The 56,518-nt window shown below is 45.3% G+C and carries 62 protein-coding genes (2 of these 62 only partly in view); 22 read left to right on the top strand and 40 right to left on the bottom strand.

Features of this window, described 5'->3' with window-relative positions:
- A protein-coding gene (locus tag OKX56_RS14680) for an MGDG synthase family glycosyltransferase (RefSeq protein WP_019224691.1) crosses the window boundary here: on the top strand, positions 1-991 show its 3' portion. Its footprint begins 146 nt before the window's first position; only the last 991 of its 1,137 coding nucleotides appear in the window; its start codon lies off the left edge, out of view; its stop codon occupies positions 989-991.
- 164 nt (positions 992-1,155) lie between these two features.
- Here the strand turns inward: OKX56_RS14680 and OKX56_RS14675 are convergent, their stop codons facing one another.
- Positions 1,156-2,535 (bottom strand): citrate/2-methylcitrate synthase, encoded by a 1,380-nt coding sequence (locus OKX56_RS14675; RefSeq protein WP_019224690.1) that lies wholly within the window; start codon positions 2,533-2,535, stop codon positions 1,156-1,158.
- A 232-nt stretch (positions 2,536-2,767) separates the two neighbouring features.
- Here OKX56_RS14675 and OKX56_RS14670 point away from each other — a divergent pair, with 232 nt between their 5' ends.
- Complete coding sequence (locus OKX56_RS14670; RefSeq protein ID WP_019224689.1) at positions 2,768-4,024, top strand: CapA family protein; 1,257 nt, start codon at positions 2,768-2,770, stop codon at positions 4,022-4,024.
- A 270-nt stretch (positions 4,025-4,294) separates the two neighbouring features.
- On the opposite strand, the gene OKX56_RS14665 is transcribed toward OKX56_RS14670, so the two are convergent.
- The 14 genes from OKX56_RS14665 to OKX56_RS14600 all read right to left on the bottom strand — a co-directional run bounded on the left by OKX56_RS14665 (position 4,295) and on the right by OKX56_RS14600 (position 15,901).
- Positions 4,295-4,918, bottom strand: a complete 624-nt coding sequence (locus tag OKX56_RS14665) for a biotin transporter BioY (protein WP_019224687.1) — start codon at positions 4,916-4,918, stop codon at positions 4,295-4,297.
- 134 nt (positions 4,919-5,052) lie between these two features.
- Positions 5,053-5,871 carry a biotin--[acetyl-CoA-carboxylase] ligase gene (locus tag OKX56_RS14660; protein ID WP_019224686.1) on the bottom strand — a complete coding sequence of 273 codons (819 nt, stop codon included), beginning with the start codon at positions 5,869-5,871 and terminating at the stop codon, positions 5,053-5,055.
- Positions 5,871-6,815 carry an acetyl-CoA carboxylase carboxyltransferase subunit alpha gene (locus OKX56_RS14655; protein ID WP_019224685.1) on the bottom strand — a complete coding sequence of 315 codons (945 nt, stop codon included), beginning with the start codon at positions 6,813-6,815 and terminating at the stop codon, positions 5,871-5,873. The genes OKX56_RS14660 and OKX56_RS14655 overlap by 1 nt, the downstream gene beginning before the upstream one ends.
- Before the next feature lie 21 nt (positions 6,816-6,836).
- Positions 6,837-7,733: an acetyl-CoA carboxylase, carboxyltransferase subunit beta gene (gene accD / locus OKX56_RS14650; protein ID WP_019224684.1), complete on the bottom strand. Its 897-nt coding sequence runs from the start codon at positions 7,731-7,733 to the stop codon at positions 6,837-6,839.
- 36 nt (positions 7,734-7,769) lie between these two features.
- Positions 7,770-9,119 (bottom strand): acetyl-CoA carboxylase biotin carboxylase subunit, encoded by a 1,350-nt coding sequence (locus tag OKX56_RS14645; RefSeq protein ID WP_019224683.1) that lies wholly within the window; start codon positions 9,117-9,119, stop codon positions 7,770-7,772.
- Between the two features lie 20 nt (positions 9,120-9,139).
- The gene (gene fabZ, locus OKX56_RS14640) at positions 9,140-9,562 is read right to left on the bottom strand and encodes a 3-hydroxyacyl-ACP dehydratase FabZ (RefSeq protein ID WP_019224682.1); all 423 of its coding nucleotides are present in this window, start codon (positions 9,560-9,562) and stop codon (positions 9,140-9,142) included.
- A gap of 37 nt (positions 9,563-9,599) precedes the next feature.
- A complete protein-coding gene (accB, locus tag OKX56_RS14635) occupies positions 9,600-10,058 on the bottom strand; it encodes an acetyl-CoA carboxylase biotin carboxyl carrier protein (protein ID WP_019224681.1) in 459 nt (152 codons plus the stop codon).
- A gap of 4 nt (positions 10,059-10,062) precedes the next feature.
- On the bottom strand, positions 10,063-11,304 hold the full coding sequence (gene fabF / locus OKX56_RS14630) for a beta-ketoacyl-ACP synthase II (protein ID WP_019224680.1): 1,242 nt from the start codon (positions 11,302-11,304) through the stop codon (positions 10,063-10,065).
- Positions 11,305-11,319: 15 nt separating this feature from the next.
- Positions 11,320-12,060, bottom strand: a complete 741-nt coding sequence (fabG, locus tag OKX56_RS14625; RefSeq protein WP_019224679.1) for a 3-oxoacyl-[acyl-carrier-protein] reductase — start codon at positions 12,058-12,060, stop codon at positions 11,320-11,322.
- A gap of 69 nt (positions 12,061-12,129) precedes the next feature.
- Positions 12,130-13,068: an ACP S-malonyltransferase gene (gene fabD / locus OKX56_RS14620; protein ID WP_025206191.1), complete on the bottom strand. Its 939-nt coding sequence runs from the start codon at positions 13,066-13,068 to the stop codon at positions 12,130-12,132.
- Positions 13,069-13,155: 87 nt separating this feature from the next.
- Entirely contained in the window at positions 13,156-14,106 is a 951-nt protein-coding gene (gene fabK / locus OKX56_RS14615; RefSeq protein WP_019224677.1) for an enoyl-[acyl-carrier-protein] reductase FabK, read from the bottom strand.
- Positions 14,107-14,119: 13 nt separating this feature from the next.
- Complete coding sequence (locus OKX56_RS14610; RefSeq protein ID WP_019224676.1) at positions 14,120-14,350, bottom strand: acyl carrier protein; 231 nt, start codon at positions 14,348-14,350, stop codon at positions 14,120-14,122.
- A complete protein-coding gene (locus OKX56_RS14605) occupies positions 14,350-15,333 on the bottom strand; it encodes a beta-ketoacyl-ACP synthase III (protein ID WP_019224675.1) in 984 nt (327 codons plus the stop codon). The genes OKX56_RS14610 and OKX56_RS14605 overlap by 1 nt, the downstream gene beginning before the upstream one ends.
- A 97-nt stretch (positions 15,334-15,430) precedes the next feature.
- Complete coding sequence (locus tag OKX56_RS14600; protein WP_176714437.1) at positions 15,431-15,901, bottom strand: MarR family winged helix-turn-helix transcriptional regulator; 471 nt, start codon at positions 15,899-15,901, stop codon at positions 15,431-15,433.
- A gap of 245 nt (positions 15,902-16,146) precedes the next feature.
- Here OKX56_RS14600 and OKX56_RS14595 point away from each other — a divergent pair, with 245 nt between their 5' ends.
- Positions 16,147-16,503, top strand: a complete 357-nt coding sequence (locus tag OKX56_RS14595) for a LysM peptidoglycan-binding domain-containing protein (protein ID WP_019224673.1) — start codon at positions 16,147-16,149, stop codon at positions 16,501-16,503.
- Between the two features lie 3 nt (positions 16,504-16,506).
- On the opposite strand, the gene OKX56_RS14590 is transcribed toward OKX56_RS14595, so the two are convergent.
- Entirely contained in the window at positions 16,507-17,208 is a 702-nt protein-coding gene (locus OKX56_RS14590; protein WP_019224672.1) for a hypothetical protein, read from the bottom strand.
- Between the two features lie 166 nt (positions 17,209-17,374).
- On the opposite strand from OKX56_RS14590, the gene OKX56_RS14585 reads away from it, so the two are divergent.
- Entirely contained in the window at positions 17,375-17,524 is a 150-nt protein-coding gene (locus tag OKX56_RS14585; RefSeq protein WP_019224671.1) for a DUF1540 domain-containing protein, read from the top strand.
- 81 nt (positions 17,525-17,605) lie between these two features.
- Here OKX56_RS14585 and OKX56_RS14580 read toward each other — a convergent pair whose 3' ends face one another.
- From OKX56_RS14580 to OKX56_RS14565, 4 genes are all read right to left on the bottom strand, one after another.
- The gene (locus tag OKX56_RS14580) at positions 17,606-17,989 is read right to left on the bottom strand and encodes a hotdog fold thioesterase (protein ID WP_019224670.1); all 384 of its coding nucleotides are present in this window, start codon (positions 17,987-17,989) and stop codon (positions 17,606-17,608) included.
- A complete protein-coding gene (locus OKX56_RS14575) occupies positions 17,974-19,593 on the bottom strand; it encodes a sensor histidine kinase (RefSeq protein WP_019224669.1) in 1,620 nt (539 codons plus the stop codon). Before OKX56_RS14575 ends, OKX56_RS14580 begins: the two co-directional genes overlap by 16 nt.
- A gap of 49 nt (positions 19,594-19,642) precedes the next feature.
- Complete coding sequence (locus tag OKX56_RS14570; protein WP_019224668.1) at positions 19,643-20,701, bottom strand: HD domain-containing phosphohydrolase; 1,059 nt, start codon at positions 20,699-20,701, stop codon at positions 19,643-19,645.
- Between the two features lie 139 nt (positions 20,702-20,840).
- Positions 20,841-21,116: a DUF1294 domain-containing protein gene (locus OKX56_RS14565; protein ID WP_019224667.1), complete on the bottom strand. Its 276-nt coding sequence runs from the start codon at positions 21,114-21,116 to the stop codon at positions 20,841-20,843.
- Positions 21,117-21,464: 348 nt separating this feature from the next.
- On the opposite strand from OKX56_RS14565, the gene OKX56_RS14560 reads away from it, so the two are divergent.
- From OKX56_RS14560 to OKX56_RS14525, 8 genes are all read left to right on the top strand, one after another.
- Entirely contained in the window at positions 21,465-21,764 is a 300-nt protein-coding gene (locus OKX56_RS14560; protein ID WP_021315824.1) for a zinc-ribbon domain containing protein, read from the top strand.
- Positions 21,765-21,957: 193 nt separating this feature from the next.
- Positions 21,958-24,351, top strand: coding sequence for a vitamin B12-dependent ribonucleotide reductase (locus OKX56_RS14555; protein ID WP_019224664.1), 2,394 nt, complete (start codon positions 21,958-21,960; stop codon positions 24,349-24,351).
- Between the two features lie 127 nt (positions 24,352-24,478).
- Positions 24,479-24,649 carry a hypothetical protein gene (locus tag OKX56_RS14550; protein WP_019224663.1) on the top strand — a complete coding sequence of 57 codons (171 nt, stop codon included), beginning with the start codon at positions 24,479-24,481 and terminating at the stop codon, positions 24,647-24,649.
- 15 nt (positions 24,650-24,664) lie between these two features.
- Positions 24,665-24,835: a CDIF630_02480 family spore surface protein gene (locus OKX56_RS14545; protein ID WP_015044768.1), complete on the top strand. Its 171-nt coding sequence runs from the start codon at positions 24,665-24,667 to the stop codon at positions 24,833-24,835.
- 195 nt (positions 24,836-25,030) lie between these two features.
- Positions 25,031-25,612 (top strand): TetR/AcrR family transcriptional regulator, encoded by a 582-nt coding sequence (locus OKX56_RS14540; RefSeq protein WP_019224662.1) that lies wholly within the window; start codon positions 25,031-25,033, stop codon positions 25,610-25,612.
- Between the two features lie 59 nt (positions 25,613-25,671).
- Positions 25,672-25,992 carry a YhgE/Pip domain-containing protein gene (locus OKX56_RS14535; protein ID WP_242836967.1) on the top strand — a complete coding sequence of 107 codons (321 nt, stop codon included), beginning with the start codon at positions 25,672-25,674 and terminating at the stop codon, positions 25,990-25,992.
- Positions 25,993-26,094: 102 nt separating this feature from the next.
- Complete coding sequence (locus OKX56_RS14530; RefSeq protein WP_019224661.1) at positions 26,095-26,241, top strand: hypothetical protein; 147 nt, start codon at positions 26,095-26,097, stop codon at positions 26,239-26,241.
- Positions 26,242-26,245: 4 nt separating this feature from the next.
- A complete protein-coding gene (locus tag OKX56_RS14525) occupies positions 26,246-27,295 on the top strand; it encodes a YhgE/Pip family protein (protein WP_242836968.1) in 1,050 nt (349 codons plus the stop codon).
- A gap of 106 nt (positions 27,296-27,401) precedes the next feature.
- Here OKX56_RS14525 and nifJ read toward each other — a convergent pair whose 3' ends face one another.
- From nifJ to OKX56_RS14490, 7 genes are all read right to left on the bottom strand, one after another.
- Complete coding sequence (gene nifJ / locus OKX56_RS14520; RefSeq protein WP_019224660.1) at positions 27,402-30,953, bottom strand: pyruvate:ferredoxin (flavodoxin) oxidoreductase; 3,552 nt, start codon at positions 30,951-30,953, stop codon at positions 27,402-27,404.
- A gap of 266 nt (positions 30,954-31,219) precedes the next feature.
- Positions 31,220-31,780: a hypothetical protein gene (locus OKX56_RS14515; protein WP_019224659.1), complete on the bottom strand. Its 561-nt coding sequence runs from the start codon at positions 31,778-31,780 to the stop codon at positions 31,220-31,222.
- 20 nt (positions 31,781-31,800) lie between these two features.
- Positions 31,801-32,217, bottom strand: coding sequence for a hypothetical protein (locus tag OKX56_RS14510; RefSeq protein WP_019224658.1), 417 nt, complete (start codon positions 32,215-32,217; stop codon positions 31,801-31,803).
- Positions 32,218-32,351: 134 nt separating this feature from the next.
- A complete protein-coding gene (locus OKX56_RS14505; RefSeq protein ID WP_019224657.1) occupies positions 32,352-33,758 on the bottom strand; it encodes a sensor histidine kinase in 1,407 nt (468 codons plus the stop codon).
- Positions 33,751-34,455 (bottom strand): response regulator, encoded by a 705-nt coding sequence (locus OKX56_RS14500; RefSeq protein ID WP_019224656.1) that lies wholly within the window; start codon positions 34,453-34,455, stop codon positions 33,751-33,753. The genes OKX56_RS14505 and OKX56_RS14500 overlap by 8 nt, the downstream gene beginning before the upstream one ends.
- 191 nt (positions 34,456-34,646) lie before the next feature.
- Positions 34,647-34,811 (bottom strand): rubredoxin, encoded by a 165-nt coding sequence (gene rd / locus OKX56_RS14495; RefSeq protein ID WP_019224655.1) that lies wholly within the window; start codon positions 34,809-34,811, stop codon positions 34,647-34,649.
- Positions 34,812-35,027: 216 nt separating this feature from the next.
- Complete coding sequence (locus tag OKX56_RS14490) at positions 35,028-35,759, bottom strand: FadR/GntR family transcriptional regulator (RefSeq protein WP_019224654.1); 732 nt, start codon at positions 35,757-35,759, stop codon at positions 35,028-35,030.
- 139 nt (positions 35,760-35,898) lie between these two features.
- On the opposite strand from OKX56_RS14490, the gene sleB reads away from it, so the two are divergent.
- From sleB to cshA, 7 genes are all read left to right on the top strand, one after another.
- The gene (gene sleB, locus OKX56_RS14485) at positions 35,899-36,594 is read left to right on the top strand and encodes a spore cortex-lytic enzyme (protein ID WP_019224653.1); all 696 of its coding nucleotides are present in this window, start codon (positions 35,899-35,901) and stop codon (positions 36,592-36,594) included.
- A gap of 11 nt (positions 36,595-36,605) precedes the next feature.
- A complete protein-coding gene (locus tag OKX56_RS14480) occupies positions 36,606-37,973 on the top strand; it encodes a PepSY1/2 domain-containing protein (protein WP_019224652.1) in 1,368 nt (455 codons plus the stop codon).
- Between the two features lie 41 nt (positions 37,974-38,014).
- On the top strand, positions 38,015-38,152 hold the full coding sequence (locus tag OKX56_RS14475; RefSeq protein ID WP_015044780.1) for a hypothetical protein: 138 nt from the start codon (positions 38,015-38,017) through the stop codon (positions 38,150-38,152).
- Positions 38,134-38,826 carry a Crp/Fnr family transcriptional regulator gene (locus OKX56_RS14470; protein ID WP_019224651.1) on the top strand — a complete coding sequence of 231 codons (693 nt, stop codon included), beginning with the start codon at positions 38,134-38,136 and terminating at the stop codon, positions 38,824-38,826. Before OKX56_RS14475 ends, OKX56_RS14470 begins: the two co-directional genes overlap by 19 nt.
- A 37-nt stretch (positions 38,827-38,863) precedes the next feature.
- Entirely contained in the window at positions 38,864-39,130 is a 267-nt protein-coding gene (locus OKX56_RS14465) for a hypothetical protein (RefSeq protein ID WP_019224650.1), read from the top strand.
- A 270-nt stretch (positions 39,131-39,400) separates the two neighbouring features.
- The gene (locus OKX56_RS14460; protein ID WP_025206193.1) at positions 39,401-40,558 is read left to right on the top strand and encodes an ABC transporter substrate-binding protein; all 1,158 of its coding nucleotides are present in this window, start codon (positions 39,401-39,403) and stop codon (positions 40,556-40,558) included.
- Positions 40,559-40,835: 277 nt separating this feature from the next.
- Positions 40,836-42,251, top strand: coding sequence for a degradosome RNA helicase CshA (gene cshA, locus OKX56_RS14455; RefSeq protein WP_019224648.1), 1,416 nt, complete (start codon positions 40,836-40,838; stop codon positions 42,249-42,251).
- Positions 42,252-42,366: 115 nt separating this feature from the next.
- On the opposite strand, the gene OKX56_RS14450 is transcribed toward cshA, so the two are convergent.
- From OKX56_RS14450 to modA, 3 genes are all read right to left on the bottom strand, one after another.
- The gene (locus OKX56_RS14450; protein WP_026071816.1) at positions 42,367-43,038 is read right to left on the bottom strand and encodes an ABC transporter ATP-binding protein; all 672 of its coding nucleotides are present in this window, start codon (positions 43,036-43,038) and stop codon (positions 42,367-42,369) included.
- A gap of 5 nt (positions 43,039-43,043) precedes the next feature.
- Positions 43,044-43,736, bottom strand: coding sequence for a molybdate ABC transporter permease subunit (gene modB / locus OKX56_RS14445; protein ID WP_019224647.1), 693 nt, complete (start codon positions 43,734-43,736; stop codon positions 43,044-43,046).
- 279 nt (positions 43,737-44,015) lie between these two features.
- On the bottom strand, positions 44,016-44,804 hold the full coding sequence (gene modA, locus OKX56_RS14440; RefSeq protein ID WP_019224646.1) for a molybdate ABC transporter substrate-binding protein: 789 nt from the start codon (positions 44,802-44,804) through the stop codon (positions 44,016-44,018).
- Positions 44,805-45,037: 233 nt separating this feature from the next.
- Here modA and OKX56_RS14435 point away from each other — a divergent pair, with 233 nt between their 5' ends.
- Complete coding sequence (locus OKX56_RS14435) at positions 45,038-45,991, top strand: substrate-binding domain-containing protein (protein ID WP_019224645.1); 954 nt, start codon at positions 45,038-45,040, stop codon at positions 45,989-45,991.
- A 107-nt stretch (positions 45,992-46,098) separates the two neighbouring features.
- Here OKX56_RS14435 and OKX56_RS14430 read toward each other — a convergent pair whose 3' ends face one another.
- The 5 genes from OKX56_RS14430 to OKX56_RS14410 all read right to left on the bottom strand — a co-directional run bounded on the left by OKX56_RS14430 (position 46,099) and on the right by OKX56_RS14410 (position 51,293).
- Positions 46,099-46,941: a DegV family protein gene (locus OKX56_RS14430; protein ID WP_015044790.1), complete on the bottom strand. Its 843-nt coding sequence runs from the start codon at positions 46,939-46,941 to the stop codon at positions 46,099-46,101.
- Between the two features lie 333 nt (positions 46,942-47,274).
- Positions 47,275-47,790 (bottom strand): hypothetical protein, encoded by a 516-nt coding sequence (locus tag OKX56_RS14425; RefSeq protein WP_019224644.1) that lies wholly within the window; start codon positions 47,788-47,790, stop codon positions 47,275-47,277.
- A gap of 22 nt (positions 47,791-47,812) precedes the next feature.
- Complete coding sequence (locus OKX56_RS14420; protein ID WP_019224643.1) at positions 47,813-49,291, bottom strand: sensor histidine kinase; 1,479 nt, start codon at positions 49,289-49,291, stop codon at positions 47,813-47,815.
- Between the two features lie 16 nt (positions 49,292-49,307).
- On the bottom strand, positions 49,308-49,982 hold the full coding sequence (locus OKX56_RS14415; protein WP_019224642.1) for a response regulator transcription factor: 675 nt from the start codon (positions 49,980-49,982) through the stop codon (positions 49,308-49,310).
- A 132-nt stretch (positions 49,983-50,114) separates the two neighbouring features.
- On the bottom strand, positions 50,115-51,293 hold the full coding sequence (locus tag OKX56_RS14410; RefSeq protein WP_019224641.1) for a GGDEF domain-containing protein: 1,179 nt from the start codon (positions 51,291-51,293) through the stop codon (positions 50,115-50,117).
- A gap of 201 nt (positions 51,294-51,494) precedes the next feature.
- On the opposite strand from OKX56_RS14410, the gene OKX56_RS14405 reads away from it, so the two are divergent.
- A complete protein-coding gene (locus OKX56_RS14405) occupies positions 51,495-52,679 on the top strand; it encodes a pyridoxal phosphate-dependent aminotransferase (RefSeq protein ID WP_019224639.1) in 1,185 nt (394 codons plus the stop codon).
- Positions 52,680-52,845: 166 nt separating this feature from the next.
- Here OKX56_RS14405 and OKX56_RS14400 read toward each other — a convergent pair whose 3' ends face one another.
- Positions 52,846-53,085 carry a DUF2922 domain-containing protein gene (locus OKX56_RS14400; RefSeq protein ID WP_019224638.1) on the bottom strand — a complete coding sequence of 80 codons (240 nt, stop codon included), beginning with the start codon at positions 53,083-53,085 and terminating at the stop codon, positions 52,846-52,848.
- A 37-nt stretch (positions 53,086-53,122) separates the two neighbouring features.
- Positions 53,123-53,347 (bottom strand): DUF1659 domain-containing protein, encoded by a 225-nt coding sequence (locus tag OKX56_RS14395; protein ID WP_019224637.1) that lies wholly within the window; start codon positions 53,345-53,347, stop codon positions 53,123-53,125.
- Between the two features lie 143 nt (positions 53,348-53,490).
- Here OKX56_RS14395 and OKX56_RS14390 point away from each other — a divergent pair, with 143 nt between their 5' ends.
- Positions 53,491-54,237: a DUF3102 domain-containing protein gene (locus OKX56_RS14390; RefSeq protein WP_019224636.1), complete on the top strand. Its 747-nt coding sequence runs from the start codon at positions 53,491-53,493 to the stop codon at positions 54,235-54,237.
- A gap of 17 nt (positions 54,238-54,254) precedes the next feature.
- On the opposite strand, the gene OKX56_RS14385 is transcribed toward OKX56_RS14390, so the two are convergent.
- From OKX56_RS14385 to cbiQ, 3 genes are all read right to left on the bottom strand, one after another.
- The gene (locus OKX56_RS14385; RefSeq protein WP_019224635.1) at positions 54,255-55,475 is read right to left on the bottom strand and encodes a S1C family serine protease; all 1,221 of its coding nucleotides are present in this window, start codon (positions 55,473-55,475) and stop codon (positions 54,255-54,257) included.
- Positions 55,476-55,648: 173 nt separating this feature from the next.
- Positions 55,649-56,419 (bottom strand): energy-coupling factor ABC transporter ATP-binding protein, encoded by a 771-nt coding sequence (locus OKX56_RS14380; protein ID WP_025206194.1) that lies wholly within the window; start codon positions 56,417-56,419, stop codon positions 55,649-55,651.
- Positions 56,420-56,518, bottom strand: the end of a protein-coding gene (gene cbiQ, locus OKX56_RS14375; RefSeq protein ID WP_025206195.1) for a cobalt ECF transporter T component CbiQ. It continues 711 nt past the right edge of the window; only the last 99 of its 810 coding nucleotides appear in the window; the start codon falls outside the window, past its right edge — the gene reads right to left on this strand; its stop codon occupies positions 56,420-56,422.

Here is a 56,518-nt window from a genome sequence, read left to right as displayed (position 1 = left end):
TCTTATCGATGACGGTTATCATATACTCGCAACAAGATTACCGAAAATGTACGGTAAACTATATAAGATTACCTATAACGAGTTCTTAAATAAAAATGTCAAAAGAATTTTAAACAGGGCCATGGATAGTGTCATCGAACAGCTGATTCAAGAGTACAAGCCAGACCTGCTTATTACCACCCATCCTCTTCATGTCGGTGTTGTTTCCTATTTAAAAGCATCCGGACGCTTAAATCTGCCTTTTATTTCGCTGGTTACAGATTATATGGCTCATCAGTTTTATGTGAATAGTTTTGTTGATGCCTACATTGTTGGTTCATGTTACACCAAGGATACGCTTACGGAAAAAGGTGTTCCTGAAAATAAAATACACATTTTCGGCATTCCGGTACGGGAAGAATTCCGTCAGCCCCGCCTTGTCAGAAACAATGATGTATTTACACTGCTGATCATGGGCGGGAGCATGGGCATCCCCTATATCAAAAAATGCCTGAAAACGCTTATGGAAAACCGGCATCATCTTCGCATCCTGGTAGTATGCGGAAGCAATCGCAAGCTTTGGACTGATCTTGCAAAAAAGTACACAGGTACCTTTAACGCCAAAGATGTTGTCATTTATGGTTTCACATCGAACATCTATGACCTGATGGACCAGTCCGATGTGATTATCACAAAACCCGGCGGTCTGACTGTCTCGGAAGCGATCAACAAAAATATCCCCATCATTATTCCATTTTTTATTCCGGGACAAGAAGAAGAAAACACCGAGATTCTAGTTAAAGCAGGTGTTGCTGTCAGAACCTCAAAGATCTCCGAACTTAATCCTCTGATCGACAGTTTCTGTCTAAATCCCGGTTTACTTGAAGAAATGCGTAAGAATGCTGCGGACTTGGCCCGACAGCTTTCTCCGGGTAGTATCGTAGGGTTGGCTGATCAGCTGCTGTATGAAGGCCCTCAAGTCAAAGAATATCTGAGAGCGCATCAAAGTTAATATTTCTACGCAAAAAGCAAAGCGGTGCTGCAAAACTACTAAAGTAGTTGGCGACACCGCTTTCTTAATGTTAAAAGACAAAGAAACCAAAGAAGGTAGGGCTACGCAATGTACAACCGCTTTCGGCTGTTGTCTTCATCCGCGTATTTATTTAAAATCTCTATCTAATTCCTGCCGGAAAGCGGAATATATTCCCGCCTTGGAGCAACGCTTTTATAGGCCGGTCTAACAATCTTACCATTATTCACAATCTCTTCGATCCGGTGGGCGCTCCATCCTGACATTCTGGAGATCGCAAAGATCGGGGTAAACAGTTCCAGCGGAAGCCCCAGCATTTTATAGACAAAACCGGAATAAAAGTCCACATTAGCGCTGATGACCTTGCCTGACTTGTTATGGCCCAGGACAATATCGGGAGCAAGTTTTTCCACTCTGCTGAATAAATCATACTCTTCGGCTAGACCTTTCTCTTGAGCGAGCTTCCCGGCGTATTCTTTAAGCAGGACTTCCCTCGGATCAGAAATCGAGTAGACGGCATGGCCAATCCCGTAAATAAGGCCAGACCTGTCAAAAGCCTGTTTATTCATAATCTTCATCAAATAAGCCTTGATTTCATCCTCATCCTGCCAGTCTGTGACATTTTGTTTAATGTCTTCAAGCATATTGTAGGTTTTAATATTGGCGCCTCCATGCTTGGGACCTTTTAAGGCGCCAATAGCAGCAGCCATGACCGAATAAGTGTCCGAACCGGTCGAGGTAATGACATGCGTAACAAAGGTCGAATTATTCCCGCCGCCGTGTTCGGAATGCAGGACCAGGGAAATATCCAGCAGGGCAGCCTCAAGCTTCGTGTATTTACTGTCCGGCCGGAGCATGTGAAGAATATTTTCCGCTGTGCTGAGATGAGGCAGTGGACTGTGCAGAAATAGGCTCTTGTTTCCATGATAGTGCGCACAGGAGTGATAGCCATACACGGCCAGCAAAGGCATCCAGGCAATCAGTTTCATGCATTGTTTCAGGACATTTTCGATGGAATTGTCATCGGGGTTGTCATCATAGGAATATAGGCTCAGGATGCTCCTGGCCAGCATATTCATGATATCCTTGCCCGGGCTTTTCAGGATAGTACCCCGGACAAAGTCCTCGGGCAGTTTTTGATATGCCGTCAGCACCTGTTCAAAATCCTTCAGCTCCTCGGCGTTCGGAAGATGCCCGAACAGAAGCAAATAGCTCGTTTCTTCAAAGCCGTATCTTTCGTCTTTGATAAAGCCGTCGACGATGTCATTAATATCGATACCTCTATAGGTTAATCTTCCCGGAACAGGAATCTTTTCTCCTTCGTCTATAATATAGGAGTGCACTTCACCAATCTCGGTCAGACCGACGAGTACGCCCTTGCCTTCAAGATCACGCAAGCCCCTCATTACTTGATATTTACTATATAGCTCAGGATTGATTTTACTGCTGTCTATCGCTTTCTGCGTCAGTTCTTTAAACATTTTTGTTTCAAATTGTTCGAATTGTACGGACTCTGTTTGTTCCATTTCCCTACCTCCTCTGGATCATAAAGAAAGCTCGGCTGGCACCAAGCCTTCAGCGATAACATTCACCATTTATTCTTCCTGTCATTATAATTCGTTTTCGCTTTGAAGTAAATGTATTATAATGACTAAGAGCGACCATCCTATTCGCAGACAAGTCTAACAAAGCCAGACTATAAATCAAAAATTCTATGATCAAAAAATTATTATATCATTATCATTTGAGGTCAAGCTTATGAAAAGAAGACTCCTGATTATCCTCCTCTGCACAGTCGCTGTCCTATTCATTGCGGGCGGTCTGATCGCCTACCAATATACCAACCAGATTTCTTTTCAAAATCCTCCGGATCCTTCTTCGCTTCCGGAATCCGAGCCGCAGCCTTCCTATGTGGATATCTCTATCGCTTCCGTCGGCGACATCCTGATTCATAACACGGTCTATATGGCCGCTTACGATTCTTCAACAGGTCTGTATGATTTCAGCAGCCAGTTTCAGTATGTTAAATCCTATCTTGGAAATGCCGATATTACCGTAGCCAACCTGGAAACCTCGCTTGCCGGGCCTGAGCAGGGCTATTCCGGTTATCCCAAATTCAATACCCCTGATTCGATCGTTGATGCTCTGAAGGAATCGGGCATTGACATTGTTACCGCAGCCAACAACCACCGTTTAGATCAGGATATCACCGGATTCTACCGGACGATCGACGTTGTCAAAAACAAGGGACTGGATATTATCGGCGTCAAGGCTACCGAGAAGGAAACCACCTATGTCGTCAAGGACATCAAAGGTGTTAAAGTGGCGTTTGTCAATTTTGGCTACGGCTATCCGCAATATGACGGCAGCCTGAGCATCAATGGTCTTATCCTTCCCGTCAACATGACCGGACTGATGGATACCTTTGACCCGCAGGATTTTGACAGTTCTGCGCAAACCATTAAGGCGAGAATCACCGAAGCGAGACAGGCCGGAGCGGAAATCGTCATTTTGTGTATGCACTGGGGAGATGAATATCATCGACTGCCTAGTACCTTTCAGCAGGACTTGGCCTCCGTACTGGCTGACTGCGGCGCAGATGTGATTTTTGGAGGCCATCCGCATGTGCTCCAGCCCTTCGTATTTTTGGCCACAGACAACAATGGAACTGTTCCGGTTTTTTATTCTCAGGGAAATTTCATCTCAGATCAGCGTCAGGAAACCGTCGATAACATTTATACCGAACAGGGAATCATCGCCAATGTGACGATCAGGGTATATCCAGATCACACCCATCAAGTTCTCCAGGCGGACGCCGTTCCTACTTGGGTGAATAAAAAACGCCTGAATAATCAATTGATTTATGAGGTTATACCCGCCAAAGCTGCTCTGGACAATCCGGGACTGTATCCCCTTCTGAAGGATGCAGATCTGGAACGGATCCGGTTCTGCAGGGACACTGTGCAGAAACTAATGCCTGAAGCAGGAAAAGAACTCGAATCCCAATCCAACTGAAATAAAAGGGTTAGAACCGTAAAAATAAACCTATGCGCATATGTTCATATGTCCATAGGTTTATTTCTTTATCACCTTGCCTCCCCGGACTTCATAGAATAAAATAAAACAAATCAAATATCTTACAAATCAGCCTGCGGGGGGGATCCGGCATGTACGCCTATACATTTAAATATGGTCAGCGTGCAGCGTTCTTTGTTGTCATTATTCTGGTACTTATTACTCTTGAAGTGCTGCTTTAGTCCAATATTAACCCAAATCGATGCTGTGCTAGTATTTTTCCATCGGGACAATGGCTTTGGCAGCTGCTGCTCCGACGAGTGACTTCAGAATATCTCCGACAATAAAGGGTATATAGCCCATAAAGAGGACTCCGGCCAGGGTAACTGTCTGTCCGGTCGACCAAAGCCATATGGCCAGGGATATTAACCCCGGAACATAGACAAGGACAAGCTGGGCAAAAAGGATAATGCCGGTCAGCGGCAAAGCTTTACGGTTTTGGGTTCTGGAATCAATCATACCGCCGATAAACAGTGCTGCAAGGATAAAACCAAACACATAACCAATTGTCGGTCCGGCAAGCGCCGCCGCTCCGCCTTTGAAACCCGCAAACCACGGAATTCCTGCCAAACCGCCGACAGCATAGATTGCCATACTGATACCGCCCCATTTTCTACCCAGCAGCACAGCAGCCAGGATCACCCCAATCTGGGAAGCCACCAAAGGCACGGGAGTAAATGGCAGGTAGATTTTCACCTGGGCAAGCAGGCCGGTCAGGCAGGCCAGACTTACTGCCAGAGCAATTTTGGCAAACGTCGTTGACTGCGTGCGCCATTGGAAATAGGACAAACGTTTTTGACGGTAAACTTCGAGCGTATGCGAATTTTGAATCATCATCATTCCTCCGTTCTGTTCTTTCATGTAATAAACTATATTCTCAGTACTATATCATTAGGACGCTTCGTTTTCAATGCCATTTTCCATGTAAATACTGTATTCATTTTGGGAACCGCGACCGTACTTCTCGTTTAATCGTGTAGGGCCACAGAAATTTCTCCCGAAATGATCGCTTTGATCTCCCCTGTCTGCGCCAGCCTTACGACTAGTTCCCCTTTAGGCCCGAGGTCGATTACCTCAGCGGTCTGCACCGGCCCCTCCCTGTTTTCGAGAACCACTTTTCTGCCTATGACTTCGGAACGCTCCCTGCAGATGGTTAAGGTCCTGCCTAGATCAACCGTGCTGAGGTATTCCAGGTAAAGCGGTTCAAATCCATTTAGGATTCCGGCTGTCAGCCTGGTCCTGTCGTGTTCCCTGCCCGTCTCGAGACGTAAAGAAGTCGCTGTGGATTTCAGTTCATCAGGAAAATCCGTTTCAGCAAGGTTCACATTCAGACCGATGCCGATCACCACTACCGGGGTCCGCCTGCTGCTGACCGACATTTCCGTCAGAATCCCTCCGGCCTTCTTTCCGTTCAGGAATAGATCATTTGGCCATTTGATGGTGATTCCTCTTCCAGGGAAAGAAATAGCTGCTTCGTCCACTGCCAGACATACTGCCGCTGCGCCGGCCAGCGTCAGCTGGGGTATCACATCCGGCGGAAGTTGAGGTTTCAAAATGATTGACATCCAGATCCCCTTGCCTCCCGGTGACTGCCACTTTCGGCCAAAACGTCCCCGGCCGGTCGTCTGCTGTTCACTGATGATCACAGTTCCTTCTTCTTCAGCCAAAGCTCTGCGGGCTGCTTCACAGTTGGTGGAGTCCAGCACGTCAAAACAGAGGATCTTTCTTCCCAGAAAAGTTGTCCGGAGGTATTGTGTTATTTTTTCAGGGCTGAGAGATTCGTTCATTACTCGGTATAAGCCCCTATCCTGCGGTATTTCTGATAACGCCTTTCAAGAACATCATCGAGTTGTTCCAGCATGGTTCTGAACGGGACCTTTAACAAATGTTCCTTGATCACGGCAGCCATCGCCTCGGGATCATGGTGGGCACCGCCCAAAGGCTCCGGCAGAACCTTGTCGATCAGGCCCATTTGCTGCAAATCCTGAGCAGTAATCTTCATGATCTGGGCTGCCTCTTTTGCTCTGGAGGAATCCTTCCAAAGGATACTGGCAAAACCTTCAGGAGACAGTATGGAATAGATCGAATGCTCCAGCATCCAGATCTCGTCTGCGATCGACAGGGCCAACGCCCCGCCGCTGCCTCCTTCTCCCAGAACAATGGAAATGACAGGCGTCCGCAAACTGACCATTTCCATCAGGTTGCGTGCAATCGCTTCCCCCTGGCCCCGTTCCTCCGCTCCGATACCGGGATCAGCCCCTGGTGTATCAATAAAGCAAACCACGGGCCGGTGAAATTTTTCCGCCTGCTTCATGAGCCTTAACGCTTTACGGTAACCTTCGGGATTTGTCATCCCGAAATTTCTTTTGACATTTTCTTTGGTATTTCTGCCTTTTTGCTGGCCAATGACCGTTATCGGCAAATCGCCCAGTCTGGCAACGCCGCCGACAATGCAGGGGTCATCCCGGTACATCCGGTCTCCATGCAGCTCAATAAAGGAGTGAAAAATTCTCTCGATATAATCGAGCGTGGTGGGTCTTTCCACCATTCGGGACAGGGCCAGCTTATCCATCGCCGTCAAATTCAAGAATGCTTCCTTTTTCATCCTGGTAAGCTTCTCTTCTAATCCCTCAATCTCTGATGAAAAGTCGGCTTGCTTATCTTCAGCAAGCTTCCTTAAATCACTGAGCTTATTATTCAGTTCCGCTAATTCTTTTTCCCGCTCGAGCATAGCCACACTCCGTCTTTTTGCTTAACGCCTGTAATGAAGCTTAATCAGGCGAGACAAGGTTAGTTTGAGGTCCTCTCTGGCCACGATTTTATCAATAAAACCGTGTTCCAGCAGAAATTCTGCTTTCTGAAAACCTTCCGGCAACTCCTGCCTGATGGTCTGTTGAATGACCCGCTTGCCGGCAAAGCCGATCAGCGCGTCGGGTTCCGCCAAAATGATATCTCCCAGCATTGGGAAGCTGGCCGTGACGCCGCCCGTTGTCGGGTCGGTCAAAACCGCGATATACAGTCCTCCCTGCCGGCTGTGTCTGCCAACGGCTGCAGATGTTTTCGCCATCTGCATCAGGGAAAACATTCCTTCCTGCATCCTGGCCCCACCTGAAGCAGTAAAAGCAATGATCGGCATTTTCCTTTCAGCAGCAAATTCAAAAGCCCGGGTCACTTTCTCGCCAACGACCGAACCCATGCTGCCCATCATAAAGTTACTGTCCATCACCGTAATCACAGCATCCTGGCCATGAATCTTGCCATACCCTGTCAGTACAGCTTCCGAAAGGCCCGTTTTCTCCTGGCCAGCGCTGACTTTCTCTGCATAGCCTTCAAAGTCCAGCGGATTGACGCTTTTCATCTCCTGATTAATTTCTTTAAATGTACCGGTGTCCATGATCAGATCGACTCTTTCCCAGGCTCCCATCCTGAAATGGTAGCCGCAGCGAACACAGACCTTGTTATTATTACTGAGATCCTTCGTGTAAACTGTCTCTCCGCAATTCTGGCATTTTGTCCACAGCCCGTTCGGAATGGCAGGCAAAACATTCTTTTCCCCCTGCCCCTCTATCTCTGCCGGCAACGGCTGACTATTATTCTGTTGTATGGTTAGATAACGCGGTTTCTTAAAAACCCTGTTTAATTTAAACATGAGCACCAACCGTAATCATTTTTTTATTGGTTGTCATTACGCTCCATAGTCAAATTCTTTGGCAATGAAGGATGTGTCAATTTCTGCGCACCTAAATTTCGGGTTATTCAAAATCTGAAACAGAAATTCAATATTGGTGTCAATGCCTTCAATGATAAACTCATCAAGAGCCCTGCGCATTTTACTGATGGCTTCATTCCTGTCCTGGCCGTGCGTAATCAGTTTCGCGATCATCGAATCATAGGTCGGCGGGATATCATAGCCGCTGTAGAGCGCGCTGTCCAGTCTTACGCCATTTCCTCCGGGCCAGAGAAGGATATTCACTTTGCCGGGAGACGGCCTGAACCCAAGTGCGGGATTTTCCGCATTGATTCGGCATTCTATGGCATGGCCTTGAATATGCACGTCGTCCTGCCGGATGTTTAGCTGTTCTCCCGAGGCAATTTTCAGTTGTTCCTTCACAATATCAATTCCTGTAACCAGTTCGGTTACGGGATGCTCGACCTGGATACGGGTATTCATTTCCATAAAGTAATAGCCGCCGTTGTTGTCAACTAAAAATTCGATGGTCCCGGCGCTCTTATAACCTACCGCTTGAGCAGCTCGAACAGCTGTATCCCCCATTTTCCACCTAAGCTCGTCACTCAGGACGGTTGAAGGAGCCTCTTCAATGACTTTTTGATTTCTGCGCTGGATTGAACAGTCTCTTTCTCCGAGGTGAATGACATTTCCATAGTGGTCGGCCAGGATCTGAAATTCGATATGTCTCGGCTCCACCAGATATTTCTCCAAATACATTGAATCATCATCAAAGGCAGCCTGCGCTTCTTTTTTGGCCATATCATAAGCTTTCTTCAGTTCATCCCGGCTCCAGACAATCCGGATACCCTTGCCTCCGCCGCCTGCCGATGCCTTCAGCATGATCGGATAGCCAATACGCTCCGCAGAAGCCTCTGCCTGTTTAAAATTAGCCAACACACCTTCGATACCGGGAACGATAGGGACACCCGCCTGGCCCATGATCTGCCGGGCCTTAGCTTTATTCCCCATCATTTCAATCACTTCCGGGTCAGGACCGATAAATGCGATATGGCACGCTTTGCACATCTCGGCAAATTTGCTGTTTTCCGCCAAAAAGCCAAATCCCGGATGAATGGCTTCCGCGCCCGTCAGAACCGTTGCACTGATAATATTCTTGGTATTCAGATAGCTGTCCCTTGCTCTGGCCGGTCCGATACAAACCGTCTCATCAGCAAGATCCACATGCAGGGAGTTCCGGTCGGCTTCCGAATAAACTGCAACTGTTGCAACTCCGATTTCCCGGCAGGCCCGAATAATCCGGACCGCTATTTCGCCTCTGTTGGCAATGAGTATTTTTTTGAACAAGTTTTCACCCACCAACTTTATTAACTGATAAAAAACTTGATTTCGGCTTCGGCAGCTTTTTCCCCGTCAACCGTAGCAAGGGCTTTGCCGATGCCGGCAGGGCCTTTGATTTTTATGATCTCTACTTCCAGCCTCAGCACATCACCAGGAAATACCTTCCTTCGGAACTTGGCCTTGTCAATTCCGGTAAAGTAAGCGAGCTTACCCTGATATTTTTCCATTTTTAATAAAGCTACCGCACCGGCCTGAGCCAGCGCTTCAATAATGAGTACACCGGGCATTACCGGTTCTTGCGGAAAATGTCCCTGAAAAAAGTACTCATTGATCGTAACATTTTTATAAGCAACAACCCTTTTACCTTCTTCAAGCTCTTCGACTCGGTCCAGAAGAAGGAATGGGTACCGATGCGGAATGATTTCCTGAATCTCTTTGATGTTCAGCATCTTTACCTCCACAATAGTTCCGCTTGCATCCTTGCCGCTACTTGGTATTAATTTCAAACAGCGGTTGGCCAAATTCGACCATTTGCCCGTCATTAACCAAAATGCTGAGAATTTGCAGGTCTTCTTCAGCTTCAATCTCATTCATCAGCTTCATCGCCTCGACAATACAAAGCGTATCCCCTTTTTTGACTTTGCTACCCGCGTTGACAAAGGGTTTCTCTCCGGGCGACGGTGCCAGGTAAAAGGTTCCGACAATCGGGGCATTGATTGTCTGCGGCGCTTCAGTTTTAGAACTTGGATGTTCCGGAGTCACCGCCTCTTTTCCGGCTGCAGCCCCAGGCATAAAGCTCTGTATGGGTTGAAGTGCAGGCTGAAACATGGGCTGAAGCTTTTCTTTCTTCAAAATAATTTTATAATCCTCTTGCTTAAGCTCAAATTCAGTCAGCCCGGACTCATCCACCATTTTTATCAGTTCTTGAATTTCTTTTAAATCCATCACTTTATCCCTCTAACCATTTTTTTAAGATAATGGTAGCATTATGGCCGCCAAATCCAAGCGAATTGGATAGGGCGTAGGTCAAATCCATGTTACGCCCGCAATTTGGTACATAATCCAGGTCACATTCCTCATCTTTAACCTGATAGCCAATCGTTGGTGGTACAAAGCCCTCCTGAAGTGCTTTGGCGCAGATAATCGCCTCTATAGCTCCTGCTGCTCCCAGTAGATGACCGGTCATTGATTTAGTCGAACTCACCGGTATTTGATAAGCTTTTTCTCCAAATATGGCTTTGATCGCTTCCGTCTCAAACTTGTCGTTGTACGGTGTACCTGTTCCATGCGGATTGATATAGGATATTTCGTCCGAACCAATTCCGGCATCAGCTAAGGCAAGCTTCATCGCCCTGGCCGCGCCTTCCCCTCCCGGTGCAGGTGCGGTCATATGGTAGGCATCGCAGCTAGCTCCATAACCAACTACTTCGCCATAGATTCTTGCATTCCTCTTTCTAGCATGCTCCAAAGATTCCAGAACCAAAATACCCGCACCTTCACCAATCACGAACCCGTCCCGCTCCTTGTCAAACGGGATGGAAGCCCTGTTGACATCATTGCTGTTGCTCAAAGCGGTCATGGAAGTAAATCCGGCTACCGCCAGAGGCGTAATCGGGGCTTCAGCGCCACCGGTAACAATCATATCCGCCTGACCGTCTCTGATCTTCCAGAAAGCTTCACCCATGGAATGCGTTGCTGAAGCGCAGGCTGTGACAATACTATAGTTAATTCCTTTGGCACCAAGCTTGATCGCAATATTCCCTGAAGCCATATTACTGATCGCCATCGGAATAAAGAAAGGGGAAACCCTGCCGGGCCCTTTCTCGGTCAGTCTGCTGTGCTGTTCTTCGATCGTTAGCAGACCGCCTATCCCCGATCCAACCAAAACACCTAATCTTTCCGGGTCGATCTCGGCTTCTTTCAGACCCGCATCTTCATAAGCCTGCTGTGCCGCCACCACTGCCAGCTGGCAGTAGCGGTCCATACGTTTGGCTTCTTTCTTATCCAAAAGCGTTTCAGGATCAAAATCTTTGATCTCGGCACCAATTTTTACTTTATGGTCCGTCGTATCAAAGGCTGTGATCGGACCTATCCCGCATTTTCCTTCTTTGATGCCCTGCCAGAATGTGGCTGCATCGTTGCCAAGCGGAGTAACCGCCCCAATTCCAGTAATAACTACGCGTGTTCTCATATTGTTGGTCTCCTCCTAAAATGCCATTCCGCCGTCAACGCTTATAACCTGGCCGGTAATGTATTCACCGGCGTCTGAAGCTAGAAATAAAACCGTATCGGCGATATTCTCCGGTTTACCAAACCGCTTTAAAGCAATGCTCTCTTTGGTCAGTTCTCTCACTTTATCCGATAACCCTGACGTCATATCCGTCTCAATAAAGCCAGGGGCTACAGCATTCACCGTGATGTTTCTGCTGCCGATTTCCTTGGCCAGTGATTTAGTAAGTCCAATAACACCGGCTTTGGCCGCTGCATAATTAACCTGCCCTGCATTTCCAAGAATTCCAACAACAGAAGTGATATTGACGATCCTGCCACTTCTTTGTTTGACCATGATAGGAACGGCATGCCGGGTACAATTGAACACCCCTTTAAGGTCTACTTCTACGACTCGGTCAAAATCGTCTTCCGACATCCTCATGAGTAAACCGTCGCGGGTTATCCCTGCGTTATTGACCAGAATGTCTATGGTTCCAAATTCTGCTTTGGCCATCGCAATCAATTGTTCCGCTTCACTGAATACACTGACGTCCGCTTTTAAGACCAAGGCCCGCCCTCCGAGATTTTCGATTTCCTGGGCAAGCTTTAACCCTTCCTGCTCGCTGCTTGCATAATTCACCGCGATATTCGCGCCTTGTTCAGCAAGCTTTAAAGCGATGGCTCTGCCAATACCCCTGCTGGCACCTGTAACAACTGCTGTTTTCCCCTTTAGCATATCCTACCTCCTTCTGGAACTCAATATTGATAGAAACCATGACATGCACTCTAGATTTCAAGTACGTTCTTAATCGTTAAAGTATTTCACCACAGCTTCGAGAGATGTCGGGTCTTCGACATTCAGAACCTTCACGTTCTTGTCAATCTTTCTCGCAAAGCCCTTTAAGACACTTCCAGGTCCCAGTTCCACAAAGGTATCTACGCCGTCGGCAAGCATCCTTCTGAAGGACATCTCCCAAAGGACGGAACGCATAACTTGTTGTGGCAATAGTTCCTTGACCGCCGACTTATCCGCCATATAATCTGCAGTAACATTGGAAATCACCGGAATCCGGGGATCAGAAAATTCAATGCCTGCCAGCTCGTCAGCCAATTTCCGGGCGGCCGGTTCGAGTAAGCCCGTATGAAACGGTCCGCTGACTTCAAGCGGGATCACCCTTTTAGCTCCGAGCTCAATAGCCCTAGCCGAAGCAGCTTCCAAGGCCTTGTTTTCCCCGGATATCACAACCTGACCTGGGCAGTTATAATTGGCAATCCGTACAACCCCGAGACTTTCAGCCCCAAGACAAGCCTGTTCGACCCCGGATGTTTCCAAACCGAGGACTGCAGCCATTCCTCCAACACCCTGAGACACAGCCTCCTGCATATACCTGCCTCTGTTCCGGACCAGTTTCACAGCCGCCTCAAATGGCAATACACCGCTCAAGACCAAGGCAGAATATTCACCCAGACTGAATCCGGCTGTCAGATCAGGATTGATCCCCTGATCCATCAGCGCCCTTGCGGCTGCCACACTGACCGTAAGAATGGCCGGCTGTGTATGTTCAGTTTTATCCAGTTCCTCTTTGGGTCCGTTAAAACACAGGCCACTCAGCGAATATCCAAGTTCCTGATCCGCCAGGTCAAAAACTGCCCACGAAACATCGTTATGCTGATAAAGTTCTTTTCCCATGCCAACATACTGTGAACCCTGGCCCGCAAAAATAAACGCTGTCTTTCTATCCATTCTTTCCGTATCCTCCAATAATCATCCGATAATCATCCGAATATGGGGGACAAAGGGATGGTTCTTTCGTCCCCCATACGTATCCCTTTAGCGGGTAATACTGTCAAGCTTAATAGCTTTCAGACGTTCCTCTGCCTGGGCAAACATTTCTTCAATAATCTCTTTGCAGGTCTGTTCTTTTTTAATCAGACCTGCAATTTGCCCAGCCATTACCGATCCGTAATCCGTATCTCCCTCTTTTACAGCCTTGCGCAGCGCACCGGCGCCAAGCGTCTCATACTGCTCCAGAGGTGCCCCCGTCCTTTCCAGCTCTTCAAACTGCCGGGTAAGTTTATTTCTGAGGACTCTGACCGGATGACCAGTTGGCCTGCCTGTAACGACTGAATCGATATCTTTAGCTTTCAGGATTCTATCCTTATAGTTTTGATGCACGGTACATTCTTCGGCAGTTAGGAACCTTGTGCCAACCTGGACACCACTTGCACCCAACATAAAAGCTGCGGCAATCCCTCTGCCGTCACCGATTCCCCCAGCAGCAATCACCGGAATATTTACAGCGTCAATCACCTGAGGAAGCAAGGCCATGGTCGTAAGTTCACCGACATGTCCGCCGGACTCTCCCCCTTCCGCCACAACGGCATCTGCCCCCTCCTTCTCCATCCTGCGGGCCAGCGCAACGGAAGGAACTACGGGAATGACCGTAATGCCGTTTTCTTTCCACATTTTAATATATTTCCCGGGACTTCCGGCGCCTGTCGTCACTACTTTTACCCCTTCTTCACAGACGAGGTGGGCAATGGCTCCGGCATTTTCACTTAACAGCATGATATTTACGCCAAAAGGCTTGTCTGTCAGAGCTTTGGCCTTCCTAATCTCTTCTTTGACATATTCGACAGGTGCATTGGCCCCCGCAATGATACCGATTCCGCCGGCGTTTGATACAGCCGATGCAAGTGAGCTGTCCGAAATCCAGGCCATACCGCCTTGAATCAGCGGGTATTTTACGCCCAGCTTATAAAAAAAATCAAAGTTATTCATGCCACTCTCTCCTTCAATTCGTTCGCTTACTCATATAGTCAACCAGATCTGCTACGCTGATTAATTCTTCAAGATCTTCAGTCGGAATTTCAATCCTGTATACATCTTCCAGCTCCATAACAATTTCAAAAATGCTTAGAGAGTCAATCCCGAGGTCTTGCTGGAACTTGGTGGACAGCTGTATTTTCTCCGGTTCAATCTCAATCTGGGAGGCAATAATCCTGCAGATCGTGTCAAAAGGCATCACTTACCCCCTATGGTCCATTTAATCAGCATCGCGCCATAGGTGAGTCCTCCTCCAAATCCGACAAGAACGAGCAGATCCTCTTTATGGATTAACTTCCCTTTGGCCATTTCATCCAAGGCAATTGGGATACTCGCACTCGAGGTATTTCCATAACTGGGAAGGTTGACATAAAACTTCGCCTGATCCACCTGCAGCTTTTTGGCCGCTGAATCGATGATCCGCAGGTTCGCCTGGTGCGGTATGATATGGTTAATGTCTTCCAGCGTATAAGGTGTATTTTCAAGTATCTTCAAAATACACTCAGGTAAAATATTGACTGCAAATTTAAAAACTTCCCGTCCGTTCATTTTGGCATGTGGGGGCTTTGCTTCCTCGGCCTCAATAAAGACGTTCTTGAGCGGAAGGGCAGGACATTCCAAACATTCGCCTTTGCTCCCATCAGAACCGATTACTTCGGAAATGATGCCTTGATTTCCTCTTTTGATAACCGCCGCGCCAGCCCCGTCTGCAAACAGGACACAAGTGCCGCGGTCTTCCCAGTCCGTTATTTTGGAAAGGGCCTCGGCACCAATGATCAGTGCCTTTTGATACATCCCTGTTCTGATAAACTGGGAGGCAATGCTGAGTCCAAAAATAAAACCGGTGCAAGCCGCACTGATATCAAAACAAGCTGCCCGGCTGGCTCCGAGACTATTCTGGACAAAACATGCCGTTGACGGGAAAAAATAGTCCGGTGTAACCGTGGCCACAATAATCAGATCAAGCTCCTCAGCGGCAACTCCGGCATCATCAAGCGCTCTGCGGGCGGCTGCAACTGCCAGATCCGCTGTGGTTTCCGTCAGTGAAATTCTACGTTCTTTGATCCCTGTCCGGGTACGGATCCATTCATCGCTTGTGTCAACAATCTTAGACAGATCATCATTCGTCACCCTGTTTTCAGGAACATAGCTGCCAGTGCCAATTATCTCGACGTCATACATATTTCCAAATTTCCTTTTCTCTCATATTATTTCGTTTATTATCATCCATTACGAATCTTCTGTTCGTTTACCTTTTTCATGTATCTTTTATCTCTTGTTAATGGTTAAAGGAATACTTCGAATCAAAAAATTCGGTGAGTTTCTGCAATGATTCGATTAAAATATTCTCCTGTTCCCCTAATCCGAGAAGCATATGCTTGACCATATCCAGATGGAATTTTTCATGAATCCTGTAGGCAAGCTTTCCCCTTCGGGTCAGACTGATCCTGACAATTCTCCGGTCTGCCTCATCCCTTTGTCTGGAAACGTACTCCTTTTTAACGAGGTTATTGATGAAAGAAGTAAGCGCTCCGACAGTGATACCCAGATCAGCGGCAACCTGAGACATTGTCCTGTCCTGATACATTCCAATCGCTTCAATCGCATGCAGTTCTGAGATAGACAAATTATTTAATGGTCCTTTCTTAATCTCATTCTGCTCTACATCTAGAATTTGATTAAATGTTCCAATCAGAAGTTCATTTAAAACAGTACGAAAATTTGTTTCCAACCTTTCACTTCCTCTCAGCGCATAATCAAAGTTTACCTTATTTTTAATTTGGTTGTCAAATATTTTAGTATTCAAACTAACTTGTACATCTCCTGCTTTAATCTGAATATTTTAGAAGTATTTTCACTATCCCTTTATGGATTTTCTTATTCTAACCTTTAAAACGAAAAAAATTTGGGGTTGGGTTTGTCCTTCTGTCCGGCAGACAGGTAATCCTTTCATACAATGAGAAGAGAAAAAATATCTGCTGGGAGTGAGCTTTCATGACCTGTCCGAAAGGAACAATCCCATATCAAATCAAGCCGGGTGATACTTTTTATAGCCTTGCCCGCAAATTCAATACAACTGCAGAGGCAATTGCATCGGTGAACACAGGAGTAAACCCAAATAACCTGAAACCGGGGGTCTTGATCTGCATTCCAATCAGGAGGAGCGTTGTTTCATGTCCACCAGCGAACCGTTATGTTATCAAAGCAGGTGATACCTTTTCCAAATTGGCTGGTAAATACCACCTTTCAACAACTTCGCTTATCTCACTGAACCCCGGAGTTGATCCCACGAACCTGCGGATCGGCCAAATGATCTGTCTTCCTGTCAAGAGACGGAGAAGATCCCGCTAAGGACTATGTGATCAAAGATATAAGAAGTGACAGAACAAATAAATTCCAGAAGGATTCCACAGCAGCCATGATTTGCGTCCCGCTTTTTTCCGGTGTCACATTAAAAGTTTCCCCCACTGAAATACTACCAATGCTTAAAGAAAGAAACGAAATAAACTGAGTTACACGCGTTTTTCCGATTGTCCCGGAAAAGGAAGACGGATAAAGCGAGTAGACCAGATTAAAGAGCAGTGCAAAAAACAAAATGACTGTTATCAGCGGAAGAATAATATCCTTTAGTTTGGCGTCTTTCCTTTCCTCGAGGGTTAACGTTTCGAAGATATATGTCCCGGCGCCCAGAGAAGCAATGATCGCATAGATATTAACAAAAAAAATAAATTTTGAATATCCTCTGCTGAAACTGCGGCCGTACAAACTAAATCCGACCGTAAGCGCGGCCGCAGCTCCAAAAATTGCCGGCGTAAGCAAAATCAGATTGGCTCTGGACGGAATCGAAGGTTCAAAGAGAGGATGGATGCCGTTATTCCAGCTATTTTGCTGCATTGGACAGCCCCAAGGCTTTCTGGGATTGCCCGGCTGCGGTTGATAATAATAATTTACCGGATTGCTGTGGTTTACGGCATATCTGTAATTAAAATCATTCGTGTGAGTCACCCCATTCCAAAAAATGATCATGGCAATAATAATATATGCGGCCTTCTTCAATAATTTTCCATTTATGCAAGCCTTATGAAAAAAGACGCCGAGGCGTCTTTAGAAATTTATTGATTTTGCTAACCACATAGTAAATTAATTTTTGTTCATAATAATAAGAGGTATAAACGCCAAAGCTTTAACGTTAATAAGATACTCGCCCAAGGAGGTGAAAAAAATGGGTTCAATTAAATGTACAGTCACCGAGTGTCATTACAATAAAGATGTCATGTGCGATGCGCCGATGATTCAGGTGAATCACAGAGGGGTCAAGTATTCCCAAGGCTCGGAAGAGACACAGTGTGATACCTTCAAACCTCAGAAGTAATGAATGCCAGACGTATGAAATTCCAGAGCCCATGTTCGCACCATGTCACCGTTAGTATGGTACGAACATGAGCTTTCTATTTTATTGTTTTCTGTAAACCGTTCCCTGAAACATGGCGATGAGATTGTCTTTCTCATCCGTGACTTCAACCAGATAGGTCGCTATTTTCCGGTTTAGGGATACTTCTTTGGCCCTGGCGGTGAGTATTCCCAGACCGGCAGCTTGACAATAGGTAATACTGACATTTACGGCAATTGCCGTACCCTCCCGGGAATTCGACGCTGCAGCGAGTGCCGAATCCGCCAGCGTGAAAATGGCTCCGCCCTGAGCGATCCCAAGCGCATTTAAATGGCGCTCGTCTATCTTTAACCTGGCCTCAGCTGTTCCGGCTTCGGCTTTGAGTATTTCTATCCCAACATATTTTGCAAAAATATCCTTACCCATTTCCTCTAATATGTTATCCATTTTGTCATCCTTTCTGCCGAGCCGGCATGAACCAAAGGAAGTTCAAACCAGAAATGGCTTCCCTTTCCCTCTTGACTGTCAAATCCAAGATTTCCGCCCATCAGTTCAATTAATTCTCTGGCAACCGGCAACCCAATCCCGGTACCTTCGATTAAATGGTTGATATTCGATGCCCTGAAAAAAGGATCAAATATCTTACCCTGTTCTTCCAACGGAATGCCTAAACCACTATCGATGATGCTTAACCGCAGCCACCCATCAAACTCCTGACAGCTGGATTCAACCATTCCATTATCAAAACTATATTTAATCGCATTCGAAAAAATATTCAGCAGCACTTGTTTCAAACGGATCTGGTCTGCCGCCACACAATAATTCTCACACCCGGAATACGCTGCCGTGATCGCAATTCCTTTCAGATCAGCCAGAGGCTTGACTAAATTGATCGAAGCTTCTAGGACAGGTTTTATTTCTACCGGTTTAATCACGACATCAAATTTGCCTGTTTCAATCTTCGCGAGATCAAGGACTTTATTAATCAGGTCAAGCAAGTGGTTCCCTGCTTTATAGATTTCTTTGACACTCTGCTTCTGAAATTCGTTTAAAGAAGCCTCCGTATCGATCTCCAGGAGTTGGGCAAAGCCCATAATCGCATTCAGGGGTGTTTTAAATTCGTGGCTCATACTCGAGAGGAATTCCGATTTGGCCAGGCTGGCCCGTTCAGCCTCCATCTTGGCTGAAATAAGCGAATTCTCCAGCGCCTTCCTATCGGTAATATTCCTTACGGAGATGGAAACACTATGCCTATCATTGTCAATAAGGGCTATCCGTGCCTGATACCAACGGACGCCTTTTGAAGTGTTCAGGAAATATTCAAATACCTCCGGTTCCTTGCCTTGAATAGCACGATTGATCAAGGTCATGTTGATCTTTGCGGTCTCCTCATCCATAACGGAATAAAAGGAGGAACCAATGATTTCAGCAGCCGGTCTAATTAAAATACTCTGATCATTTGTCCAAGCATTCCGAACGATCCCGGATTCATCTACTTCAAAAATAGCATCATCAATGGATTTTACCAGGGCCTGCAGATTTTCTTCCTTTTTCCTGATTTCAGACTGGTAAACTGTCAGATTGGCATCGAGATGATGCAGCCGTTTACCTAATTGTACGACTGAGACTGCCGTATCCTGCAACTCTTCAATGAAGAAATCCGGTTGTTCCTGGAGGTGCTGTCCTGTACCGATATCAAGGACCATCTGCTTAATCCTGGCCAGAGGGTCCGAGATCGCCTTGTTTATTCGATGAGCTTTCCGGTAAAACATGATGATAAATATACCATAGAAAATAAGAAGACCTACAATGATAAAACGGCCAATACGGTACAATTGATCGCTTAAACCGTTCAGCGCGGCATAGAGCTTTTCTCCCTGACCAGCAATCGGCATACCTGATACTTCTTTATGCAGCCAGAAGTGCGCGAGAATGAACATAGCAATAAACACCAATCCCATGATAATCAATGGAATGAGTGCTTCGCAAACATAGGTGCGCCAAGTCCACTGGAAAAGCGGTAGCTTTTTCTTTAACTCTTTTGACCTCATTCCAACACCGCCGCCGTTTATTACATTCAATGACCATAGGCAGAACTTGTTATTTATAGATTTCCGTAATTTCCCTGATTACCGGCATAATTTTCAGAAAATGATCGACAAGAGAAGGATCGAAGTGTGTGCCTCTACCTTTTTCTATCTCAGCTGAGGCTTCGTCGATTTCCCACGCCTTCTTGTAAGGACGCTCCGAAATCAAAGCATCAAACACATCACAAATGGCGGTGATTCGTCCCACCAACGGGATTTCCTCTCCTTGAAGCCCGTTCGGATAACCGTTTCCATCCCATTTTTCATGATGATACAGCGCAATCTGCTCAGCAAGCTTAATCATTTCCGCTGAACTGCCGGCCAGGATCTGAGCCCCTTTAACGGTATGGGTTTTCATTTTTTCCCAATCATCAGGAGTGAGTTTTCCTGGTGTCAGCAGTACTTCGTCGGGAATGCCAATTTTCCCAATGTCATGCAGCGTACTGGCATGAAACATTAGTTCACAGTCTTTTTCCGGCAATCCGAAGGCTTTACCAAGTTCATACGTGTATTTGCTCATTCGCAGAATGTGATTTCCTGTCTCGCTGTCCCGAAATTCTGCGGCTCTCGCCAGCCTGTGGATCAGTTCAACCTGCAAATCTTCCAGTTCTTTTGTTCTCTCCTGGACTTTATTGACCAGTCTGCGGTTGTTCTCTTTGATTTCGTTGTTCAGTAAACGTATTTCCAGTATATTTTTGATTCGCATCAGAACTTCAGCATAATCGAACGGCTTCCCAATAAAATCTTTGGCGCCGAGCGTCAAGGCTTTCAGTCTGTGCTCCTGATCGTTGTAGGCTGTAATGGCAATGATCGGAAGAAAGTCATCCTCTTTGACTGCATTCAACTGCTCCATTACCTCAAATCCATCAAGGTAAGGCATCCTTAAATCCATTAAAATCAGATCGGGATTATGCTCTCGATATAAGGACAGGGTTTCCCTGGAATCAGTGGTGGACATGATATTGCTGTATCCCGACATTTTTAACAGTTTTTCAAGTAACAAAATATTTACAGAATTATCGTCGACGATCAGTATTCTGGCCCTTGAAATACTATCAGTATTTATCTTCATCCGCCTCCCAATCTTTCACAAATCAACTGCTTATTAATGAGGAAATTTCCGGTCAGCCGGCCACTATATCTTAATATACCTTATTCTTATGGGAAATTCTAGATAAAAAATGTTTATCCTTGGAATCTCTACAAATTTTTTAAAATTTTTGCAGAAAATAAACAAGAACAGATATATTCAATATGATCAGAACAGGGATACCGTATATAAAGGCCTTATGCTTGGTTTTGTGCCGAAAGAAACGCATGGCCAGATAGATCCCCGGAGCACCAAATATCAGTCCTGTAAGAAAGAAACGGCGTTCAGGGACCCGCCGGCCTCCCCGTTTGGCCTTATATTTGTCCCACCCCATAACGGAAAAACCATAAATATTTACAAGGACAATGTATCCCCATATAAGCCAGTTATATTCCATATCTGCAGCCTCCTTGCTCAGTTAAAAACCATTTATGACCAAAATCATACCATGAATGAGACAGGAAAAAAATACGCAGAGAAATGCTTGAAAAGATATTAGGACTAAATAGGACAAAATATAAAGATATAGGACAAAACATAAAGATTAATAGAAAAAATGCTGAGAAGTTTGAAAAATTAGCCAGAATACTTTATACTTTGTTTTGACAATTTGTATTTTTTTAGTTATACTAAGTATTGCTCGTTAATATTTGAGGGATTAGAAGACCTTCTCGACTGCCTCAGGCTCAGGGAAGATGTCGAATCAACTTCCAATGAGGCGGGTAATAAATCTAGGAGGTCATTTATGTATAATGACAAAACACTAAGTTGTAAAGACTGTGGCCGTGAATTCACTTTTTCTGCATCCGAGCAGGAATTCTACGCTGAAAAAGGATTCACGAACGAACCAGGCCGCTGCCCCGAATGCCGTTCAGCAAGAAAAGCACAGAGCAGAAATGGTGGCTATTCGCGCCCTCAACGTGAAATGTTCCCTGCTGTTTGTTCTGCTTGTGGCAAAGAAACCACAGTACCTTTCCAACCTACTGGTGACAAACCTGTTTATTGCCGGGATTGCTACCAACCCCGCTCCAGAAACAACTGGTAATTTAATTGTTATCAGACCCTTCCGGGTATCTTACCCGGGGGGGTTTTTGTTTTGAGAGCCTATTTATTTTTTATGATTAATTTTTCCATTTGACCCCTTGACTACCAGATATAGTATCTGTAAACTTTATATAGTACTACTTGTAGTTTACTAACCGGATTTACAGTCCGAATGAATTTTGGAGGTATAAACGTTGCGTAACAATACGGAAGTTTGGAAAAAGTGGCCCAAAGCCAATCTTTCGCCGAATGCCAGAGTTGTCCTGGAACGGAGATATTTGAAGCAGGAAAATGACCAAAAATGCGAGACGCCGGAAGTGATGTTTTACCGGGTTGCTTCGGTCATTGCCGGCGCTGAAGAAAAGTATGGTAAGAATCCGCAGGAAATTGAAGATTTGACCAAAGAATTTTACACGGTCATGGCTAATTTGGAGTTTATGCCGAATTCGCCGACACTGATGAATGCCGGGCGTGACCTTGGACAGTTAAGTGCCTGCTTTGTTTTGCCGGTCGGGGACAGTATGGAGGATATATTTGATGCACTGAAACATGCAGCAATTATACATAAGTCAGGCGGCGGAACAGGCTTTAACTTTTCCCGGCTGCGCCAGAAGAACAGCATGGTGCGTTCCACTGGAGGGGTTGCTTCCGGTCCGGTTTCGTTTATGAAAGTCTTTAATGCCGCTACGGAGGCTGTCAAACAAGGAGGAACAAGACGCGGCGCCAACATGGGCATTCTTCGGATCGACCACCCGGATATTCTGGAATTTATCAGCTGCAAAGAAGATAACCGAGATATTAACAACTTCAATGTTTCGGTTGCTGTAACGGAATCATTTATGAAAGCTGTGGAAAATGACACGGAATATGACCTGATTGACCCTCATTCTGGAAAGTCGGCAGGTAAGCTCCCCGCCAAACAAGTCTTCGCTAAAATTGTTGACCACGCTTGGCGGAACGGTGAACCAGGCATGATCTTTATTGACCGGATGAACCGCGATAATCCGACGCCGCATATTGGCGTGATTGAGGCTACCAACCCCTGTGGCGAACAACCCTTACTCCCCAATGAAGCATGCAATCTTGGCTCCATTAATTTAAAGCTTATGGCGGCGGAAAAGGACGGAAAGACCGTAATTGACTGGGAGCGTTTAGGCTATGTCACAAGGCTCGCGACCCGTTTTCTTGATGATGTGATTGATATCAACCAATATCCTCTTCCCGTAATCGAAGAAATGGTCAAAGGAAACCGGAAAATTGGCCTGGGTGTTATGGGTTTTGCAGATTTGATGATTCTTCTGCAGACATCCTATATTTCCGAAGAAAGTACAGCCTTCGCCGAAAAGATTATGGAATTCATCCGTACCGAATCCCGTATAGAGTCCCAGCGACTGGCCAAGGAACGCGGTACCTTTCCTAATTATCAGGGTTCCATTTATGACGGCAAGATCGAATTACGCAATGCTACACTGACTACAGTTGCCCCGACAGGGACGATATCGATGATCTGCGGTGCTTCCAGCGGCGTGGAGCCGCTCTTTGCCGTGGCCTATACTAAAACGGTCATGGACGGTACGGCACTGATTGAGGTCAACCCGCTTTTTGAAGATTATGCGCATAAGTATGGCTTTTACTCAAAGGAGCTTATGTCCAAAATTGCCGAACGAGGTAACGTCTTCGGTTTGCCGGAAGTCCCGGAATGGGTACAGAAGGTCTTTGTTACCGCGCAGGAGATCTCTCCTGAATGGCATATCCGAATTCAGGCTGCTTTTCAAAAATATACGGATAATGCGGTTTCCAAAACTATTAATTTTGCAAATACAGCTACCTGCGAAGATGTTGCCGAAGCGTTTCGTTTAGCCTTTGAGCTTGGCTGCAAAGGAATTACGGTCTATCGGGACGGCAGCCGTGAACAGCAGGTGCTGTCTGCCGGAACGAAAGAAACTGCCAATCCGGCGGCTGATTTCAAAGCCACAGCTGAACCTGAGACGACTGCAAAGCTCGAGACCACCACTGAATCTGAAGCAACCGCTTCTGCACCGATGCCTACCATCAAGCCGAGGCCCCGCCCGCCGGTGACTGTCGGCGTCACTGAAAAGATTAAAATTGGTTGCGGTAATCTCTATGTTAGCGTAAACGCCGATGAAACCAGTATCTGTGAAGTGTTTACCAATACGGGAAGAGCCGGTGGCTGTTCTTCCCAATCGGAAGCAACCTCCCGCCTAATCTCGATCGCGATGCGTTCAGGTATCTCTGTTGATGCTATCATAGAGCAGATCCGTGGAATCCGCTGCCCCGCCTGCATCCGAAGAGAAGGTGTCAATGTCACCTCGTGCCCGGATGCAATCTCGCGGGTAATCAAAAAGTATAAGGATATCGGCGTAAACGGTAATTCTGCGATTATCAATCGCAATAAAACGGAAGAACCTGTCCTTTCGGATGATTTGAAGAAAACTGAAAAAGCCGTAATTAAAAAAGCTCAGGCCGCCGTCGCGATCGACAATGCCTGCCCTGAATGCGGAATGCCCGTGAATCACGAAGGCGGCTGCATGGTCTGCATCCACTGCGGCTATTCCAAATGCGGGTAAAATAACGACTTTTGAAAATGCACAGCCAATACACAGTCATCATTTTCCATTGATGACTGTGTATTTTTTTCTAAAAAATATCAAAAACTACAGGCAGCGAATAATTCTTGGTGAGGTGAATCACGCGATGGCGAAAGACAGACGCAAAGTCAAAGAAGTATTGACAACCAATAACTCGCTTGCTTGGGGTCACCTGAACAACACTCATCCGATGCCGGCAGGCTCGATTGCTTTTGCCAGTCCGCAGGCGATTGGCGGGATGGCTGAAGATAGAAGACGGTCCCCGGATAAAGCGTAGCGGAGGAATAGAAAAGTGGCCAATAATAAAAAGAAGGAAACTTTTATGGCGAACCCTGTTGAGAAACATACTACCGCTGCCTGGGACAGCCGCTTTGAAACAAAGAAGCCTGTATCAAATGTAGGCATTCCCGGAGAACTTGAAGTTCGCAATGCCAAAGAATATGTGGACTCTAACGAAAAATAAACAATTTGGGTCAAGGGGCTGTTGCAAAACGAATAGTAATCATTCGCATGCAGCAGCTCCTTTCCTATTGTTAATTACTTTAATGTAGAAAAATGCTTTCTTCTTGTGAATGATAAACTTTTTCTCTTGACAAATAAATCCTTAAAACATAGTATTTATACTGACTAGTCAGTATAAAGTGTAAAGGAGAAAGGGATGACAAACCAAAAAGATAAAGCAATATTTCAGGCTGCACTTCAATTATTCGCTGTCAATGGGTTTGAACGAACGACAATGGAAGACATTGCCTCTCAGGCAAAAGTTGCCAAAGGGACATTATTTTACCGGCACAAAAGCAAAGAAGAATTATTTGTCAGTATGATTCGCTGGACTATCGACCAATTTGTCGCAACAGTTAAAGAATCAGCCGAAAATGTAGAAGGAGCAATCCAACAGTTAGAAAAGTTAATTGAGGTTCAAACAAAGCTTTCCTTTGAACATCCTGAGTTTGCAAAAGTACTTTTAAGCGAAGTTTGGGGAAGACAAGACAGGCAACTCCTGCTGCGTGAAAGTTTAAGAGAATATTTGCAATTCATTGAAAAAATTATTCAGGAAGGAATAGAAAAGAAGGAAATCAGGCCTTTGGGCCCGGAACTTCTGGCTGTCTCCATATTTGGCATGACAGCGGCAGCAAGTCTTCGCATCCTATTATCCAATCAGAAGATCTCTTACGAAGCCACCGTAGAAGAAATCAAAGGGTATTGGTTAACTGGGATCAAATTATCAGAAAATCTTTGAAAAAACAATAGGAGCTGCAGTAGCTAATTAGTTATAAATAGCAGTTTGGAGGAAATGTCATGGCATTAGAGAAAAAACGTTGGAGAAAACGAGCAGTTATTGCAGCTGTAATCATTCTTCCCCTCATATACAGTGTATTTTTTCTTTCAGCGTTCTGGGATCCGTACAGCAAATTAGAGAAGCTTCCTGTGGCTTTTGTCAATCAGGACCAGGGCGCAGTTATCAATGGTAAGTCAAGAAATTTAGGAAATGAGATCACTGAAGAACTAAAATCCGATGAAAACATCAAATGGGTTTTGACTACGGACGCAGAAGCAAAGACAGGAATACAAAACAGAGAATATTATGCTGAAGTTTCGATACCGGCCGATTTCTCATAAAAAATAGCTTCGGCAGATAAATCAGATAAGAATGAGGGCATCATCATCTATCAACCGGAAGAGAAAAGAAATTTCCTTGCTGTCCAGGTTCTGAACAGAGTCATGCTCGAATTTAAAGATAAGGTTTCACAAAAGGCGACCAAAGAAATCGTCAGTGAAATGACGACCGAAATGAAAACGATTCCTGAGGATTTAGGTGAACACCGCCACTTTAGTCAGCCGTTCCCAACAGCTGCAGGCAGGAAGTAAACAATTGAATGACGGCATCGCATTAATCGATAGCAAGTCAAAAGAACTCATGAATGGTGCAACGCAATTGGCAAGCGGGGCAAATCAGTTAGGGACCGGCTTAAATCAGCTATCTGGTGGTGTAGGACAGTTGGCGGAAGGTTCCGCAGAATTGGCAGCTGTGTATCCACAACTAAATTCTGGTATCCAGACGGCTGCCATGGATATAGCGGCAGCTGCCCAAGGAAGCAGTGAACTGAACGCCAGTGCGGCTAAGTTTCCGGATGGCGAACAGCGGCTTCTAAACGGTAGTCAGACCTTGAATGATGGCATCAACGAGGCAAAGACTGCGGTTGCGGATTCAATCACAACAGCAAATGACAAAACGGCGAATCTTTCTGGACTCGATACCTACGCAGCAACACCTGTTGCGCTTAATCAGCTGAGCATTGATCCAGTGCCGAATTATGGAACAGCATTTTCACCGTATTTTATTTCGTTGTCATTATGGATCGGATCAATCCTCATGCTAATTGTTATTTACCTTGATCCGGAAATCAATTTTGAACGCCGTCTTTCAAGATATCTGCCTGCGGATCCAAGGTTTATTGGATTCTCACTGGTAGCTGCAGTTCAAGCGGTGGCATTAGCTCTTGTTTTACAGCACGGATTGCATCTGGTGGTGAAGAATGTTTTCATGTTTTATGTCGTGTGCATTCTGATTGCTTTATGCTTCACCGCCATTGTGGATTTTTTGATCGCGAACCTCAAGGATGTTGGCAAGTTTTTGGCACTTTTTTTACTGATCCTTCAGCTTACCGCTTGCGGAGGAACCTTCCCACTGGAGCTTGTACCACAATTCTTTGATATCGCATATCCATATTTACCAATGACATACGCAATCAATGCACTTAAAGAAGTAATATCCGGTGTCAACTACAGCTTTCTGTATGAGAATCTGTCTATATTGGGAGGCATCACAGTTGTAATTTTTGCAGTAAATCTACTGCTGAGCATCAGAGCAACGAAAAAGCAAAGGGAAAAATCCGCTGTTGAAATGACCGTTGTTTCATAGACAGGAGGTCATCTTCTTTCAATAATCGAAGGGGCCGTTGCAGAACGAATGAAAGTAAATTCGTCTGTAACAGCCCCATATAATTCTATAGCCGAATAATTGTAGATTAGGATTGGGAGGTTGCCATCTTCCTGTAGCTCTCATAACGTTCAGCAGCATGTTGTTCCGCCAAGCTAAACATGTCTTCGGCAATCTCAGGGAAAACGTTTTTCAAAGAAGCATAACGGATCTCGCTTTCCAGGAATTCTTTAAAGTTTCCTTTGGGTTCTTTGGAATCTAGGATAAACGGATTTTTACCCTGCTGCTTAAGATCCGGATTGTACCTGTAAAGATGCCAGTATCCTGCCTCTACTGCTTTTTTTTGCTGGGCCAGGCTCATCCCCATCCCGTTCTTAAGACCATGATTGAAGCAGGTGGAATAGGCAATGATCAGGGACGGTCCGTGATATCTTTCAGCCTCTGTAATCGCTTTGATCGTCTGCATCATATTCGCTCCCATTGCAATCTGGGCGACGTAAACATAGCCATAGGATATCGCCATCATGCCAAGGTCCTTTTTCCGGATCTTTTTGCCTGCGGCGGCAAACTTGGCAATCGCGGCTGTCGGGGTCGCTTTGGAGGACTGCCCGCCTGTATTGGAATAGACCTCCGTATCCATTACAAACAGGTTGACATCGTCCCCGCTGGCCAGGACATGATCGACACCATTATAGCCGATATCATACGCCCAGCCGTCCCCGCCGATTGCCCAAACTGAGCGTTTGACGAGATAGTCCTTTCTCTTCAGTATTTCACGGATGACAGGAAGACCCAAGGCAGCGTTGCCGTTCAATACCTGAAGCACTTTGGCGGAAGCGGTCAGCGACCTTTCCCCGTCCTGGTACGCATCGAGCCATTCTCTGAAAGCTGTCTTGATTTCTTCGGACAGCTCCATCGCCAGGGCTTCCTGCATCAGGGCAGAAATTCTTTCTCTGATCTGCAAAGCGCCGAGGTACATGCCGTATCCGTACTCCGCGTTATTTTCAAAAAGTGAGTTGGCCCAGGCCGGTCCTCTGCCCTCGGCATTGGTCGTATACGGGATGGAAGGGTAACTTCCTCCCCAAATTGAGGAACAGCCTGTCGCATTCGCGATCATCATACGTTCCCCGAAGAGCTGCGTCAGCAGTTTGACATACGGCGTTTCCCCGCAGCCCGGGCAGGCACCGTTAAACTCCAGCAGCGGACGGATAAACTGGCTTCCTTTTAAGGTATTGCGGTCCATACGGTCTTCCTTGGGCCGGATGGATAACGCATATTCCCAGTTTTCCGCTTCCATTTCGATTTCGTGTTCGGCTGGTTTCATGATTAATGCTTTTCCCGGAGCAGGACAAATGTCGGCACAGTTCATACAGCCTGTACAGTCCAGAGGGGCAATCTGTATACGGTAATGCAGGCCCTCCAGTCCTTTTCCGGCAGCTTCCTTCGTTATAAATGTCTCCGGTGCCTGGGCTTTTTCCTGATCATCCAATAAAAAGGGTCTGACCGTCGCATGCGGACAAATATAGGCGCACTGATTACACTGAATACATTTGTCTATCTGCCATTCTGGAATCTGGACTGCAATACCGCGTTTTTCATAGGCTGTTGTCCCGAGAGGCGTACTCCCGTCCTCCATCCCCAAAAAGGTACTGACAGGAAGCTCATCTCCCTCAGAGCGCGCAATCGGCCGCTGAATTTTCTTGATAAATTCGGGTTCTTCTTTGAGCTCCGTTTTTTGATCCTGGGCACTCTCCCAGGAAGCAGGCGCCTCAATACGGATAAGCCGGCTGATGCCTTGATCTACGGCGGCTTTGTTCATTTCAACGATCTTCTGCCCTTTCCGGCCGTAGGTTTTTTCAATCGAATTTTTCAGATACCGGACGGCATCTTCAATCGGTATGACATTCGCCAGCTTAAAGAATGCGGCCTGCATCACCATATTGATCCGTCCGCCCAGGCCAATCTGCGAAGCAATATCAATTGCGTCTATGACATAGAAATGGATGTTGTTTTGAAAGATCGTTTTCTTCAGGTATGCCGGAAGATGCTCTTCAAGTTCATCAAGGCTCTTCCACGGGCAATTCAAAACAAAAGTGCCATTTTTTTTGATTCCTTTCAGGAGATCATAATGGTAAATGAACGATTGATTATGGCAGGCAATGTAATCCGCGCTGAAGACCAAATAGCGGGACTTAATCGGACTTCTGCCGAATCTGAGGTGGGAAACCGTTGTCCCTCCTGATTTTTTGCTGTCATAGGAAAAATAGGCCTGGGCGTTAAGGTCGGTATTGTCCCCTATAATCTTTACCGCCGATTTGTTTGCCCCGACAGTCCCATCGGAACCAAGCCCCCAGAACTTGCAATTGATGGTCCCTTCCGGGGTTGTATCCAGCCATTCGCCCTCCGGTAAAGAAGTACCGGAGACATCATCCACAATCCCGATGGTAAAATGATTTTTTGGTTTGTCCTGTTTCAGATTCTGGTATATCGCCAGGATCTGAGAAGGCGTTGTGTCTTTGGATCCTAGCCCATACCTCCCCCCCACGATAACCGGCTGATAGGCTATTTGTTCCGGAGTCCCATCCGAGGTGTGCCTGAATAATTCTAGAATATCGAGGTAGAGCGGTTCGCCTAATGCTCCCGGCTCCTTGGTACGGTCCAAAACCGCAATTTTTTTGACGGAAGCGGGTAATACATTAAAGAAATATTTTGCCGAGAATGGCCGGTAAAGATGAACGATCACCATCCCGACCTTTTCCCCTCTCTTCTGCAGAACGTCAATCGTCTCTTCAACCGTGTCACAGACTGACCCCATTGCCACAATGACATTTTCAGCATCCGGTACTCCGTAATAATTAAAAGGGTGATAGACCCGTCCTGAAATTCTTTCTATTTCCCGCAGATAGCCTTCTACAATATCCGGGACCTTCTCATAAAACGGATTGGAAACCTCCCTGAACTGAAAGTAGACATCCGGATTCTGCGTTGATCCTTTTACAACGGGGTGTTCAGGACATAAGGAATGATCCCTGAAATCCTGAAGCGCCTGATGGTCTACAATTTCTCGGATCTCTTCCTGTTCAATTAAGCTGATTTTTTGATACTCATGCGATGTACGAAATCCGTCAAAGAAATGAAGAAACGGAATTCTGGATTGGATTGCACTTAGATGAGCGACATATCCCAAATCATGTGCTTCCTGGACGTTAGTTGATGCCAACAGCGCAAAACCTGTCTGCCTGCAGGCCATGACATCCTGATGGTCGCCGAAGATGGACAGCGCATGGGTTGCCAGTGCTCTGGCACTTACATGAAACACGGCCGGCAGCAGTTCCCCGGCAAGCTTGTACATATTCGGAATCATCAGAAGCAGCCCCTGAGAAGCGGTGTAAGTAGTGGTCAGCGCTCCTGAAGCGAGTGATCCGTGAACGGCTCCCGCAGCACCAGCTTCAGATTCCATTTCCACCACTTTTACAGGCTGACCGAAAATATTCTTTTTGCCGTGCGCCGACCATTCATCAATACCTTCGGCCATTGGAGATGACGGAGTGATCGGAAAGATGGCGGCAACTTCAGTCAGGGCGTAGGACGCCAGCGCTGCAGCTTCATTGCCATCCATCGTGGCCGTTTTCATTGGCATCAAAAGACCTCCTTTTTAGCTTAAGCTTGATCCATATTTGTGATCCATTATTAAATTGATGACCCAGTGCCTCGTTAACTCAGTACTAAGCTTTATGATCTATATTATTGATACTTTCCAGCGAAAAATGCACAGAAATGCAAACCAATCAATTTTGCAAGAATTACAAAAAAATACTGCCAATAGTGCGTTACTATTAGCAGTATCTCAGAGGCTTATGGTTAATCTCATTTTTGATCTTTCATCAGACAATTACTGGAGAATGTCTAATCCAGAAAATCCTCTAAATCTTCAATCGTCGCTTTCAGCGTCGTAATTCTTTGTTCTTGTGCCATAATAATATTATGCAGCGTTATTTTGGCCTGAGCAATATCCAGTTCTTTTTTTGTCTTTCTGAGATCAACGACTTGCTGCTGAACGTCGCCCAGCTGGCCTCCTATCTCAGCTTTATCTTCCTTGAGCGTCTGCAAAAAGTCCTTCAGCGGAGCAAGCAGGGCATCCATCTGTTCATCGGTCAAATTCTCATTCTGTTGTCTAAGATCATCAATCTTGGCAACTGCATTATCGCGAAGCTGAGTTAATTGATTGCGCAAATGGATCGTCTCTGTTTTATTGGCACGGATTTCATCAAATAAAGGCTTGAGTTCCTTCTGCCATTGCTGGACAGTAACACCCTTAGCTTCAGTATTCGCCTGCTTGTTGCTTTGGGAACTCTGTTTACTTGATGTGCCATCCGTTGTTTTGTCTGTCTTGGCCAAAACCAATGCACTGTTAAGGATTAAGCAAACACTCATAACAGCCAGTACCAAGACTTTTATTCTTTTCATATTGCTTCCTCCCCACAATGCTATTTCAGGTCATTTTCCTCAATATCATCCATCGCATTCACAGTGTTGATGATTTCATCAAGCTCTCTGGAAATCTCGTCCAATACAGCTTCTTTTTCTTCATCTGCCGACCGTGTGCCTGATTTTGCAACCACCGAAATTTCTTGATTATCGGATTCCTTGTTTTCTTTCTTGTCTGTTTCCGTTCCGTCTGTCCCCGCTCCATCGATTCCTGCTCCGCCGGTTTCTGCTCCATCGATTTCTACTCCATCACTTTGCACCTGATCGCCTTTGTTCGCGGATTGCTGGTCTTCAGTCTGAACACCGTTTCGCGGCACTTCGGAATTCTTCGATTGATCCGTTTGGCCCGAGCAGCCGCTCAGCGTGACAAAAAAGGAAAGAATTAGGAATGCCGTTAAGAACACTCTACCTTTCATCACTACCCTCCTGATACTTCAGGCAGGCAGACCATCGGTCTACAGCCTTACTATAAAGAAAAAATATCAAAGCAAAACAGATGAGTTGTAAATAATACGTAAAATTATGACCGTACTTTTTAAAATTCTAGGTATTATCCAGGGAAAAAAATCACAATCTCCGTTCCCTGCCCATAGGTGCTGGAAGCGCTAATTCTGCCGCCGTGCTGCTCAACCAGCATCTTGGTGATGTTAAGACCAAGACCGGTTCCGCCTTCCACCTCCTGCCGGGATTTATCTGCCCGGTAGAATCTCTCAAAAATAAATGGCAGATCCTGTGGTGCGATTCCCTTCCCGTTGTCCTGAACGCTCAATTTGATCCCGCCGTCTTCCGGCGTTACAGTCAGTTTGATTTTTCCGTTCTTTCCGGTATATTTCAACGCATTATCCAGGATATTGATCAGGATCTGTTTAAAACGATGCTGATCTGCATAGATTTCCAGTCCGTCCGGACAATCCATCATCAGCTCTATGTTTTTAGGATTTTCCCTCATCCCTGTGCTTTCCAGAATCTCCTCCAGGGTATTCCCGACCAGGAAATACTTCCTGGTGAGTGTAATCTCCCCCGACTGAATTTTCGCTGATTCCAGGATTTCACCTGTCAGCCCCATTAAACGGTTTGTTTCCGTTTTAATAATATTCAAATACTTTGGATAGTCCTGAGGTTTTACCAATCCATCCAGCATTCCCTGGACAAAACCGTTGATCGATGTCAGCGGAGTTCTCAGATCATGAGACACACTTGCCATAAAATCCCGCCGCATATTTTCGGCCGTACTGATTTGGTTTTTCATATTATTGAAGGCTTTTGCCATCTTTTCCAGCTCATCACCTGAATGAACTGCCAAATCATTGATCTGCTCTCCGGCGGCCAGCTGTATCGCTCCCTCTTCCATGATTTTCAACGGCCTGGTAATTTTAAGGGCTGCCAGATAAATCATGATACCGCTTAAGATAACTGCCGCCAGCGCAGAACACCATATGATCATATTGATCTTTTGAATATAAGCGTAGATTTCGTCAAGCGGAGCAAAAAACAAAATAGCTCCTTCAATCATATTGCCCTGGCCGTAGGGGACCCCTAAAAAGGCTACATCTGCGGCAAACCTGTCCGAGTATTGCTTTTTCCGGGAAACTTCCTTGCCCTGCAGGATGCTTTTTAAATCTTCAAACAGGTACGCATCCAGCAGTTTCTTATCCAGTACCAGATTCTTATTCGCAAGAACCTCCGGATTCAGCCGGATTGCATAAATCCGTGAACCCGTCATCGAACCCAGGATATCCAGCGAATCATTTAGTTCCGAATAGGTTATTTCGGCCTGTTCATACTTCCCAAGCAGCAGAACCGTTTCGGCTGCCGCAGCACGCATTTCTTGCTGCTTTTCCCCGAATACATAGTTGTTAAACGCATAGGAGAGAAGAACGGCAATGACAGCCATCACCGCAATGATCAAGATCAGATAGGTAAAAAACAGTTTTGAGAAAATTGTTTTCTTAACCATCAATCTCCAGCTTGTATCCTACTCCCCAGACGGTACTGATCCGGCAGTTAGAATAAACACCCTCCAGTTTTTCTCTCAGTTTGTTGATATGAACATCAACAGTCCGGGTATCTCCTTCATATGAGTATCCCCATACTTTTTCCAGCAGCTGATCTCTGGTAAAAACCATATTTCTGTTCTTGAGAAGGAAATACAGCAGCTGGATCTCTTTCGGCTTCAGTTCTATTTTTTCGCCTTCCAGTCTGGCCTCATAACGGTTCATATCCACCTGGATATTTCCGATATTCAGAACATTGGTTTCAGCTTGTTGATCTGCTCTATCCTTCGTTTCATATCCTTGAACGTTTTTTAGTCTGGCTTTGACCCTGGCCACTAGTTCCCTCGGTTCAAAAGGCTTCACAATATAATCATCGACACCAAGTTCAAACCCCTGAATCTTATCTTCCATCAAATCACAGGCAGTCAGCATAATGATCGGAACAGAGCTGATCTGCCTGATCATTTTACAGACTTCCCACCCGTTAATGACCGGCAGCATGATATCGAGAATCACTAAATCTGTTTTTTCTGTTCGCAGGACATCGAGCGCACTGCTTCCATCATGAACCATATAAAGCTGGTATCCCTCATTCAAAAGATAAAGTTCCAACAGCTGGCAGATATTGTGATCATCATCAACGACAAGTATGCTTGTCATCCATCGTTCACCCCCACACTTCCGGAAAGGAAAAATAAGTTGCCAATAGACCAGACAACTATACCTGATGCTATTATATCAGTTTTTTTCCAATTCTGTCATGGTTTTTCAAATGAAAAGAGGATGCCGAATAACATCCTCTCTGGTCAATCTTTATTTAAAATCAAAGTGAAAAAATAATCGCAATTCTTCTATTCAACAGCAACTTCGAATTCGTCTTTCCCGGCCCCACACAAAGGACAAACCCAACTATCGGGCAGATCTTCAAAAGCTGTACCGGGAGCAATCCCACCATCCGGATCTCCTTCAGCCGGATCATAAACATAACCACATACTGTACATTCGTACTTTTGCATTCAAAGCGCCTCCTTTGTCAATTTTTTTCATTATAACCGCAGGTTTTCTTGAAAACAAGAGGCTTTCAGCTAAAATATTCACTGAATTTTCGCGGTTATTCCTGCACTCTCTTAGCTGCGCGGCGGTCCATAAATCCTGAACGATTTACGGATACTCTTTATCCAGCTTGTAAAACAGCAGCACTACAATCAGGAAATAGATGTATACCAGGCATACTAATACTCCAGGATATCCCTAATTCTTTCAAATCTTTTCAGTTCCTGTTGGGCTTTGGAAAGATGGGCATTCATCAGCCGGTTAGCTGATTCGTTATCCTTATTCTCCACAGCCTGAAAGATCTCCAGATGTTCCTGATAAAGCATCTGTCTGTTTTCAAAATAATAGGTCCGCACCCACTGCTGATACGTCGATCGTAAAACCTGACCGGATATATCCAGAGCGGTATTGATCATTCGTTCCAGAAGCGGGTTTTTGCACATCCCGGCTAAAGCGAGATGAAAAGAGACATCATCCTTCTGGACATTTTTGCCTTCCGGCAGATCCTGTTTCATCTTTTCAAACAATATGTGCATGGCGGCAATATCGCTGTTATCCCTGTTTCGGGCAACAAGATCAACGGCTTGGGTCTCCAGAGCAATACAGATATCAATAATTTTTTCGAAATCATTTTCCAGCAAAAAAATAAAACTTAGAGGTTCAATCACTGCATTGGATGGAGAACGTTTGACAAAAATTCCTTCTCCCTGCCGGATATCGAGAATCCCTGTCAGGCTCAGCGCTGATAATGCCTCCCTGACCGAAGTTCTGCTTACTTCAAACTTTTCGGCAAGAATACTTTCTGTCGGTAGCTTATCACCCGGATTCAGCTGACCCTGAATCATAAAGTTTTTGATCTGCTCAAGAATAATCTCTGTAGTTCTCCTGCTCTTGATCGGCTTGATATCCATGCCCATACTCCCTCACAGGTATCCGACAAAATATAGTTATACGATTGTATTATAACATATGACTTCAAAATATGGGAAAGCGGATAATATTCGGTATCTTAAGCCAGACTATGGAAAAAAAGAATCATGAGGTGGTTGTATGTCATTATCTCCCCATCCAACGTATAAAAGAATTCTTGTTGTAGTGATGACCCTCATGCTGTGTGCATCCTCCTTGAGCAATGCTGCCTTGGGAGACCGCAATCTTTCACGCGGATCCCGCGGGCCGGAGGTAGCGGAACTCCAAAAAAGGCTGTCTATGCTGGGATATGTGATCGGTTCAATTGACGGAATCTATGGACGTCAAACCGAGGCCAGGGTCCGTTTGTTTCAAAAAGAACACGGACTAGGCGCAGATGGTATAGCCGGAACCAGAACCATACGTGAGCTCAAACGCTTGACAGGGGAAAGTGTGACAGTCGGCGGCACAGCGATTGGATATAAGAATTCGGATATTAATCTTTTAGCCCGTCTGGTCAGTGCCGAAGCTAAAGGAGAGCCCTATCGCGGACAAATTGCCGTTGCCTCTGTTGTGTTAAACCGTATCCAAAGTTCCTCATTTCCAAATACGATTCCAGATGTTATTTACCAACCCGGTGCTTTTTCTCCAGTAGCAGATGGGTCCATTTGGAATGAGCCTGTTCCTTCGGCCTATAACGCAGTATATGAAGCGTTACACGGAACAGACCCTGCCTACGGAGCATTATTCTTTTTTAACCCTGCCAAGACAAGCAACAATTATATCTGGTCACGACCTCAAATTATTCAAATTGGCAAACACATCTTTTGTCGTTAGGAGGAAAAACTATGAAGAAAAGATTTTGGCCGTGGGCTTTAGCTGCGGGGCTCGCGCTCTCTCTGATCTGGGGGGTGAATCAATTCCAAAGAGCTGAAAGTTTGGACCTCGCTGCCGAAAACCAATATCAAAGATCTTTTGCCGACCTGGTGACTCACCTTGACGGTTTGGAAACCACTCTGGCCAAAAGCAGGGCTGCAGGGACCCCGACCCAGCAGGTATTGTATTTAAGCCAATCCTGGCAGCAGAGTGGAACGGCCGTGAAGGATCTCTCTCTGCTGCCGTCAGATGAATACGGGTTAAATTATGTCGATCAGTTTCTGAATCAAATCGGCGAATATGCCCATCTGATGACGCAGCAGATTGCCAAAGGTGAGCAGATGAATGCTTCTCAGGAAAAAACGCTGACCAATATGCAGGAAAGGCTTATTTCTGTTAACCGGACCGTTCAAGAACTCAACGTCAGTCTTAGTACAGAAAATATTTCCTGGCTCAGTAAAAATAAGCGGAGTGCTTCAACTAATTTTTCCAATGCTGCTCCTGCCTCAGCCATTGGAGAAGAAGGTGCTGCTACAGTCCCTGACTCAGTCAGCTCTGGTCTTGAGCAGCTTGATTCCAGCCTGCAGAAATACCCCCCATATTCTTATGAGGGTCAGGCGGATACGCATTTTGTGTCGGAACCGCTTGGTCTGCCTGAAAAGACCGTAACAGAGACGGAAGCAAAAGCTGCAGCCACTGATTTTTTGCAGACCCTTGGCTATACGAACGTTGATCCGCAGTCTTCCGGCATCTCCAACGGTACTTTCAGCGTTTATGTTTTCAAATTTAGCAGCACTACGGTCGACGTGGCTAAAAAAGGCGGTGTGATCACGTACTTCCGGGATGAAAGAGCGCTTGGTCTGCAGCGATTTGATGCAGACAATACAGCATCTCGGGCCTTGAAAACTTTACAAAATCTTGGATGGAAGAATCTTGTTCAGACTTCAGTCAATGATTTTGGCGGAACGATACAGCTGGACGCAGTCGTTGAAGAACAAGGCATTCGAATCTATCCTGATAAAATCCGGCTGATTGTTGCCAAAGACAACGGCAGAATAATAGGTTATGATGCAACATCGTACTGGCTGTTTCACCATAAACGCACGCTTCTGCCTGAAATCACGATGGATCAGGCCAAATCTCGTCTTCGTTCTGACGTCTCCATCCAGGAGTACAGGCTGGTCGTCATATCCCTTCCCGGCTGGCCCGAAGCTTTCTGTTATGAATTCCGAGTAAAAAAAGGCGGGGAGGAATTCATGATCTATATCAATGCGGTCAGTGGGTACGAGGAAAAAATCCAGCGGGTTATCCAAACTCCACGGGGAGAATATCTGGAGTAAGGTAAATCACTGGAAATACACCGCCAAAAAGGTTATAATTCTTGTATAAAAAAATGCGCAAACCGGCAGCCCAAAGCAAAGAATCCGCCGGTATGGTCACAGAAATCCTGACAAAAATGAAAGATGCGCTACAGGATATCGATTCAGAGGTGTGTGGGACATGTATGAAAAATGGCTAAAGCCGTTGAGCAGCTGTGCGCTGTTTGACAAGATTGAACCCAGCGAAATTCTTGGTATTCTTCATTGTATGAATATAAAAATTCATGATTATAAAAAGAATGAATGCCTGACCTTAGCTGGGGAAACGCTCTCCAAAATTGGTGTAGTTTTGAGCGGGAATGTTTCCTCCACCAAAGAAACGGTTTCCGGGAACAGGGTTTTAATCAGTATTCTTGGCCCCGGAGAAATGTTCGGAGAAATGGCCGCCTATTCCGGTACAAAGTCCTGGCCGGTCACAGTCATCGCCCAATCAAGCTGTACGGTGATGTTTTTTCCACAGGACAAAATTGTCGGCTGCTGTGAGAAAGTATGCATCAGCCATAAGAAATTGATCATGAATATGCTGAAGGTCTTATCGAACAGGGCATTAATGCTCAATAAAAAGGTAGAGTACCTTTCAATCAAGAGTCTCCGGGGCAAGGTCAGCACCTATTTACTCGATGAGTACAAGAAGACCGGCAATCATACCTTTCAATTAAACCTCAACCGGAATGATTTGGCCGATTTCATTAACGTCTCCCGCCCTTCCCTTTCCCGTGAACTCTGCAAAATGAGAGACGAAGGAATGATCGATTTCCACAGTACAGCGATTAAAATAAAAGATTATGAGGTTTTAAAAAAATTTAGCGAATGAAGTTGTTGATTTAAACGATACCTGAAGGAGTGTTGTGATGACGAAGGACACCTTTGCAAGAACATTTGGCTTCGAGGATTATGGCCATATGCTTGCAAGTACAACAACTGTCTTTAAGGACAACGATGCTGATACTTGCTGGAATATCACCAAACTCTCGCAGGATAGATTTCTTACCTGGGATGATGCTGAAATCGGGGACGACCGGGTTGAAGTATTCTTGACAGAAAATGAAGCCCAGGCTTATCTGAAACAGCTAAGAGACAATCAAAATATACTCAAGACCGTCATTACGGACAGATGATGTCCCGGTCCAGAGGCAACTTAGTTGTTAGCGAGACTTTAACTTTGGTTAAAGTCTCTTTTTAGATTGCTTTGATTACTGCCGGAGTTTTGCTGGTTGGACAATGGAAAAAACAAAAAACCTGCTCGACAAAGTAATAGCTTAAATTTTGCTTGTGCGCTGAGGAACATCGTAAAAAGCAACTTCATTGTTAAACTGATTCTCTTATTGACACTTTCCTCAATAAACTATACGATTAAAATGGTTGGAAACGTAGGAGGATCAGAAGATATGAAATTTAAACAAATCTGTTCTGCCACCTTGATTACAGGACTATGTCTGATGCTTGTATCCGGCTGCAATGCTCCAAAAACAGCAAAAATAAAAATCGGCGGCAATTTTGAATTAACCGGAGAAATTGCCGAGTTTGGAATCATGGGTGAAAACGGGGCGAAGCTGGCAATCAAAGAAGCGAATGAAAATGGAGGCGTACTTAAACGTCAAATTGAATACATCAGTGCCGACAATCAGTCCAATGCTGCCGAATCAACCGCAGCGACCACCAAACTGGTTACACAGGATAAAGTCATCGCGATCATCGGTTCGATGACGAATGCGAATACGCTTGCAGCAATCCCTGTTGCGTCCGCCAACAATGTACTGCTGATTACGCCGACCAGCACAGACGAAAGCATTACCGTCGGCGATGAAGGGCTGAACAAATGGGTGTTCCGGAGCTGCTTTATCAACACTTTCCAAGGGGAAATCGCTGCATCCTATGTGCTGAACACACTGAATGTGTCCAAAGCCGCGCTGATTATTGATCAGAACGGCACCTATGCCAAGAGTCTGGCAGTAGGTTTTCAGGATACTTTTGAAAAAGCAGGCAAACAAATTGTCGCTTCCGAAGAATACACTTTCGGCCAGGATACAGATTTCCGGGTCATGCTTGCAGAAATTAAAGCTCAAGACCCTGATGTGATCTTTGTCCCCGGATGGGCCAATCAAGCCGGGGCCATCATAAAGCAGGCCCGTGAAATGGGACTTGACACGGTCTTCCTCGGCGGTGATGGCTGGGGAACAGGGCCGATTAGCGATATTGCCGGCAAAACCGCGCTGAACAACGCTTATTATGTAGATCAGGTCGCTTTGGATGATCCAGTCCTGGCAGACTTTGCAGCTGCTTACAAAAAGGAATACGGTCAGGATGCTGATATGTTTGCCGCACTTGGTTACGACGCTGCGAACATGATCATCACAGCCATTGAGCAGGCGAACAGCATGGATACGGAAAAGATCAGGGAAGCCCTCGAGAACCTGACAGATTTTCAAGGAATCACCGGTACAATCACCGTGAATCCTGCAACCCATAATCCTGAGAAAAGTGCTGCCATCTTGAAGTTTGTGGGAGGCCAAAAAGTATTTGCTGCTCGCGTGGATCTTCAATAAAGGAAATTTGTGAACGTAATTATAGATAGAGTAATGAAAGAAGGCAGTTCTCTATTCTTTTATACTTCTATTTTTCTGTAATTCTGTTTCCTATTTCTTTCAACAGTTGTATTTAACTTCCCTGTTTTTCAGTTATGTGTTAAAATGTTTAGATAGATTTGATTAGATATTATAACGATTGCTTTTTCATTTATTATTTATAAAAATGAATAAATGATATGAAGCAGTTTTTGTCATAATAAAATAGTAAACACGATAAAAAAGGAGAACCATTTACATGTCAAATTTCTTTGAAATAGGCCTTAGTAGTGTACTGACCAAAGCTATTTCTGAAATGGGCTTTGAAGAGACCACACCGATTCAGGAGAGAACGATTCCGCTTGTGCTGGAAGGCAAGGATATTATCGGGCAGGCTCAGACCGGAACTGGCAAGACAGCCGCTTTCGGAATTCCGATGATTGAGCGTATGAATCCTGACAGAGAAAGTATCAAAGCCCTTGTGGTCACACCAACCCGGGAACTAGCTATCCAGGTAGCTGAAGAACTGAACCGTATTGGTCAGTTTAAAGATGTCCGGTCCCTGCCAATTTACGGCGGACAGGATATTGACCGGCAGATCCGGTCTCTGCGGAACCGGCCGCAGATTATTGTGGGGACTCCCGGACGGCTGATGGACCATATGAGAAGAAGAACCATCCGTCTTCAACAGGTTGAAACGGTCGTGCTTGATGAAGCAGACGAAATGCTCAGTATGGGTTTCGTGGAAGATATTGAAAACATTCTGAAGGAAGTTCCCGAACAAAGGCAGACGCTGCTTTTCTCTGCAACGATGCCAAAATCGATTCTGGATCTGGCCCAGCGCTTTATGCAGAATCCGGAATATATCAGCATGAAAACCAAAGAGATCATAGTTCCTCAAATCGAACAGTGTTACGTGGAAGTCCAGGAAAAACAAAAGTTTGATGTACTCTGCCGCCTGTTGGATATTCAGTCTCCCGATCTGGCCATTGTCTTTGGACGGACAAAGCGGCGGGTCGATGAGCTGTTTGAGGCTTTAAGCAAAAGAGGTTATTCCGCGGAGGGAATCCACGGCGACCTGACCCAGGCCAGGCGCGATATGGTAATGCGTCATTTTAAAGAAGGTTTAACGGAGATTCTGGTTGCTACGGACGTTGCGGCCAGAGGTCTCGATATTAGCGGCGTGACGCACGTCTACAATTTTGACGTTCCCCAGGATCCAGAAAGTTATGTCCACAGAATCGGACGTACTGGCAGGGCCGGCAAAGGCGGACAGGCGATTACATTTGTTACTCCAAGAGAGATCGGCCATTTAAGACTGATTGAGCAGGTCGCCAAAAGAAGAATTACGCGCAAGCCTCTGCCGACCTTTAACGACGTACTTGTCGGTCAGCAGCGCCTGACCATGGATAAAATTCTTAAAGCGGCCGAGGACGAAGATATTTTACGCTACAAGGAAATGGCGGAGGAACTGTTGGAGGACAACGATTCCATCACTTTGTTATCCGCTGCACTGAAGCTGCTGACAAAGGAGCCAAGTACTGCTCCGATCGTGCTGACCGAGGAAGCGCCTTTGCGCAGTAGGCAGCCCCGCAGGTTTGACCAGCAGCAAGGATTCCACCGAAACCGCGATAACAGCAAATATCCTTCAAGGTTTCCGAAACGGAAATTCTAAACGAATAACCCATAAGATGGTTTACAATTCATAAACATTTTGGCAACATATAAAAAATCCTTTCCGTTTTTAGCGGGAAGGATTTTGCGATTTATTCAAGAACAGGTGACAGGGTTTAGCCTTTAATGTCTCCAAAGCTTTGTCTTCTATTGGAAATGCTTTGGCCCCTGTCTATGCGGATGATCTGATCCCCCAGCAGTTCTGCTTCAGCAAGATCATGGGTAACCAAAACAAAAGGAATTTTCCACTGGCTTTGGATTTTCTTTAGCTCCTGCTGCAGCCCGCTTCTCGTTTCCTGGTCAAGAGCTGACAAAGGCTCATCAAGCAGCATGATCTCAGGTTCGGTCATTAATGCCCTGGCCAAAGCGACCCGTTGCTTTTCTCCTCCCGAAATATGCTGAGGATAACGGTTCTGGAGGTGAAGAATACCAAGCATCTCCATCATCTCCTCAGCAGCCCGCGGTTTGGCATGACGCTTTTCCTTGCTTACTCCGTACAAGATATTTCTTCTGACCGACATATGAGGAAACAAGGCATACTCCTGGAATACGTATCCCACCCTTCTCTCTTTTGAAGGACAATTAATTTTATTCTCCGAGAAGTAGACGATACGATCGTTGATTTGAATGATCCCCTGGGAAGGAGCTTTCAGTCCGGCCAGGCATTTTAAGATCGTCGTTTTTCCCGAGCCTGAGGGTCCAACAAGGACCAGAATTTCATTTTCAGCTTCTAATTCGGCCTCAAGCTCAAAATGACGAAGCGTTAAATTAAATTTAGCCTTTAGCATCTTACTTACTCACTCCCCTCTTCCTGAATAAATCCTTTTTGCTGCCTTTTTGACCAACGGTTCAGCCAAAAGATCACTAAGAAGCTGAATACCGTCATGATCACAACCAGAATCATCGCCGTTGCAGTATCCCCGCCTTCATTGGCCATATAAATCGCAATCGGCATGGTTTGTGTTTTTCCGGGAATATTGCCTGCGATCATTAGTGTGGCTCCGAATTCTCCAAGAGAACGCGCAAAGGATAGGATGAACCCCGAGACAATACCCGGCCAGGAAAGCGGGATCGTGATGGTAAGAAAAACGCGCAGCTCACCTGCACCCAAGGTACGGGCAGCATTCTCCAGCGTTTTGTCGACTCCCTCCATTGCAGCTTTCGTCGATTGATACATCATAGGGAATGATACTACAGCCGCAGCAATGACTGCTCCAGCCAGATTGAACACGACGCTGACATGAAAAACACCGGTCAAAAATTGACCTAAAGGCCCATTCTTACCGAACAGCCAAAGCAGGATAAAGCCAACGACCGAAGGAGGAAGAACCAGCGGCAAAGTGACAAAAGCCTCTACCAGATCCTTCCCCGGAAAATTTCGTCTGGCCATATGACCGGCTAAAGGGATCCCCAACAAGACAACAATGATAACTGCTGCCGTTGCAACTTTTAGGGATAAGATAATTGGTGTGTAGTCAAAGCTCATTAGCGTCTCTCCTGATCCGTGCAGAACAAATATCCTATTTACTGTACTCTATCAAGCCAAAATATGAAATACATGACAGCAGATTTTAAGCAATACTGCGTTAACATACCGCTCCTTTACTACTAAAAATCTGCTCGCCATAATTTGATAATTTAATATATTTATTTCGGGCATGTATTATCATACCTATTATTTAGATATAAAACAACTAAATATCAACAACTAAATATTTATCATGCTGTCAAATTCCACTGAATGTTGATGATTCTTCTTATTTGTTTATTTGAAACCGTATTTTCCAAAAATTTGTTGAGCATCTCCACTGCTTAAGTAACTTAAGAAATCCTTCACTTCAGTCAGATTCTTGGTACCGGCAATTACAGCCGCAGGATAAACAATGGTGCTATGGCTGTCAGCCGGTGCAACTGCAACGACTTTTACTTTATCGGATCCCTGAGCATCAGATTGATAGACAATACCAGCATCAACGTTCCCGCTTTCTACGTATGTCAGTACTTGTATGACATCTTTGGCCAGAACCAATTTGGCTTGCAGCGTGTCCCATAATTTCATACTGGTTAAAGCTTCCTGAGCATATTTCCCTGCCGGTACACTGTCCGGAGTACCAATACTGATTTTGTTTGCCTTGGCAAGGTCCTGAAAACTGGTAATATCTTCATTATTTTTCCCTGCAATCAGCACAAGATCGTTCCCAAGCAGGTCAATCCGGGTCTCTTCCGCTAAAAGATTCCCTTTTTCCAATGCATCCATTTGTTTTTTTCCTGCTGAAATAAATAAATCAGTCGGCGCACCTTGCTCAATCTGCTGCTGCAAAGAACCAGATGAACCATAGTTAATCGTCAGATTAATCCCTGCGTTTTTTCCTTCGTACTGTGTTTCTATTTCCGTCATGGCATCTTTTAAACTGGCTGCTGCTGATACAAGAATCTCCACCGGAACCGTTTCTTTTTGTTCAGTACGATTTGCTGAACTACCCGAACTGCTGCAGCCAACAAGTACCAAACATGAAACCAAAACCGCAATCAGAATTCCACCCATTTTTTTCATTAAATTTTCCTCCTAAAAATAAATGATATGTTTGCTTTCCTATCTCCATCCAAGATAAACAAACATAAGCCAATTAAACTAATATAAATGATTATACAATATATAACTCGGCCCTTCAATATTAATTGAAAACCAATATAGACCAATATAATTGTTTTGTTCTTTCATTTTGAGTACTGTTTTGTCCTGTGATATAATAAAATGATATTATTTTAAAATTGAGGTGACTGGCATTGCTTGAAAGCACTTCCTATACCCCTGAAGAAGTAGCCCAGAAACTTAAAATATCCAAGTATACCGTCTATGAATTGATCAAACGCGGGGATCTTGCTGCATACCGGGTTGGACGTAAGGTAAGAGTAGAGGACAAGGATATCGAAGCCTATATTCAGAAAAGCAAAGGTGCCTCAATGACGACCGACGTCTTTACTTATCCAGTCTTAGAGCACTCTTCAGAATCCGTCCGTTCTCCTGATGTCTCTATATCGGATACGGTCGTTATTTGCGGCCAAGATATCATACTGGATATTCTAACCCGTCACCTTTTGAAACAATACCCGAATATCAAATTCTTAAGAAGCTATATCGGCAGCATTGATGGTCTGCTGGCACTCTACAGGGGTGAAGCCAACATTGCTACTGTCCATCTCTGGGACAGTGATGCCGATGATTATAATCTTCCTTATATCCGAAGACTTATGCCCGGACACCAAACAATCGTGATTAATCTGGTCTATCGCCAGGAAGGCTTTTATATTTCCCGTGGCAATCCTAAAGATATTACATCCTGGAAAGACCTGATCAGACCGGACGTCCGGTTTATTAACCGCGAACGCGGGTCGGGAGCCCGAGTCTTGCTTGATGAAAAATTGCGTATTGAGAGTATCCCACATCACTTGATCAATGGCTACTACGATGAAGAAATGAGCCATATGGCCGTGGCCAGCAAAGTTGCGCGGGGAGAAGCCGATGTAGGGCTTGGCATTGAAAAAGCAGCTATGCAGGTGTCAGGTCTTGACTTTATTCCACTAAAAACGGAAAGATATGACCTCGTGATGCGCCAGGAAGACCTGAATAAACCACATTTCCAGGCCCTGCTGGCTATTATCCGTTCTGAAGCCTACCGCAAGGAAATCAAGGGATTAGGCGGCTATGATGTCTCGCGGATGGGCGAAATGATGGGGTAGTCAAAACATATAAAAAAAGAGAAAAGACTTCCTGCTGCCTTTCGAAAAGGCAGCAGGAAGTCTTTTCTCTTGAAAATTTACTAAACAGATATCGTATTGTCACCTGGTTACTCCAGCTGGATAGCTGCTCCAACTGTTCCCGGTCCTGTATGGGCACCTATTACGGCTCCAACCTGCGCAAACATCTCAGCCGGTTTTTGAAAAGCATTCTCCAGTTCTTCTTTCAAATATAGTCCTGCCTGGGGAGCCGCTCCATGCGCAACGGCAAATTTAATATTTGTCCTTTTCCCAGCGAAGTCCTGAAATGCCTTGACAATGCTTTTTAAAGCTTTCTCCTGACTCCGGACTTTGCCAAAATTCTGGTAAACTCCGTCATCACCTACCCGGATTACCGGTTTGATATTCAGCAGTGTCCCCATAAACCCTGATACCCTGCCGATTCTTCCGCCTTTTTGGAGGTATTCCAGCGTATTTAAGGTAAAAAGCGTTTCAATGCTATTTCTGGCCTGTTGAAGCTTATCCAAAACTTGAACTGATTCCAAACCCTCTTTGATAGCTTTGGATGCCTCCATTACCATCAAGCCCAGACCGAGGCTTATGGTCTTAGAATCCACTAGATGAATGGCACCTTTTATTTTCTCTTTGGCCAGATGGGCCGCGTTCAACGTACCGCTTAAGCCGGAAGAAATATGAATGGAAATAACCTCCTGATATTCTTCAAGAAGCATCGAGTATAACGAAACAAACTGTTCCGGGGAAGGCTGAGAGGTTTTCGGAAGCTCTTCTTCCTGTTCTAGACATCGATAAAATTCTTTGGGGCTAATTTCTCCATCCACAAAACTTTTTTCCCCAAATAGAATTTTAAGAGGAATAACATGGGCCAGACATTTTTTCGATAGTTCGTCCGGCAAATCCGCAGTGCTGTCAGTGACCAAAGCAATTTTTTTCATACTTCATCCTACTCTCTCTTGAAATATAATCTGTTCCATCTCTTTATATGTCTCTTCTTATATCTCTCCATATCATCCCAATATATCAATCACGGAAGATTCACTGGCGCAACATCGGATTCCCCGACCCGGGCACCTCTGACAATGATAAACTTAAGCTCATACGTTTGTCCGTTTGTATTATTCTCTATATTCCGCCATTATCCCTTTAAAAGCAAGCAATCCGTTTTGGGATAAATCGGTGTTAAAAGGGATGCATCCTTCTGATTGGATACATCCCTCAGTTTTTTGATTCAAACAAACCAAAATCCTTCTCGCAAAGCATATTCTGACTTACGTCGTTTGCTGCGACGTTAATTCCACGTATACTGCGTTGGATTCTTCTGAAGTATTCAGTTCTTTCACCCATATTCTCAGGATATCGCCTGCTTTTAAATCACTCAGATTAATGCTGGTTTCCTGAGCGCTATCTGCGCCCGCCGTTCTACTAAAAATTGGTGTATCTTCAGCAATGACAATTGTATAGTTCATTCCGGTCGCCTTATCATTCATTTCCCGTGCCGGCGAAGTTCCTGCACTCGTATCTCCTTGTTCCAGCGGAGCTGCTTTCTGTTCGCTTTGTGAAGAATCCGAAGATTGCAGTTCTGCGACAATCAGTTGTTTTTCACCCACACTGACCACTTTTCCGAGTAAATCCATCTGCCGGGTTGGCCGGACTCCCTCGGTCTGTGTGCTTTCCATCTGTGCTGTTACCGTGTCGTCCGTCGCCGTCGAAGAAGTACTTGCCGAACACCCTGTCAACACGATCAGTAAGGTAACAAGTCCCACAACTAATAACTTCTTTTTCACTCACAAATTCCTCTTTTCTTGGTTATTCCGCTAGATCTACTTCAAACCAAAACTCGACGCCATTTTCCACGTTTTGAACCCCATATGCATTGCCATGCTGTTCCTGAGTGGCCCGGACGATCGACAAGCCAAGGCCTGTGCCGCCATAAGAGCGGGTTCTTGCTTTGTCCACCTTATAAAAGCTGGTCCAAATCTTATCCAGAGCTTCTTCCGGAATGGGAGTGCCGGAGTTGAAAACGCTTACTCTGGCTTTTTGTCCTGTTTTTTCGAGCTTGACATTAATTTCTTTGCGCTGGTCTGCATGATTGATCGCATTGACCAGATAGTTCACGATGATCTGTTCAATCCTGTCGATATCGGCATTAACCGTAAATTTATCCTGAATTTCCTGGGTCAGCTGAATATTTTTCTCTTTGATCGGCAGCATATTCTTTCTGAGGACAAATTCAACCAGTTCGTTTAAGTCAAAATCTGTTTTTTCCAGCCGGGTGTAGCCCGCATCGATCTGCGATAACTCCAGGAGCTGTTTGACAAGCTTATTCATCTTGGCGCTTTCATCAATGATCACATTACAATAGAAGTCTTTATCCTCTTCACTTTCATTGACATTGACCTTGAGTCCCTCGGCATAACCCTGGATCAGTGCAATCGGCGTCTTTAGCTCATGTGAAACATTGGAAATAAATTCTTTTCTCATGTCGTCTATTTTTCTTTCTCTTTCGATATCCTCCATGAGCTTTTCATTGGCCTGCCGGAGTTCATTGATCGATTTCTCCAATTGGGTGGAAAGCGAGTTAATGCTTGACCCAAGTTCGCCAATTTCGTCGTAGGTCCGCACTGGGTATTTTTTGCCAAAATCCAGTTTGACCATGGCCTGGGCGATCTCATTCAGACGAAGGATGGGTTTGGTAAATCTATTTGTAAAGAAAAATACGATCAGCACCCCGATAACCATAATAAACAAACCCGTAATAAGAGAAAACTTATTGGCAATTGCCGCACTTTCCTCGATCGCGACGACCGGAGTGTTTAGGTACAGATAGTCTCCGTTATTTAACCGTCCAACCAGATTAATAAAATCGGAATTCAGTCTGCGGTCAGTGGATTTAACAATCACAGGCTGCGTGGAATTCTGGGCATCTTTAAGGATGGTAATATCAGGAATAAACGAATAATCCGAGCCTCCAGGCTTTTTGAATGGCTCATGAAAAAATTCTTCTTCTTTTAATGAAGAAATATATTTGATATACATGGATGAATCAAGAATCGTAATGTTCAGGCCCTCGGTCCTCTCAATTTTCTCCAGATTGAGTAAAATATCGAACGGCTCGCCATCATAGTTTTCATTGATCTCATGGTAGTACTCCTTCAAGGTGCTTTCCTTGTTCAAGTAGTAATACTTCGCAAGAAACTGGTCATTTAAAAACCACGAAAGCAAAACATACAATAGGGTCAGACAACTTATGGCAGTGAATAGTTTTAGTTTGATTGATGATTTCATTAGAATTACCTCAAATTCAGATTATCTCAAATCTGTATCCCAGTCCTCTGACGGTTTGAATAAAGTCTCCTTTGATCCCTAATTTGTACCTTAACCGTTTGATATGGGTGTCCACAGTTCTGGCGTCGCCATAATAATCGTAATCCCAGACTGAATTCAAGATCTGTTCCCTCGATACAGCCAGGCTTTCATTGTCTACCAGATATAAAAGCAGTTCATATTCCTTCGGGCTTAAATCTACCCGTTCTCCGTCAATACTTACAACTCGCCTGTTTTTATCAATCTCCAGGCCGTCAAGGTTTTTAACGCTAGCCTTCGGATCGCTGGTTCTGCGAAGAAGGGCCTGCACCCGCGCGACCAGGATCAGCGGACTGAAAGGTTTCGTAATATATTCATCTGCGCCCAGATCAAAACCGAACAGCTCATCCGATTCCTCAGATCTTGCCGTCAGCATGATGACCGGAGTCTGGCCGCTCTTTCGGATTTCCCTGCATACCGTCCATCCATCCGTCTCGGGCATCATGACATCCAGGATAGCCAGGCTGATATGCTGTCCAGAATGAATAATATCCAGGGCCTGTTTCCCATCTTCCGCTTCGATGACGGTATACCCTTCCTTTTTTAAAAAATCAGCAACCAGTTTCCTCATTCTGGCTTCATCGTCTGCGATAAGTATATTCCCTGCATTCATTGCCTAACCCCCTTTAGGTTTTCCCAACAGTCCATGATTCTATTTGTCTCAGGAGGGATTGTATCCCTGGATGATATTCTAAGGAATGAATGTGTACATTTCGTGAACAACCGATTAATATTCTGTGAAAATTCAGATCTTTGAGCCGACATGGTTTATTGCGTTCTTACCGACCCTTTTGGACTGATACAGGCCAGCATCGGCGGTCTCAATCAGATTCTGGGCTGTCCTGCCATCTTCCGGATAAGCAGCCAATCCAATAGAAACCGAAATATCCGGTTCTTCACTGACTCTCTTTCTGAACCGTTCGGCAATAATCAGGGCATCCGTTATTTTAGTTTTCGGCAAAATGACCAGGAACTCATCTCCGCCGTAACGACCAAGTATGTCAAACTCCCTGATATTTTCCTTGGCAATACTTACGACCTTTTTGAGAACCATGTCCCCGACGACATGTCCCCGGTTATCATTAATGCTTTTAAAATTATCAATGTCAAAAAGCATGAGAGTGAATTCGCCTGTCTTGGGATCATCAATCAGGTTTTTAAAATAATTCATAATCCCCTTTTTATTATATGCATCGACCAGGGGATCTCTCTGGACCATGTTGAGCAGGTGTTCATTGTGCAATTCCATTTCCAGCATTTTTCTCTTTACTTCGTAGTTGATGGTTTTATTGATGTTCACTAGCTTCTCTTCAGCGTTCGCCAATTTTAAACGATACGGCTCCTTTAATGTTTTTTGGATATAACAGTAAAACAGCAGGTACCCGGCAAACTGACATAACGGAATCAAGAAAGAGGAATTGGTAGGAAACTCATATTGGAGCAGCTGTCCAAAACCCATAAATATGACTCCCCAGGTCAATGATATCTGCTTTTCACCGAGGAATCTATGCAGCAATATAATAATGCCGGCGGCCAGGACGACAGCCGCTCCGCCTAAGAATTCCGTCATCGTCAGAATAACCGGCAGGTGGTCCGCATTCATGACCGTGAAAAGTACCAGAAACGGGAAAATCACGCTCAAAGCGGCAGATGCAGCGTAATTCTTCCACCGCCACGATAATATCAGTATAAGCAACAAGCAGAGAAAAGCAAAATTTGTATGATGAAGCACTTTTATACGCAGTACCATATCAGGATATGCTATACTAAGCAGCGCCAAGAGAAACGGCGCAATAAAACTGAATCCAAAAAGAGCCGAAAAACTCTTCTCCTTGTTCATGGTAAATACAAATGCCAAATTCAGAAAAGAAAAACATAAAATAATAATGACTGCAGCCTGATCATTTAAATAGGCATAGAACATTTTAATCCCTCTAATCTTTTCTCGTCTGATTAACTGTAAAATTCGACATTTTCTTCTATATTCCTGTTTTCGTTTATTCTTGACATTTTTTTCATCGATACGGACATTTTGCCGGACTTCAACAAATAGACTTTTTTGTCAAGATGAAATGAGGTAAAATAATACCAGTAACAATATGAATGTCCTAAAGGAGAAATGTGCGTGTTTTCGGAAAAAGTAATCAATAATTTAAAGAATGCCTCCTGGATTAGAGCAATGTTTGAGGAAGGCGAAAGGCTCGCCAAAATTTATGGACGCGAAAACGTCTATGACTTCAGTTTGGGCAATCCCTTTTCTGAGCCGCCAGAAGAGGTCATTGAATCTCTGAAAAATTATGTCACCGGGAATTATAAAGGAATTCATAAATACATGAACAATGCCGGCTATCCCGAAGTCAGAGAAAAAATTGCTCAGTCGCTCCGGAGTGACAGCCAGATCGGACTTACACAAGATAATATCATTATGACTGTCGGGGCTGCCGGTGGGCTGAATGTTGTCCTGAAAGCACTTCTGAATCCCGGTGAAGAAATAATTATCTTTGCACCTTATTTTGTGGAATATATTTTCTATACGGATAACCATGGTGGGAAACCTGTCATTGTGCCGCCGGATCCCCGGACACTCGAGCCGGACCTGGATGCCCTAGAAAAAGCGGTTTCGCCCAAAACAAAGGCGATTGTCATCAATACCCCGAATAATCCAACCGGCATTGTCTACAGCAAGGAGAAGCTGGAACAAATCAAAGAAATCCTGCAGAAAAAAGAAAACGAATACAGTACGATCATCTATATTATCTCCGATCAGCCCTACGACCAGATTGTCTATGACGGGATGAAAATTCCGAACATCCTATCGATTTTTGAAAACAGCATTATTGTCAATTCCTTCAGTAAATCACTCGGCCTTGCCGGAGAGAGAATAGGATATATTGCAGCGAGCAGCAGAATTAAAGACGCTGACGTGCTGAATAACGCCTTAAGCTTTTGCAACCGAACGCTGGGGTTTGTCAATGCTCCCGGATTGTTCCAGAAAGTTATCGGTGATTCTCTGGACGTCAAAACAGATACCGCAGATTATCAAAAGAAAAGAGATTATTTATATGAGCATCTGACTGCGCTTGGTTTTGAATGTGTCAAACCACAGGGAGCCTTTTACCTTTTCCCCAAAGCACTGATTGAGGACGATGTTGAATTTGTCAAAAGAGCCGTTAAATATAATTTACTGCTTGTCCCAGGAAGCGGATTTGGCTGTCCCGGTCATATCAGGATCTCCTACTGCGTAAGTATGGATACCATTGTAAATTCCATTCCTGCGTTTGAAAAACTGGTACAGGAATTCCGATCCTGATAGCTGATCGAAACGAGCTCTTGTAAAAGAATTGCTTATTTAGGAGCATCGCTAATTACTTGAATTCGTATTCAGCGATGCTCCTTTTACAGTTGATTTGGTAACACCAGAATATCAAAAATTCTGTTTAACGCGGTCGCATCAGGGCTGGCTTTGATGCCGGCGCTTAGGCCTGAGGCGGGTCATATAAGTCATCGGTAGTCGTATCGATGACCTTGATGTCTCGTACACCTGTCAGGGCTCCGCTGGATGTCATGAATATATTGCTTTCCACAATCGTATTCATAACGGCCAGGGCCTCGGTCTGATTCAGGTCCTCCCGCGGATCAGGAATCGTAATGGTGAACGTCTTCCCGCCGGCGGTGGCAAAACTTAACCTTGCCACTTTGCTTGTGGTAATGGCCATGGGCTTCTTACCCCCTCTCCCCGGATTTTCCTGCCGGTCACTCCATGATCAGCTCAAAGTTCTTGCGCAGTATCACGTCGAGCACCGGATGCAGCGACAGTCCGAATAAAGCCTGCACAACCTCGAAAAGCGCCTGTTCCGTAGCGTCGGGCCGTACATAACTCAGGCTTTTCTGCCTGCTGATCGGGGCGCCAGCGGAATTAGTACCCTCCTGGTAGGCTACGACCAGCGCCGAATTCAAAGGTACCGCTACAACTGCCATTCCTTTCGCCACCTTTCTTTCGTATGGACAAGCCGTGCTTACCGGCATGTCCCTATACTTTATGATTTTGCTTGTCCAAAAGTTACCATTAAAATGAAGCATGTCCCAAATTATTCAACGTTGAATAATTTGGGACATGCGTTGTGCTGAAGGAAGCCAAAGACCTGCTTCCGCATGGCGGATGGGGCAAGTGGCTGGAAGAGTCGGTGAGCTACTCCCAGATTACGGCTGATCGGCTTATGCGTATTTATAGCGCCTACGGGAGCAATCAGCCCTCTTTACCCGAATCCGACGCGCAGGCGCAGGAACTGCCGAATTTGACCTCCTCTCAGGCTCTGATTCTTCTGGGACTCCCGCCGGAAGACCGGGCTCAGTTCCTTGTCGAAATGGATGCCGAAGGCCTGAGCACGCGAGCGTTGAAAAAGGCTGTTGATGACTGGAAACTAGCCCGGCAGGACAAAGACCGGGCCTTTGAGGAACGGGATCAGGCCCTACAGGAAAAAGAGGATGTCCGTCAAAAGCTGGATGACGAAAAAGGCAAGAATGTTGAGTTAACCGCAGAGCGCGACAAGTTGAAGGCTGAAACGAATCATCTGAAGCAGACCAAACAGAAACTCGAACAGGAGATTGAGAACGGGAAGGCGGCCTATGATAAGCTCAAGGAAAGGATCGGTTATAAAAATATCGAAAAAATGAGCGCTGGGCTTACGGAAGCGCATAACAAGGCGGAAGCCAACAAAATCGCATTTTTATACGACACCCTGAACAAAACATTTAAGGAACTGGCCTATGAGATGACGCGGTTTGCCGCCAAGAATCCGGACGCACACGCCATGTATCAAGAAAAAGTGAGGGACTTTCTGCTCAAATCGATAAAGGAGAAATTGTGAAGCTTAAGGCTGGCTGCTCAGGATTTTAATTCTGCCAGTGTAACCTTAACGTCTTTTGTGTTCTCCTGACGATAATAGGTAATGGTGACCGTATCTCCGACCTCAAATTTAAACAATTCATGGGTCATTTCAAGAGAACTGGTGATCTCAACACCATTGACTTTGGTAATGACATCTCCGGCACGAATCCCGGCTTTATAGGCAGGCCCTCCGGTTGAGACCGCTGAGATATAGGCGCCAGCAGGCCAGCTCTGCTGAGAAGCCCATTCAACAGTATACCGTTCATCGATCGAGACCAGAATGCCTGGATGAGCAGCATAGCCTTTCTTGATCAGCTGTTGGATCGTCGGCCAGGCATCCGTAATCGGAATCGCAAAGCCCATTCCTTCATAGCCGGTGTCTTGATTCTTCGCCGCATTAATGCCAACGACCTTTCCATGATAATCTACCAGCGGTCCTCCGCTGTTTCCGGGGTTGATCGCCGCATCGGTCTGAATCAGATTAAAACTTGCTTCTCCCTGCAGTTCCAAAAAACGGTTCGTCGCTGAAATCACACCCGTCGTCACAGAGCGGGCAAAATCTTCTCCACCTGGATTCCCAATCGCAACCACAGGTTCTCCGACTTGAAGTGTGCTGGAATCTCCGAGACTGACTGCAGTCAGTTTGTCGGCGGATATTTGAACAACGGCCAGATCTGTCCGCGCATCTCCTCCCACGAGTTTACCTGTGATATTACGCCCGTCAGCGAGACTTACCACCAGTTTCTCGGCATCTTCAATAACGTGATTGTTGGTCACAATAAGCCCTTTCTGCGCATCGATAATAAAGCCCGATCCGCTGGCTACTTCGGCAAGCTCACTTGACCGGCCAAATATATTACCGCCGCTCTGGAAATTGGCAATCCCCACGACAGCCGGACCTATTTTTTTCGAAATTTCTACCACCGGATACGTGTTGCCATTACCGTCTGTACTCGTCGAAGTATTCGCGACCGCCGAGGTTGTGACGAGTGAATTCGTGTTAGCCGAACTGCCGCTCTGGTTCTGGATACTCATGATTTCCGGATAGATTACCGGGGCTAAAGTGAGAGAGGCCGTCCCGCCCAACAAGGCGCTGATGATCGCGACAACCGCAATAACCATGATCCCCGGTTTCTTTCTCTGCGGCCGCTCCCCATTGTACGGATAGTCATGATAAGCGTTATAGTCTTTATAATGGTTATTGTTGTTAAAGTCCACGTCATTCCCCACCTTTTTAAATTAAACTTACTTATGCAAAATAATCGGGTTACAGATTATTTATTATTGTAATCATTATTTATGACAATCCTGTGAACTTTTGTTTACAGAATTGTGAAAAATGGCCCCTAAAAATCCGTTCTTAATTTTTTCTGCTTACATCACATCTCATCTTATGATCTGCCCGTAAAGTACCGTTCTCCGCATTTCGGACATCTTTGCAATGAAATCGGCACCTCAAGCCCGCATTGGTTAAGCAGCTCAGCATCCGCCAATATCTCGGCAGCCTCTCCGTCGGCAGCAATTTCGCCGTCTTTGATCACGATGACTCTCTGGCTGATGTCCAGGATCATATCGAGATCGTGGCTTGTAATGATTTTGGTATGTTCAAAACAATTCAGTAGATTGATGACTCTACGGCGGGATCTCGGGTCAAGCGATGCAGTCGGCTCGTCCATGATCAGGACATCGGGCTGCATGGAAAGAACAGACGCAATCGCCGCTGCCCTTTTTTCGCCGCCGGACAGTTTAAAAGGCGGCCGGTCTTTCAGATGTAGGATGCCGACCATTTCCAAAGCTTGAAGAACCCTGCTTTCTACTTCCTTTTCATCATAACGGTAATTCCGGGGACCAAAGGCCACATCGTCATAGACCGTCGACATAAAAAGCTGGTCATCCGGGTCCTGGAAAACCATTCCGAGTCTTTGGCGGATTAACGGCAGTGTTTTTTTGGTAACGTGAATATCGCCTACCAACACCTCTCCGCTGCTCGGAAAAAGAACGCCCATCAGTAGCATGAGCAGGGTGGATTTTCCTGCGCCGTTTGCACCGACAATGCCGACCGACTCCCCATGATGAATCGTGAACGAGATATCCTTAACCGCCTTGTTACCGTCCGGATAAACATAATTAATTGTTCTGGCCTCTAACTTATGATGGCTCATTTAGCTTATCACTCCTGATATTAATAGACCGATCATCAATGGGATATTAATCATTCTAGCAAAAATGAAAAACAACAGCCAGCCGCCAAAATAAGCTCC

The sequence above is a fragment of the Dehalobacter sp. genome (assembly GCF_030063005.1).
Lineage (GTDB): Bacteria > Bacillota > Desulfitobacteriia > Desulfitobacteriales > Syntrophobotulaceae > Dehalobacter > Dehalobacter restrictus.
The sequence above is the reverse complement of the archived record's forward strand: the minus strand, read 5'-3'. Positions and strand labels throughout refer to the sequence as shown.

Coding starts and splice junctions, on each gene's coding strand:
- cshA (WP_019224648.1), top strand. CDS start 40,836: ATGTCAAATTTCTTTGAAATAGGCCTTAGTAGTGTACTGACCAAAGCT.
- OKX56_RS14665 (WP_019224687.1), bottom strand. CDS start 4,918: ATGATTCAAAATTCGCATACGCTCGAAGTTTACCGTCAAAAACGTTTG.
- OKX56_RS14655 (WP_019224685.1), bottom strand. CDS start 6,815: ATGCTCGAGCGGGAAAAAGAATTAGCGGAACTGAATAATAAGCTCAGT.
- OKX56_RS14540 (WP_019224662.1), top strand. CDS start 25,031: ATGACAAACCAAAAAGATAAAGCAATATTTCAGGCTGCACTTCAATTA.
- OKX56_RS14465 (WP_019224650.1), top strand. CDS start 38,864: ATGACGAAGGACACCTTTGCAAGAACATTTGGCTTCGAGGATTATGGC.
- modA (WP_019224646.1), bottom strand. CDS start 44,804: ATGAAAAAAATGGGTGGAATTCTGATTGCGGTTTTGGTTTCATGTTTG.
- modB (WP_019224647.1), bottom strand. CDS start 43,736: ATGAGCTTTGACTACACACCAATTATCTTATCCCTAAAAGTTGCAACG.
- OKX56_RS14515 (WP_019224659.1), bottom strand. CDS start 31,780: ATGAAAAGAATAAAAGTCTTGGTACTGGCTGTTATGAGTGTTTGCTTA.
- accB (WP_019224681.1), bottom strand. CDS start 10,058: ATGGATTTAAAAGAAATTCAAGAACTGATAAAAATGGTGGATGAGTCC.
- accD (WP_019224684.1), bottom strand. CDS start 7,733: ATGTTTAAATTAAACAGGGTTTTTAAGAAACCGCGTTATCTAACCATA.
- OKX56_RS14660 (WP_019224686.1), bottom strand. CDS start 5,871: ATGAACGAATCTCTCAGCCCTGAAAAAATAACACAATACCTCCGGACA.
- fabD (WP_025206191.1), bottom strand. CDS start 13,068: ATGGATAGAAAGACAGCGTTTATTTTTGCGGGCCAGGGTTCACAGTAT.
- OKX56_RS14460 (WP_025206193.1), top strand. CDS start 39,401: ATGAAATTTAAACAAATCTGTTCTGCCACCTTGATTACAGGACTATGT.
- OKX56_RS14675 (WP_019224690.1), bottom strand. CDS start 2,535: ATGGAACAAACAGAGTCCGTACAATTCGAACAATTTGAAACAAAAATG.
- OKX56_RS14585 (WP_019224671.1), top strand. CDS start 17,375: ATGGGTTCAATTAAATGTACAGTCACCGAGTGTCATTACAATAAAGAT.
- rd (WP_019224655.1), bottom strand. CDS start 34,811: ATGCAAAAGTACGAATGTACAGTATGTGGTTATGTTTATGATCCGGCT.
- OKX56_RS14610 (WP_019224676.1), bottom strand. CDS start 14,350: ATGCCTTTTGACACGATCTGCAGGATTATTGCCTCCCAGATTGAGATT.
- OKX56_RS14395 (WP_019224637.1), bottom strand. CDS start 53,347: ATGGCAGTTGTAGCGGTACCTTTGAATTCGGCGCTGGTCGTAGCCTAC.
- OKX56_RS14605 (WP_019224675.1), bottom strand. CDS start 15,333: ATGTATGACGTCGAGATAATTGGCACTGGCAGCTATGTTCCTGAAAAC.
- OKX56_RS14410 (WP_019224641.1), bottom strand. CDS start 51,293: ATGTTCTATGCCTATTTAAATGATCAGGCTGCAGTCATTATTATTTTA.
- nifJ (WP_019224660.1), bottom strand. CDS start 30,953: ATGCCAATGAAAACGGCCACGATGGATGGCAATGAAGCTGCAGCGCTG.
- OKX56_RS14535 (WP_242836967.1), top strand. CDS start 25,672: ATGGCATTAGAGAAAAAACGTTGGAGAAAACGAGCAGTTATTGCAGCT.
- OKX56_RS14505 (WP_019224657.1), bottom strand. CDS start 33,758: ATGGTTAAGAAAACAATTTTCTCAAAACTGTTTTTTACCTATCTGATC.
- fabF (WP_019224680.1), bottom strand. CDS start 11,304: ATGAGAACACGCGTAGTTATTACTGGAATTGGGGCGGTTACTCCGCTT.
- OKX56_RS14560 (WP_021315824.1), top strand. CDS start 21,465: ATGTATAATGACAAAACACTAAGTTGTAAAGACTGTGGCCGTGAATTC.
- OKX56_RS14415 (WP_019224642.1), bottom strand. CDS start 49,982: ATGAATGCAGGGAATATACTTATCGCAGACGATGAAGCCAGAATGAGG.
- OKX56_RS14565 (WP_019224667.1), bottom strand. CDS start 21,116: ATGGAATATAACTGGCTTATATGGGGATACATTGTCCTTGTAAATATT.
- OKX56_RS14580 (WP_019224670.1), bottom strand. CDS start 17,989: ATGGATAACATATTAGAGGAAATGGGTAAGGATATTTTTGCAAAATAT.
- fabZ (WP_019224682.1), bottom strand. CDS start 9,562: ATGCTGAACATCAAAGAGATTCAGGAAATCATTCCGCATCGGTACCCA.
- OKX56_RS14500 (WP_019224656.1), bottom strand. CDS start 34,455: ATGACAAGCATACTTGTCGTTGATGATGATCACAATATCTGCCAGCTG.
- OKX56_RS14450 (WP_026071816.1), bottom strand. CDS start 43,038: ATGCTAAAGGCTAAATTTAATTTAACGCTTCGTCATTTTGAGCTTGAG.
- OKX56_RS14570 (WP_019224668.1), bottom strand. CDS start 20,701: ATGAAGATAAATACTGATAGTATTTCAAGGGCCAGAATACTGATCGTC.
- OKX56_RS14400 (WP_019224638.1), bottom strand. CDS start 53,085: ATGGCCATTACCACAAGCAAAGTGGCAAGGTTAAGTTTTGCCACCGCC.
- OKX56_RS14420 (WP_019224643.1), bottom strand. CDS start 49,291: ATGAAATCATCAATCAAACTAAAACTATTCACTGCCATAAGTTGTCTG.
- OKX56_RS14480 (WP_019224652.1), top strand. CDS start 36,606: ATGAAGAAAAGATTTTGGCCGTGGGCTTTAGCTGCGGGGCTCGCGCTC.
- OKX56_RS14530 (WP_019224661.1), top strand. CDS start 26,095: ATGCTCGAATTTAAAGATAAGGTTTCACAAAAGGCGACCAAAGAAATC.
- fabG (WP_019224679.1), bottom strand. CDS start 12,060: ATGCTAAAGGGGAAAACAGCAGTTGTTACAGGTGCCAGCAGGGGTATT.
- OKX56_RS14595 (WP_019224673.1), top strand. CDS start 16,147: ATGACCTGTCCGAAAGGAACAATCCCATATCAAATCAAGCCGGGTGAT.
- fabK (WP_019224677.1), bottom strand. CDS start 14,106: ATGAATAACTTTGATTTTTTTTATAAGCTGGGCGTAAAATACCCGCTG.
- OKX56_RS14575 (WP_019224669.1), bottom strand. CDS start 19,593: ATGAGGTCAAAAGAGTTAAAGAAAAAGCTACCGCTTTTCCAGTGGACT.
- OKX56_RS14550 (WP_019224663.1), top strand. CDS start 24,479: ATGGCGAAAGACAGACGCAAAGTCAAAGAAGTATTGACAACCAATAAC.
- OKX56_RS14490 (WP_019224654.1), bottom strand. CDS start 35,759: ATGGATATCAAGCCGATCAAGAGCAGGAGAACTACAGAGATTATTCTT.
- sleB (WP_019224653.1), top strand. CDS start 35,899: ATGTCATTATCTCCCCATCCAACGTATAAAAGAATTCTTGTTGTAGTG.
- OKX56_RS14380 (WP_025206194.1), bottom strand. CDS start 56,419: ATGAGCCATCATAAGTTAGAGGCCAGAACAATTAATTATGTTTATCCG.
- OKX56_RS14430 (WP_015044790.1), bottom strand. CDS start 46,941: ATGAAAAAAATTGCTTTGGTCACTGACAGCACTGCGGATTTGCCGGAC.
- OKX56_RS14670 (WP_019224689.1), top strand. CDS start 2,768: ATGAAAAGAAGACTCCTGATTATCCTCCTCTGCACAGTCGCTGTCCTA.
- OKX56_RS14510 (WP_019224658.1), bottom strand. CDS start 32,217: ATGAAAGGTAGAGTGTTCTTAACGGCATTCCTAATTCTTTCCTTTTTT.
- OKX56_RS14470 (WP_019224651.1), top strand. CDS start 38,134: ATGTATGAAAAATGGCTAAAGCCGTTGAGCAGCTGTGCGCTGTTTGAC.